This is a genomic window from Streptomyces sp. ISL-66 (genome assembly GCF_018614135.1).
Taxonomy (GTDB): Bacteria; Actinomycetota; Actinomycetes; order Streptomycetales; family Streptomycetaceae; genus Streptomyces.
On the sequence record NZ_JAGGOW010000027.1, the window covers coordinates 1 to 57,671 of the forward strand.

36 protein-coding genes and 5 pseudogenes (1 of these 41 running past the window's edge) are annotated in these 57,671 nt (G+C 69.3%); 20 read left to right on the forward strand and 21 right to left on the reverse strand.

The annotated features are described in order from the left end of the window. The 3 genes and pseudogenes from J7E97_RS05185 to J7E97_RS35555 all read left to right on the forward strand — a co-directional run. Positions 1-1,025, forward strand: a pseudogene (locus tag J7E97_RS05185) (hypothetical protein); the annotation flags it as partial. Further along, entirely contained in the window at positions 1,022-1,945 is a 924-nt protein-coding gene (locus J7E97_RS05190) for a hypothetical protein (RefSeq protein WP_215022810.1), read from the forward strand. The pseudogene J7E97_RS05185 and the gene J7E97_RS05190, both read left to right, overlap by 4 nt. Before the next feature lie 226 nt (positions 1,946-2,171). After that, positions 2,172-2,486 (forward strand): Pycsar system effector family protein, encoded by a 315-nt coding sequence (locus J7E97_RS35555; RefSeq protein WP_308346403.1) that lies wholly within the window; start codon positions 2,172-2,174, stop codon positions 2,484-2,486. A gap of 125 nt (positions 2,487-2,611) precedes the next feature. Here the strand turns inward: J7E97_RS35555 and J7E97_RS05195 are convergent, their stop codons facing one another. The 7 genes from J7E97_RS05195 to J7E97_RS05225 form a co-directional block, all read right to left on the reverse strand. After that, the gene (locus J7E97_RS05195) at positions 2,612-3,643 is read right to left on the reverse strand and encodes a serine hydrolase (RefSeq protein WP_215022812.1); all 1,032 of its coding nucleotides are present in this window, start codon (positions 3,641-3,643) and stop codon (positions 2,612-2,614) included. A gap of 87 nt (positions 3,644-3,730) precedes the next feature. After that, positions 3,731-4,828 (reverse strand): glycosyltransferase family 4 protein, encoded by a 1,098-nt coding sequence (locus tag J7E97_RS05200; protein WP_215022814.1) that lies wholly within the window; start codon positions 4,826-4,828, stop codon positions 3,731-3,733. Further along, complete coding sequence (locus J7E97_RS05205; protein WP_215022816.1) at positions 4,825-5,361, reverse strand: deoxycytidine triphosphate deaminase; 537 nt, start codon at positions 5,359-5,361, stop codon at positions 4,825-4,827. Before J7E97_RS05205 ends, J7E97_RS05200 begins: the two co-directional genes overlap by 4 nt. Beyond that, positions 5,358-5,894, reverse strand: a complete 537-nt coding sequence (gene dcd / locus J7E97_RS05210) for a dCTP deaminase (protein ID WP_215022818.1) — start codon at positions 5,892-5,894, stop codon at positions 5,358-5,360. Before dcd ends, J7E97_RS05205 begins: the two co-directional genes overlap by 4 nt. Next, complete coding sequence (locus J7E97_RS05215) at positions 5,891-7,111, reverse strand: bifunctional metallophosphatase/5'-nucleotidase (RefSeq protein WP_215022820.1); 1,221 nt, start codon at positions 7,109-7,111, stop codon at positions 5,891-5,893. Before J7E97_RS05215 ends, dcd begins: the two co-directional genes overlap by 4 nt. Next, the gene (locus J7E97_RS05220) at positions 7,108-8,427 is read right to left on the reverse strand and encodes a UDP-N-acetylglucosamine 1-carboxyvinyltransferase (RefSeq protein ID WP_215022822.1); all 1,320 of its coding nucleotides are present in this window, start codon (positions 8,425-8,427) and stop codon (positions 7,108-7,110) included. The genes J7E97_RS05215 and J7E97_RS05220 overlap by 4 nt, the downstream gene beginning before the upstream one ends. A 4-nt stretch (positions 8,428-8,431) precedes the next feature. Then, positions 8,432-8,872 carry an ATP-binding protein gene (locus J7E97_RS05225; protein WP_251053868.1) on the reverse strand — a complete coding sequence of 147 codons (441 nt, stop codon included), beginning with the start codon at positions 8,870-8,872 and terminating at the stop codon, positions 8,432-8,434. 176 nt (positions 8,873-9,048) lie between these two features. Between J7E97_RS05225 and J7E97_RS05230 the strand changes: the two genes are divergently transcribed. Together J7E97_RS05230 and J7E97_RS05235 are read left to right on the forward strand one after the other, a co-directional pair. Then, entirely contained in the window at positions 9,049-10,326 is a 1,278-nt protein-coding gene (locus tag J7E97_RS05230; protein ID WP_215022823.1) for a helix-turn-helix domain-containing protein, read from the forward strand. Further along, the gene (locus J7E97_RS05235) at positions 10,323-10,877 is read left to right on the forward strand and encodes a flavoprotein (protein ID WP_215022825.1); all 555 of its coding nucleotides are present in this window, start codon (positions 10,323-10,325) and stop codon (positions 10,875-10,877) included. The genes J7E97_RS05230 and J7E97_RS05235 overlap by 4 nt, the downstream gene beginning before the upstream one ends. Before the next feature lie 110 nt (positions 10,878-10,987). Here J7E97_RS05235 and J7E97_RS05240 read toward each other — a convergent pair whose 3' ends face one another. The 5 genes and pseudogenes from J7E97_RS05240 to J7E97_RS05260 all read right to left on the reverse strand — a co-directional run bounded on the left by J7E97_RS05240 (position 10,988) and on the right by J7E97_RS05260 (position 16,054). Continuing rightward, on the reverse strand, positions 10,988-11,371 hold the full coding sequence (locus J7E97_RS05240) for a hypothetical protein (RefSeq protein ID WP_215022827.1): 384 nt from the start codon (positions 11,369-11,371) through the stop codon (positions 10,988-10,990). A 113-nt stretch (positions 11,372-11,484) separates the two neighbouring features. After that, positions 11,485-13,185, reverse strand: a pseudogene (locus J7E97_RS05245) (relaxase/mobilization nuclease domain-containing protein). Continuing rightward, positions 13,182-13,577 carry a plasmid mobilization relaxosome protein MobC gene (locus tag J7E97_RS05250; RefSeq protein WP_215022829.1) on the reverse strand — a complete coding sequence of 132 codons (396 nt, stop codon included), beginning with the start codon at positions 13,575-13,577 and terminating at the stop codon, positions 13,182-13,184. The pseudogene J7E97_RS05245 and the gene J7E97_RS05250 overlap by 4 nt, the downstream one beginning before the upstream one ends. 861 nt (positions 13,578-14,438) lie before the next feature. Further along, positions 14,439-15,137 (reverse strand): ATP-binding protein, encoded by a 699-nt coding sequence (locus tag J7E97_RS05255; protein WP_215022831.1) that lies wholly within the window; start codon positions 15,135-15,137, stop codon positions 14,439-14,441. After that, entirely contained in the window at positions 15,134-16,054 is a 921-nt protein-coding gene (locus J7E97_RS05260; protein WP_215022833.1) for a hypothetical protein, read from the reverse strand. The genes J7E97_RS05255 and J7E97_RS05260 overlap by 4 nt, the downstream gene beginning before the upstream one ends. Before the next feature lie 568 nt (positions 16,055-16,622). On the opposite strand from J7E97_RS05260, the gene J7E97_RS05265 reads away from it, so the two are divergent. From J7E97_RS05265 to J7E97_RS05275, 3 genes are all read left to right on the forward strand, one after another. Further along, complete coding sequence (locus J7E97_RS05265; RefSeq protein WP_215022835.1) at positions 16,623-16,874, forward strand: helix-turn-helix domain-containing protein; 252 nt, start codon at positions 16,623-16,625, stop codon at positions 16,872-16,874. Between the two features lie 141 nt (positions 16,875-17,015). Further along, the gene (locus tag J7E97_RS05270) at positions 17,016-17,387 is read left to right on the forward strand and encodes an AlpA family transcriptional regulator (RefSeq protein ID WP_215022842.1); all 372 of its coding nucleotides are present in this window, start codon (positions 17,016-17,018) and stop codon (positions 17,385-17,387) included. 48 nt (positions 17,388-17,435) lie between these two features. Then, the gene (locus J7E97_RS05275) at positions 17,436-18,695 is read left to right on the forward strand and encodes a site-specific integrase (protein WP_215022844.1); all 1,260 of its coding nucleotides are present in this window, start codon (positions 17,436-17,438) and stop codon (positions 18,693-18,695) included. Here J7E97_RS05275 and J7E97_RS05280 read toward each other — a convergent pair. Next, positions 18,680-18,910 carry a hypothetical protein gene (locus J7E97_RS05280; protein WP_251053870.1) on the reverse strand — a complete coding sequence of 77 codons (231 nt, stop codon included), beginning with the start codon at positions 18,908-18,910 and terminating at the stop codon, positions 18,680-18,682. The two genes, J7E97_RS05275 and J7E97_RS05280, sit on opposite strands and share 16 nt — an antisense overlap. A gap of 732 nt (positions 18,911-19,642) precedes the next feature. Here J7E97_RS05280 and J7E97_RS05285 point away from each other — a divergent pair. The 3 genes from J7E97_RS05285 to J7E97_RS05295 are packed head-to-tail and all read left to right on the forward strand — an operon-like array spanning position 19,643 to position 34,297. Further along, positions 19,643-25,549 (forward strand): DEAD/DEAH box helicase, encoded by a 5,907-nt coding sequence (locus J7E97_RS05285; RefSeq protein ID WP_215022845.1) that lies wholly within the window; start codon positions 19,643-19,645, stop codon positions 25,547-25,549. Next, positions 25,546-28,122: a hypothetical protein gene (locus J7E97_RS05290; protein ID WP_215022847.1), complete on the forward strand. Its 2,577-nt coding sequence runs from the start codon at positions 25,546-25,548 to the stop codon at positions 28,120-28,122. The genes J7E97_RS05285 and J7E97_RS05290 overlap by 4 nt, the downstream gene beginning before the upstream one ends. A 58-nt stretch (positions 28,123-28,180) precedes the next feature. Beyond that, on the forward strand, positions 28,181-34,297 hold the full coding sequence (locus tag J7E97_RS05295; protein WP_215022849.1) for an AAA family ATPase: 6,117 nt from the start codon (positions 28,181-28,183) through the stop codon (positions 34,295-34,297). Positions 34,298-34,733: 436 nt separating this feature from the next. On the opposite strand, the pseudogene J7E97_RS05300 reads toward J7E97_RS05295, so the two are convergent. Next, positions 34,734-34,919, reverse strand: a pseudogene (locus J7E97_RS05300) (CorA family divalent cation transporter); the annotation flags it as partial. A 259-nt stretch (positions 34,920-35,178) separates the two neighbouring features. Between J7E97_RS05300 and J7E97_RS05305 the strand changes: the two are divergent. From J7E97_RS05305 to J7E97_RS05330, 6 genes and pseudogenes are all read left to right on the forward strand, one after another. Continuing rightward, positions 35,179-35,604 (forward strand): SseB family protein, encoded by a 426-nt coding sequence (locus J7E97_RS05305; RefSeq protein WP_251053872.1) that lies wholly within the window; start codon positions 35,179-35,181, stop codon positions 35,602-35,604. Beyond that, positions 35,604-36,170: a hypothetical protein gene (locus tag J7E97_RS05310; protein WP_215022851.1), complete on the forward strand. Its 567-nt coding sequence runs from the start codon at positions 35,604-35,606 to the stop codon at positions 36,168-36,170. The genes J7E97_RS05305 and J7E97_RS05310 overlap by 1 nt, the downstream gene beginning before the upstream one ends. Next, on the forward strand, positions 36,170-40,903 hold the full coding sequence (locus J7E97_RS05315; RefSeq protein ID WP_215022853.1) for a putative T7SS-secreted protein: 4,734 nt from the start codon (positions 36,170-36,172) through the stop codon (positions 40,901-40,903). The genes J7E97_RS05310 and J7E97_RS05315 overlap by 1 nt, the downstream gene beginning before the upstream one ends. Positions 40,904-40,915: 12 nt before the next feature. After that, complete coding sequence (locus J7E97_RS05320; RefSeq protein WP_215022855.1) at positions 40,916-41,674, forward strand: hypothetical protein; 759 nt, start codon at positions 40,916-40,918, stop codon at positions 41,672-41,674. A 622-nt stretch (positions 41,675-42,296) separates the two neighbouring features. Beyond that, positions 42,297-43,608, forward strand: a pseudogene (locus J7E97_RS05325) (RHS repeat domain-containing protein); the annotation flags it as partial. Positions 43,609-43,685: 77 nt separating this feature from the next. Continuing rightward, positions 43,686-44,447 (forward strand): hypothetical protein, encoded by a 762-nt coding sequence (locus J7E97_RS05330; RefSeq protein WP_215022857.1) that lies wholly within the window; start codon positions 43,686-43,688, stop codon positions 44,445-44,447. A 10-nt stretch (positions 44,448-44,457) separates the two neighbouring features. On the opposite strand, the pseudogene J7E97_RS05335 reads toward J7E97_RS05330, so the two are convergent. Beyond that, a pseudogene (locus tag J7E97_RS05335) lies at positions 44,458-45,345 on the reverse strand (transposase); the annotation flags it as partial. Positions 45,346-45,587: 242 nt separating this feature from the next. On the opposite strand from J7E97_RS05335, the gene J7E97_RS05340 reads away from it, so the two are divergent. After that, positions 45,588-46,814, forward strand: a complete 1,227-nt coding sequence (locus J7E97_RS05340; RefSeq protein ID WP_215022859.1) for a winged helix DNA-binding domain-containing protein — start codon at positions 45,588-45,590, stop codon at positions 46,812-46,814. 57 nt (positions 46,815-46,871) lie between these two features. Continuing rightward, positions 46,872-48,752 (forward strand): AMP-binding protein, encoded by a 1,881-nt coding sequence (locus J7E97_RS05345; protein WP_374224114.1) that lies wholly within the window; start codon positions 46,872-46,874, stop codon positions 48,750-48,752. A 53-nt stretch (positions 48,753-48,805) separates the two neighbouring features. Here J7E97_RS05345 and J7E97_RS05350 read toward each other — a convergent pair whose 3' ends face one another. Together J7E97_RS05350 and J7E97_RS05355 are read right to left on the reverse strand one after the other, a co-directional pair. Then, the gene (locus tag J7E97_RS05350; RefSeq protein ID WP_215022862.1) at positions 48,806-49,300 is read right to left on the reverse strand and encodes a glutathione peroxidase; all 495 of its coding nucleotides are present in this window, start codon (positions 49,298-49,300) and stop codon (positions 48,806-48,808) included. Positions 49,301-49,341: 41 nt separating this feature from the next. After that, entirely contained in the window at positions 49,342-50,181 is an 840-nt protein-coding gene (locus tag J7E97_RS05355) for a hypothetical protein (RefSeq protein WP_215022863.1), read from the reverse strand. 255 nt (positions 50,182-50,436) lie between these two features. Between J7E97_RS05355 and gcl the strand changes: the two genes are divergently transcribed. Beyond that, complete coding sequence (gene gcl / locus J7E97_RS05360) at positions 50,437-52,224, forward strand: glyoxylate carboligase (protein ID WP_251053876.1); 1,788 nt, start codon at positions 50,437-50,439, stop codon at positions 52,222-52,224. Between the two features lie 100 nt (positions 52,225-52,324). Here the strand turns inward: gcl and J7E97_RS05365 are convergent, their stop codons facing one another. The 4 genes from J7E97_RS05365 to J7E97_RS05380 all read right to left on the reverse strand — a co-directional run. Then, positions 52,325-54,490, reverse strand: a complete 2,166-nt coding sequence (locus J7E97_RS05365) for a tetratricopeptide repeat protein (protein WP_215022865.1) — start codon at positions 54,488-54,490, stop codon at positions 52,325-52,327. A gap of 68 nt (positions 54,491-54,558) precedes the next feature. Next, positions 54,559-55,047, reverse strand: a complete 489-nt coding sequence (locus J7E97_RS05370; protein WP_215022867.1) for a hypothetical protein — start codon at positions 55,045-55,047, stop codon at positions 54,559-54,561. A gap of 482 nt (positions 55,048-55,529) precedes the next feature. Then, positions 55,530-56,987: a catalase gene (locus J7E97_RS05375; protein WP_215022928.1), complete on the reverse strand. Its 1,458-nt coding sequence runs from the start codon at positions 56,985-56,987 to the stop codon at positions 55,530-55,532. Positions 56,988-57,235: 248 nt separating this feature from the next. Continuing rightward, a protein-coding gene (locus J7E97_RS05380) for a 2-hydroxy-3-oxopropionate reductase (RefSeq protein WP_215022869.1) crosses the window boundary here: on the reverse strand, positions 57,236-57,671 show its 3' end. The gene runs 464 nt beyond the window's last position; only the last 436 of its 900 coding nucleotides appear in the window; its start codon lies beyond the right edge, outside the window — the gene reads right to left on this strand; its stop codon occupies positions 57,236-57,238.

The window sequence follows — 57,671 nt, forward strand, 5'->3', positions numbered from 1 at the left end:
CACAACCTCCCGGGGCAATACACCTAGGCCCCTCGTTCGAGGACCGGCTCGAAGCCATCGGCGCGCGCCCGCTGGCACCTCGTAGTTCGCCCGCCGACCGGTATCGCTACCCTGTGCAGCCGATCGTCTTCTCCGGCAGGCACCGCTCTGCGACACTCCTGCGCCATCTGTGGCTGGACTTCGAGGGCATGCCAGACGTGCTGTGGGGGGCGCTGGAGCAGCTGCGCTATCAGCCGGGCCTGGATGTGGCCGCCGGAGAGGCGATCGGTCGGGTGCTCGCACATGCCACCGGCCCCGGCGCGCTGACTCAGCTGCACCGCTTCGCCTCCTCGGGCGACCGCTGGCGCCGACGTCTGGTCGGAGTCGCGCTGGGAGAGATCGTCCAGCACCCCCTGGTGTCCGGTGCGGTCAAGGAGCAGATGCGCCGGTGGAGCCGGTCATCTGCCGTTCTCCGCTGCACGGTCGCCGAGACATGTGCGGGTAGCTACGGTCTCGCCCGGCCGGCCGAGGCCCTCAAACTCCTGGACACCGTCCTCGACGGCTCCTCTCCGGAGTTGGACGCGAAACTGCGTTCCGCCGTCTCCTTCGCGCTGGGCGCCCTCCTCACCGAGGAGGCGAACCACATCGAGGTCCTGGAGACGGTGACGAGGTGGCTGGAAGCCGGCCGGGGAACACCCCGTCATTCGCTGGCGGTGCACGTGATCCACTCCATGTCGCTCTCGACGTTCCCCCAGCCGGGCACACCGGGTGCCGTCCGTATGAGTCTGGCCCGGACTCTGGAGCGCCACCCCGCGCAGGGCTTCGCACTCGTCGTGCTGGGTCTCGACGACCCGGCCACGTACGACGCGGTGGCCCATGGACTTGGGCGGGTCGAAGCCGACCCCGACATGTTCCAGAGGACGGTCTTCGACCATTTGCTGAGCGAGCTCTCCCGTACCGCTAGCCAGCGGCGGGGAGTCATCCGTTTCCTACTGGGGCGCCACCGAGATCACACGAACGCATCGAGAAGGAGGAGTGCGTCATGAGCAGGCCACTGCTTACGCCAGTCAGGTCTTCACCCGTCCGGCAGCTGCTGCGGCAACGGTTCGGATCGTCTTCGGATCGCGCGCTCGTCTTCCTCTCGGATCGGGAAGGGGACCGCCTCGAGCCACCCCGAGGTGGAGACATCTGGGGATACCCCCGACCGTCGATCGGGGCGGCCTTCCGACGGGAGTTCGACTCGATCGGGTGGGTCTCGCTGGCAGAACGCCGGACCGTGGTGGAGGTGCCACGCCGGGGTCCTGCGACATCAATGCCTTCGCGAGCACGCTACGAAGTTGCCTGGAACGTCAGCAATCCGGTGGTCGTGGCACGCAGCGGCCTGACGGAGGACGCCGCGCGCCGGCTGATCGACCAGGCCATCCGTGGAAGTGCAGGACTGCCGGGTGTTTCTGATCCCCTTCGACAGCCGCCGACCCTGTTCGGGACCGCTCAGGTCGAGCCCCCCGGTCAGCCAATGAGCATCGACGGGACGGGCCTGACCTACTGGTTCCTGGACCCCCCAGCCAGCCTTCTACCGGCTTCGAGCCATCCTGCCGAGCTCCTTCTTCCACCGGGCTTCGGCGAGGCCCACCGCGAGGCGTACCGCTTCTACCGTGAGGTGGTGGCTGGCGGGCCGGTTGGTCTGGCGGCGCTCTGGCTGCTCCAATTTCCCGACCAGGCCAGGGAGGTGCTCGACTGGACGGTCGCGCACGACAAGCTGCTCACCGAGCGGGACGGATGGGAGCGGACGCTGGCCGCAACCCTCCAGGGGTTGACGAAGGAGGACCGGGGCTTCGTCGGGGTGAACCTGGCGCGCCTCCTCAGCGAAGTCGGCGTACCCCAGGGCGATGAGGTCTTTCGCAGGATAGATGACGCGGGTGTACCGCACACCGGCATGAACGGCTTCCACGGAGGGGCGCCGTGATGCGGGCTCTACCTTCTCGCCTCGCCCATTTGAGAACCCGGCCTGAAGTCCCTGCCTGGGACACAGACCACGTGGTCGTTCTGTCGCGAGAACTCATCGCGCAGAACTATTTGGAGATTGGCCGGGCTGATGGCAAGGCAGCCATTCTTCTGGCTACTGGGGGAACACTCTTCGGGCTCCTTCTCGTACGGCGTCCCCTCGACGTCTTGTGGGCCGTCCCTTTGTGGTGGACGGCAGCGGCCACCACGACCGGGGCGTTGGTCTTCCTGCTCTTGGCTCTCGCCCCGCGGCGTGGGGCGAGAGCCAGCGAGAGGCACGGCCTCCTCGCGCATACTACGAAGACGTGGTGCGTGCAGAGACGCGCGCCGACTTGTCGGCTGGGCTCAGGCGGGACGGCTCAGATCCCCAGCCCCGGCTACTCCGTGCGCTGAGGGAGACCAGCAGGATCGCCCGAGCCAAGAACCGTTGCGTGCGGTACGCCATTGTCGTGTTGCTACCGGCGATCACCGCAGCCTTCCTGGCCGTTGCGCTCGGACGCTGACCAGCCTCGAGTGGGAGGTCGGGTGCTGCCGTACCTGGCCTAACAAGGCGTTGTTCGGCTACGTCGTTCGGCATCGCCGTGATTGCGTTGCGGGGGACCGTAGCGCGGCACGCCAAGGGACTTGTCTAGGTGAGCAGAGTGGCTCTGAACTTGTTGCGGATCTCAGTCAAGGGTCCGCGGTCGCGAGTGAAGTAGACCTTGTTGGTGAGCAGGACGGCCCAGCAGCTCCGGGCTGGGCTGACCCACAGGCCGGTGCCGGTGAAGCCGTAGTGGACCCAGATGTCCTCGGTGGGTTCGGTGTCGGGGGCGGGGTGCCAGAAGAGGCCGCGGGCTGGGGTGAGGGCCCCTGTTTGGATGCGGAGGGACTCCTTGATCCAGCTGAGCCTGAAGGTGGCCGGGGTGGGATTGAGCATGTGGCGGAGGAAGAGAGCGAGGTCGTCGAGGGCTGAGAACGTGCCAGCGATGCCGCAGACGCCGTCGAGGAGGCGGGCGGAGAAGTCGTGGGCGGTGCCCTTGAGGTGGGTGTCGGTGGTCTCGTCGTACTCGGTGGGGGCGCAGCGGGCCGCCTCGGTATCGGGGAGGGGGCCGAAGCGGGTCTGCGTCATGCCCAGGGGGTTCCAGATGCGGTCGGTGGCGAGCTGGTCCAGGGGTTGGCCCGAGAGGTGTTCGGCGAGGTAGCCGAGGACGAGGGCGGCGCGGTCGGTGTACTCGACGGCTTCGCCCGGTGGGCGGTGGAGGGGCTCGTGGAGGACGCCGTCGCGGATGTCCTGGGGGTCGGTGCCGTAGAGGTTCTTCAGGTTGGCGCGCAGCGGCAGGCCGGCGGTGTGGGTGAGGAGGTGGTGGGCCGTGGTCTGGGCGAGGGGGTGGCCCGTGACTTCGTCCCAGAAGGTTCCCAGCGGGGTGTGGAGAGGGAGCTTTCCCTCTTCGACCAGGGTGCCGATCGTGGACCAGACGGCGAGGATCTTGGTGAGGCTGGCGACGTCGAAGACGGTGTCCAGTCGCATCGGCTCGTTCGGGTGGTCGGGGTCGAGGAGGCCGACGGCTCCGCTGGCCTGGATGCCGTCGGCGTTCCCGACCGCCCACACCGCGCCGGGGTAGACCTCGTCGCGCACGCCGGTCTGGAGGAGGTCTTCGATCCGGTCGGTGGTGTGGGTCATGGTCTCCCGATCGTCGTGGGCCGCGGGTGGTCCGCTGGCCAGGTTAGTGACGCGGCCGGGGCGGTGCCGGGTGCGCCACGGGTGGTGTCAGGCGAGTCGCTGGCCGAGGTCGGCGATGGCCGCGGCGGTGGCGCTCAGGGGGAAGCGGGCGGCGTTGGTGCGGCCGGATGCCCGGAGCATCTCCAGGAGGCCGGGGGCGGTGCGCAGGCGGTGGAGGTCGTGGGCGGCGGTGGTGGGATTGGTGAAGTCGGTGGCCAGGCCGGTGCCGGAGAGGGCTTCGCGGAGGCCGGGAACGGGTTGGTAGAGCACGGGGAGTCCGCAGGCCTGGGCTTCGAGGGCGACGAGGCCCATGGCCTCCAGGGTGGTGGACGGCACGGCGAGTACGTCGTGGTCGGCGAAGGCCTTCCAGAGTTGGGGTCGGCGGAACCAGCCGAGGTAGCGGACGTGGACGCCGAGCTGGCGGATGACCGGGGCGAGGTCGAGGAACTGGCTGCGCGGGGCGGCGATGCTCAGCTCGACCGAGCGGGTGGCCGCGACGGCTTGGAGGAGGGGTTCGAGGCCCTTCTCTGAACTGAGGCGGCCTGCGAAGAGGATCCGGAGGTGGCTGGTGGGGCGTCGGGCGGGGCGGGGCGGTGGGCTGGTCAGGAGGCGGTCGGGGACGCCCCAGGGGATCTTCTCGATCTTGCGCCTGTCCGTCTTGGGGGCGAGCTTGAGCAGGCGGTCGGCCATGGCGCCGGTGGGGACGACGATCGCGTCGGCGGCGGAGGCGGTCTCTCGGAGAACGCGCAGCTGCGTGGTGTGGTTCTCGGCGTGCAGGAGGTCGGTGCCGTGGACGAAGGCGATCCGGGGGTGGGTGGGCAGGGCCCGCAGGAGGGCGGGGGTGGCGCCGAAGGCCAGGTGGTGCAGGTGCAGCACGCTGATCTCGCGCGGGTCGATGGCGGCCGTCATGGCGAGGCGCAGGTTGGTGACGTACCGGCTGAAGGCGTGGCCGTCGAGGCACTTGCCGGATGCGTGCAGTAGGTCGATGCCAGCCGGGGGGTGGGGCCGGGCGTCGTTGGGGGCGAGCATGAAGGCGCGGGCGGGGATCGGGGGCTGGGTGCCGGCGTAGAGGTCGAGAAAGAGTTCGACGCTTCCGCCGGGGCTGGGGAACGGCAGGTCGAGGGCGGTGGCGACGACGCGGTTCACCGGCGGCCTCCGGGGTTCTCCTCGTAGAGGCGGGACGTCTCGATGCCTTCGCTGGCGCGGTACTTGAGGCCGTGCTGCTGGTAGCTGGCCGGGGAGCCGTGGGTGCGGAGGAAGACGAGCTTGCCGAAGGTCATGCCGGGCCGGACGCGCACGGGGCGGGTGGCTCGGATCTCCAGGGTCCAGCGGATCGCGTGACCCTGGTGCCCGAGCGGGGCGGAGACGTGGACCCAGATGCCGAGGGAGCCGGTGGATCGGTCGCCGTTGAGGAGCTGGGCGTAGGACTCGGAGCCCGTGCGCTCCAGGGTGTGGCCGAGGTAGAGGTGGCGGGGTTCCAGGACGTAGCCGTCGTCGGGGAGGGTGAGTTCGGAGAAGGCGGTGGGGCTGGCGGCGTCGAGGTCGCCCTCGCAGACGCGGAGCGTGCTGCCCAGGCGCCAGTCGTACGCGTTGGGGGACAGGCGGCCCGGGTCGTACGGGTCGATGGTGATGCGGCCCGCCTCGAGGGCGGCGGCGATGGCGGGTCCGGTGAGGATCACGAGGTCACCGCCGTGGCGTCGAGGTCGCGCCAGTACGCGGAGGGCTGGGGCCCGGAGGCCGCCTGGTACTTGCCCTCGTACAGGTCGATGGTGCCCTCGGAGACGAAGAACATGACCTGCCCGATCTTCATCCCGGCGTAGACGCGCACGGGGCGGGTCGGGGTGAGCATCAGCGTCCACTGGCCGTGGAAGCCGATGTCTCCGATGGGTGCGGTGATCTCGACGAAGAGTCCCAGTCGGCCGACGGAGGAGCGACCGAAGAGCAGGGGGACGAAGAGGTCGGATCCCACCTCCTCCATGGTGTGGCCGAGGTACAGCTCGCCGGGCTGTAGGACGTGGCCGTCGTCGCCGATCTCCGCGCGGCGGGTGGGGTTCGGGCGGTGGGTGTCGAGTACCGGGTCGGTGTAGGTGAGCAGGGTCCCGCCCAGGCGGACGTTGTAGCTGTTCGGGTTGACCTGGGTCGCCGTGAAGGGGGAGATGCGCAGCCGTCCGTCCTTCGAGGCGGAGGTGATCTCGGGTCCGGTGAGGATCACTGGTTGTCTCCGTTGGTCAGGATGCTCCTGATCGCCGAGCCGAGGCCGAGGCCGGCGGGGTGGGATCGGCTGCCGAGACAGGTGTCGGCGAGGTAGCCGGTGGTCAGCAGGCTCGTCAGTCCGGCGGGGAGCGGATCGGGGGAGGTGATCAGGGGGCCTGCCCGCTCGGTGAGGTGAGTGAGTAAGGCGCCGGGGTCGTTCCGGAAGGCCGGCGGGACCTGGGCCTCGACCATCTCGTTGTCGAACGGCTCGATGGTGAGTAGGTCCCCGGTGGTGAGGACTTCGCCGAGCGGCGTCGTGCGCACGGCGGTCTCGTTGAGGACGACCGCCTCGCTGCCCAGTCCGCTGCGCAGCCGGTCGGCCAGTTCGCGGAGCAGGGCGTGACGGTCGAGCGGCCTGTTCCGATAGGCCGCGACGAGGGGACCCAGCGGCTCGGCCAGCTGCGCGTCGATGGAGGCGATCTGTTCACGGACGGATTCGAGCCCGGGCGGCAGGACGGACTCCCAGGTGTCGGGGAAGCGGGCGGTCCCACCGACCCAGCCTTCGGGGGAGAGCTCGGCAACTGCGTAGCCGACGGCGAGTTCCTGTCCCTTGAGCACGAGGGTGCTGCCGACCCGTTCGGGTCCGGTGTGTTCGCTGTGGCAGTGGCCGGCGAAGACCACGTCGAGGAAGGGGCATGCTTCGGTGAGGCGGAGGTCCTGCTCGAAGCCGGAGTGGCTGAGGAGGACCCACGAGTCGACCTCGTGGTGGTGCGCGAGCATCAGCTCGCGCAGAACCTGGACCGGGTCGGTGACGCGGTGGGCGGACCGCTGCCCGGCCGGGATCGCGTTGAACGCCTGCAGGCCGAGCACTGCCGTGACGGCCGTTCGTCGGCCCGCGATGTCCACGATGCGTAGACGGCGGAAGAGCGCGTTACCGGTGGAGTCCTCGACGACGTTGGCGCATACGGTCCGCTGGTGGAGGCCAGCCTCGAAGTAGTGCGGCCAGCCGTGGTTTCCGGGAGCGACGACGTCGTACAGGGCGAGCAGGACGTCCCGTTCGAGCGAGCCCCGGCCGAGGCGGTAGTACCCGGTGCCCTCGAGGAAGTCGCCGCAGTCCACCAGCAGGCTGTCCGTGCGTGCTTGGTGGAGGTGCCCGAGCAGCGGGCCGTGGGCGCCGAGGGCGGAGTGGACGTCGGTGGTGGCCATGATCTGTCGTAGGGAACGGGCCGCGGTCATGGCGCGACCTCGCAGATGTCGGCACCGAGGTGGAGGAGCTTGCCGGGCAGGTCGGCGTGGCCGCGGCGGAGCTGGTCGACTCCGCCGAGGGTGGTGATGCCGCGGGCAGTCAGGGCGGCGACCATGAGCGCGGAGCCGGTGCGGATGTCGGTGGCCTCCACCCCTGCTCCGGTGAGGCGTTGCGGGCCGGTCAGTCGGCATTCGGTGGGGGAGATCTCCTCGATCTTCGCGCCGAGCCGGGCCAGCTGGGGCAGCAGGTTCCCGTGGCGGCCGGGGTTGATGGAGTCGGCGAACAGGTGTGTGCCGGGCTGGCCGAGGGCCAGTGCCATCAGGGGAGGTTCGAAGTCGGCGTCCAGACCGCCGGTGGCGAGCGTGGCGATGGCGCGAAGGGGAAGGCCCGTCGGTCGGGCGGTGCTCCCGTCGACCAGGAGGACGTCCTCCCGTACCGAGGTGGGGATGCCCAGCCGTTGCAGGGCTGCCTGCAACGGCACCACATCCCGACCTTGGACGCCCTCGATGCGCGCGTTCCCACCGGTGGCGGCGACGGCGCAGGCCAGGGTGCCTGCCTCGATCTTGTCGCCCGGAACGCGCCAAGCAGGCATCTCGGCAGGTGATGCCGCTGCCGGGCTCAGGTCCAGGACCTGTTCGCCGGCTCGGGCCTCCCACCCCGGCGAGCGCAGGGCGTCCAGCACGGTGAGGACCTCCGGCGACAGGTTCGGCCGACCGAGGCGCAGCGCACGGCCTGCGACGACCGCACGCAGGACGGCGACGACCGTCGCACCGCGCGACCGGAACGGTAGTGTGTGGGAGACCGTTCCGGTGGCGGGGCGACCGGCCTCGACGTCATAGCCCTCGTCATGGACGGTTACGCGGTCGCCGAACGCCTCGTACACCTTGAAGTGCAGGTCCATGCCGCGCTCCCCGATCTGGCATCCCCCGGGCCAGGGCAGCCGGGCGTTCCCCTGGAGGGCAAGGAGTGCAGGCACTAGGTAGTACGACGCGCGGATCCGGGCAGCCGGGGCCAGGTCGAGTTCCGCGGGTACGACGTCAGGGGGCATGATCACCACGCTGTCGGGCTGTCCCACGGCTTGGGCGACGTGCCAGCCCGCCCCTTGGATCAAGGTGAGCATCCAGTGGATGTCGGCGCTGGCGGGGACGTTCTCCAGCTGGACGGTCCGGCGCACGGATGCTGCGGCGGCCAGCAGCGGCAGGGCGGCGTTCTTGGAGCCGTCGACGGCGACCGAACCGGAGAGGGGACTCCCGGGACGTACGGCGATGACCTCCGCGGTCGTCGCAAGAGCTCGATGGGGTGCCATGCGTTCAACTCCTTTGCAGGGGAGGTTGCGTGATGGACGGTGTGACCGAGGTGGGGACGGACAGATCGAGCTCGGCCCAGCAGGACTTGCCGCCGGCGCTGTGGTCGACGCCGTGCCGATCGGCGAGGGCGTCGATGATCAGCAGCCCGCGGCCGTCCTCGGCGTCCGTACGGGGTGTGCGTGCGTGGGGGAGGACGGAACTCCGGTCGCGGACCTCGAAGCGCAGTCGGCTGCCGCGCAGGCGAGCAGTTACGGAAGCAGCTTCGTTTCCCGTGTGCTGAACGGCGTTCGCCAGTAGTTCGCCGGCCACGACCTCTGCCGCGCACATGCCGTCGGTACCGATGACCGGGCGCCAGCCTCTGATCTCGTTCATCACCTGATGCCGGGCACGAGCGGCGCCCTCGGGCGTACTCGTGACGGTCAGCGTGATCTCGTGCACTTCCATGAGCGGCCTCCTGGAGGGGTGCGGTTCCACCAGGCAAGCGGGTCAGGAGGCGGCCGCGCGATGTGCCGCGCGGCCCCTGCATCGTTCATGCAGGTTGTGCATGGCAGGCAAGTTCGTTGCAGCTAGGCTCGGTTGAGCAGGCAGGATCGGTCTCGGCAGAAGGGGCCGTGGCGGAGATGGTCGACACACAGGGCGAGGCTCACCGGATCGGTGAACTGATCCGCCGGGCTCGGGTCTTATGGGGCCGCTCACAAGCGGACGTGGCCCGCGAGCTGGGATACCACCAGTCGAAGATCAGCCGGCTGGAGGGCGGGCGCGGAACGGACGACATCCGAGTCCTGCGCGACGTCGCCCGCGTCCTGCGCATTCCCCCGGCCCGACTCGGTCTGGCGGAGGCCGCCCCGGAAGCCGATCCCCACGATCCGGAGACAGAGGAAATGCTGCGCCGTCGTACCTTCCTTGCCGCCAGCGTCACCGCGCTCACAGCCTCGGTCGCGCCGACGGCTGCGCACCCCGCGCTCGTCCAAGCACTCATGCCGGGGATGCCGACGGCTCCGACGACGAAAGCGCCGGAGTCCGGGGAGCTACGGCACCGGGCAACGGCCATCCGGCGCCTCTGGAGCACGTGCGACTACGCGGAGCTGGAGCGGACCCTTCCCGGCCTGATCACCGACCTCCGCCACTGCATCGCCGACTCCCCGCAGGCCGAGGAGCTTCCCCGCTTCCTGGCCACGGCCTACCAGACCTCGGCCAGCCTCCTGCTGAAGCAGGGCGACCCCGGCACGGCGTGGCTCGCCGTCGGGCGCGCGATGGCCGAGGCCGAACGCTCGGGGGATCCGCTCGTCCTCGCCGCCAGCGTCCGCCTCCACGCACACGTCCTGGTCCGCGAACGGCATGCTGGACAGGCCGTCACGCTGATCAAGCACACGGCCTCCCAGCTCGCCGGTGCGTACGACCGGCAGCCCCGCCACCACCTCTCCGTGCTCGGGTTGCTGCTACTGCGCGGAGTCACGGCTGCCAGCAGGGCCGGGGACCGCGCTGCCACCGCAGAGTTCCTGGCCGAGGCCAAGGAGGTGGCGAAGTACGTCGCCCTCGACCACCCCGACGCCTGGGCCAACTTCAGCCCCACCAACGTGGCCCTCCACCAGGTCAGCGCGGCCGTGTCCTTCGGCGACGCGGGCGTCGCCATCGACATCGCCCGTCCGCTCATGCGCCGCCACATCCCGGTTCCCGAGCGCCGGGCCGCCCTATGGGTGGAAGCCGCCCGTGCCTACGCGCAGCAGGGCCGCCTCGCCGACGGCTACCAGGCCCTGCGGATCGCGGAGACCTGCGCAGCCCAGGACGTACGACGACCAGCCGTCCGGGACCTGGTCGCCGACATGGCGGCCCGCGACCGTCGGCGTACGCTGCCAGAGCTCCACCACTTCAGCCGCCGACTGGGAGTACCCGCGTGACCGAGCCGCAGCGCAAGCCCTTCCTGTACGTCGTCGCCTGCGCGGCCGGGATCGCGGGCGACGTCGGCAAGGTGATCGACGCCGCGCACGAGCGGAGCTGGGACGTCGGCGTCGTCGCCACCCCGCAGGGGCTTCCCTTCCTCGATGTCGCCGCGATCGAGGAGCGGACCGGTTACCCCGTCCGCTCCGCCTGGCGCGCGCCCGGTGACGCACGGTCGTTCCCACCCGCCGATGCGATCGCCGTAGCCCCGGCCACCTTCAACACGGTCAACAAGTGGGCAGCCGGCTTCGCGGACAACCTCGCGCTCGGGATCCTCTGCGAGGCCCCGGGCATGGGCATTCCCACCGCTGTCCTGCCCTACGTGAACACCGCCCTCGCGGCCCACCGCGCGTACCAGCGGAGCCTCGCAGAGCTGCGCGAGATGGGTGTTCTGGTCGGCAGCTACGAGCCTCACCGCCCGAAGTCCGGCGGCGGCGCTGACCGTTTCCGCTGGGAGGAAGCCGTCGACCTCCTGGCTCCGTTGCCGGCGGCAGGAGCCGCCCACCACTGATCCTGCGACTGCCAGTGGGTATGGCCTGTCGGCCTTGCACATCGCGAATGCCTGCGCCCGGTGACCGGGAGGTACCCGGTCACCGGCCGCAGGATGCTGTTCCGGGCCCGTCAGTCCTCGTAGGGGAGGTAGATGCCGCCGTCCGGAGCGGCTATGGCGCACAGGCGTTCGTACTCGGCGCGGTCCTCCTCGGTCATGTGAGGGAGTACGTCCATGACCATGCGGGCTTCGGGGTACCGGGCGAAGTACGAGAACAGGAGCTCGGTGAGGGCCTCCACGGCGGTGCCCTGTTCGAGGGCAGCCGCAGCGTTGCGGGCACTCAGGGCGGCTGTGGTTTCGAGTTCGGCGTGCGTGGCCTGGAGGGCGGTCGCCTGTTCGGCTCGGGTGAACGGGCGCCCGTCGCGGTGGGACCAGGTGCTGGTGTCGGGTCGGAGCTTGAAGTCCGAGTCCATCAGCAGGGCGATGACTTCGATGCGCAGTTCGGTTTCGGGCATGGGGAGGTTCCTTTACGGGACGGGGTTGGTGGTGATGTTTTCAATGCTCCGGAAAATCCCCGGTTTGGCTGACCGGGGATCGTCGGCTATGTACGGACGGATACGTTCTGCCGTCAGCGGCGGCGGGAGGCGTTGTTCGCGGCCTTTGGAGCGGGTTGTGTGGTCACCGCGTGCCGGGGGAGTGATGCCGCGGGGGCGGCAGGCAGGTGCGCGAGACGGCGGAGGCGCCAGACGAGGACGTCGCTGACGGAGGTGGCGCTGTCCAGCTCCCGATGCTGCGTGGCTTCGGCGAGGAGGTGGGCTGGGTTGTGGCCTGCGGCCTGGGTATCGGCGAGTGTGGCCGCCAGGGCGGGCCAGCCCGGCTCGGCCAGAACTTGTTCGGCAATCTCGGGCAGCGCCTGGCGTAGGACGGCTGCCTGTCGTCGCTGCAGTGGCAGGGAGCGGCCTCGCTGGTGGAGCGCGGACATCGGCTGGGCTGCCGCGATCTCGTAGGCGGCACGGAGGTGTTCGGCGGCTTGGTGGGCGGCTTCGGCTTGCTGGGCGTGGTGTTTCTTGGCGTGTCACTTCGCCGCCGCGGTGACGAGGAAGAACGCGGTGTCGATGAGCATGGCGGTGGTGGCGCCGTCCTCTCCGCGGCCGAGGGCTGGTCCGCTGTGGGCGAGGTCGTGCGCGGCCTGGCGCAGGGCGTGGTCGTGCCCGTGTACGGCGCGGACGTGGGAGCGGGAGGCCCGCTCGAACGCGAAGGCTGCATCGCGGAGTTCTCGTCGGGTACGGGCGGCGGAGGTCCCGGCGAGCGCGTCGAGGACCTCGCCGGCAGCGGCGATCTGGGCTGCTGTTGTGCCGTCGTCGCCGTGATCGATGAGCAGCAGTGCCTGCCAGGTCGCCGTGGTGGCGCGGCGGCGGGCGTACGCCGGGCCGCTCACTGGCGGGAGAACGGGCTGCTCCGGTGATACGCCCTCGTCCGAGGAGGGCTCCGCCGGTTGGGTCCAGCGTTCGCGGATGCGGGGCAGGGAGAGGTCGGGGGCGAGCTTGGATCCCGAGTAGAAGACGGGTTCGCCGATCTTGTTGCGGTCGTCGGGCAGGGCCACGGTGTAGCCGAGAAGGTCCCCGGACGGTGCCAGGCGACGCTTTACGAGGAGACCGGCACGGGTGAGACGGCCGAAGAACTCCTCCTCGCTCTGGGCTCCGGCCGCCGCGTGCCGGACGCTTTCGCGCAGTTCCTCTCTCGGGGTGCGTTCCCGCTGGTGGCGGTCGGCTTTGTGGCGCTCGGCGCTGGTGGGGCGCTGGGCTGCGGTTCCGTCACCGGTGTTGAGGCGGCGTAGGCCGTAGTCGGCCTCGATGAGACGGGCTTCGGCCTGGGAGCGCTTGGCTTCGTTGTGGCGGCGGGGCCGGCGGCCGTCCTCGCGGACGGTGGTGGCGATGATGTGGATGTGGTCGGCGGCGTGGCGAACGGCTGCCCAGCGGCAGGCGGCGGTGTCGCCCGCGGGGGCCATGCCGGTGGCGGCGACCATGCGGCGGGCGATGTCGCCCCACTGCTCGTCGGTGAGGATCGGGTCCTCGGGCGCGGCACGTACGGACAGGTGCCACACGTGCTCGGTGGGGCGCCGTGACTTGGGCAGCGCTTCGACGGGTTGGTCGAGGAGCCTTTGCAGGTCTGCGTAGGTGGCATTCGGGTTGCGTCCAGGGTCGGGGACGAGGCTGTCCCAGGCGGCCACGAGGTGCGGGTCGGTGTGTTCCTCGTGGGTGCCGGGGCCGTAGAGGTAGCGGATCAGGCCGATGGTGCGGGTGCCCATCTTGTGGATGCGGGGGATCATCCGGCGGGGGTCTCCGTCTCGACGTAGCGCTGGGTGAAGTCGTCCACGCGCTCGGCGGTCCGTTGGACGGCGTCGAGGACCGCCTTGGCGTGCGGGGCGTCAGCGCCGGAGTTCAGGACGGTGGTGACCTGGTTGAGGTTGCGGCCGATCTGTCCGAGTGCCCGGCGCAGCGCGAACAGCTCTCTGACCATCTCCCGGTGGGTGGCGATCTCGGCTTCGGTGTGTTCGAGGTCGTGTGCGGCCTTCAGGGCGGAGTGGGCGAGGAAGGCGGCGATGCTCATGTGGCAGGCGGACGCGGCGTGGGTGAGGAGCGTGAATTCGTCGTCGTTCATGCGGCAGCTGGGCTGGTGCATGCGCTTCTTCTCGGCGAGCAGGCGCTCACGCTGGCGCACGTGTGATGTCGTTGGGGCGGTGTGCGTGCAGCGCGGGGTGTGGCAGGTGTGCTGTCCCTCCGTCTCGTGGCGCGGTCCGGCCTCGGTAGCGTCCCGAAGGACCGGCGCCTCCTGGTGCCGGTCTGCCCCCGCCACCCCTGGGGCGGGGGAGCCCAGAGCATTGCTCCCGACGGGAGCAATGCTCTGGGTACAACTTGCTCCTCCTGAGGCTGGAGAGGAGGGCAGGTGCTCGTCGTGGCTGGGACGGTCGTGCGGTGTGTTGTGCATGCGTGTCCTTGAAGAGGCCGAGGTTGGTCGTGTGAAGTGGCTGTTGGGCGGGGTCGACCGGTTGGGGGACCGCTCGTTCGTGACGCGCGACGCTGCCAGCGCTTTCCGGGGACCGAGCGGGGACCGGGCAGGGACGGTCCCCGATTCGGGAGGCGCTCGGTCCCCAGGGGCATGGGTGTGGGGACCGGTCCCGTCTCGGTCCCCGTAGTCGTGGGTGGGGACCGGTCCCCAACGTGGGACCTGACGGTCCCCGAACCGTCGCAGGGCGGTCCCGGATGCTGGGGACCGTGGGGACGGTCCCCAGTGTTCCGGGGGATGCCAGGGGGGTGACCTGCGGAAACAGAGTTGGGGACCGTCCCAGTGGTGCCCGACGCGCGCAGCGTGATCAGGGGACGGTCCCCGATTGACTGCTGTCGGTCCCCTCTTGGGGGAAGGCGCTGTCAGGCGGACGCGGGCCGGTTGGGGACCGGGACCGGGATGGGGACCGTGATGGGGACGGGACCGGGACCGGGTTGGGGACGGTCCCCGAACGGCTCGGATCAGTGGTTCGGTCCCCACGATGGCGGGGACCGACCTGGGTGGGGACCGTGGTGGTCAGGAGCCCGACGGCTTGGCGCGTCGGCGGTCCGGGCCGGTGAGGATGACTCGGGTGGTCATCTCCGCCAGGCGGGAGGCGACGCGGTCCCCGACTGCGTTGCGGAGTTCCGCGATCGGCAGGTTGGTGGTGATCAGGGTCGGGAGCATCTCGGTGTAGCGGCGGTTGATCAGCCGGTACGTCAGCTCCTCGGTCCACTCGGACTGCTTGGCCGCGCCGAGGTCGTCCAGGATCAGCAGCGGGCACCGGCCGAGCTCTTGGATCTCCCGCTCGGGGTCGTGGTGGGGCCGGGGCCGGAGTTGGGCGTAGAGGTCGGCGGAGGTGACCGCCTGCCAGCGCAGGCGGACTCCGGCTGCCAGCAGTGAGCGGACGGCGCCGTACGCCTGGTGGGTCTTGCCGATGCCGGTGGGCCCGGCGGTCAGTAGCGAGGGGCCGTAGGCGATGCCCCGGGTACCGGCCGGCCCGTTCCGCCCGGCGCCCGTGACCGCCTCCACCCAGCCCAGGACTTCGGGTTGGGTGGCGAGTGCCTCGCGGTAGCGGGGCGGGATGCGGCGGTCGGCGAGTTCCAGGGCGGTCACCGGCTCCACCGCGGGCCCGGCGGGCGCGGTGTCGGGGTCGATGCCCTTGGCAGCGAGGATGGCCTGGAGACGGGCTGCCAGGGCGCCGGCACGCTGGGGTTCACGGGTCGCGGTGGTCACAGCTGGCCTCCGTAAGCGGCTTCGGCGTCAACGGGGTTGGTGTACGGCTGAGGGGCCCGGCGGGCGCCACCAGTGGCCTGGGGCGGGTTCATGGCCTCGTTGACCAGGCTGGGCAGCACGCTCGGGTGGAGGCTCTTGACGCGCATGCGCTCGACCCCGGCTCGGACGTGCTCCGGGTCGATGCCTTCGCGCAGCAGCTTGCCGATCTCCCGGCCGACGTGGCCCAGAACGCTCTCGGGAGGACGCTTCCCGCACGCGGCGGCGTACTCGCCGACCAGATGTTGGGTCGTGACGGTCTGGGGTGGGGTGGGGGCGCTCGCGCCTCCCAACGGAGATCCTAGATCCATGATCCTAGGTCCTAGATCCGGACCGTGAGGGCTCGGCGCAGGCTCCCGCATCTCCCCATGATGCTGCACGGAGGGCTCATTGAACCCGCCCTGACCTGCGGATACGAGGATCGGCGAGGTGGGAGGAGCTGTGGGTGCGAGCTCCGGGGCGGGTCCCTGATGGTGCACGGACACCTCACGGAGCCCTCCCTGCGCCAGCGGTGAAGTCAGGGGCACCCGGCCGCCGTCGTGGTAGGGGCAGTTCGGGTGCCGGACACCGCTGGGGCGGTTGACCTTCTGGTGCTTGGAGAAGGTCACGATGTGCAGGTACCGCTTGCCGTCCTCGCCCTCGTACCGGCAGATGAGTTCATTGCCGGCGAGCTGGGTGAGGTCGTCCTCGACCTCGATCGGGCCGTGTTCGGGGCGCAGGGACCACAAGAGGCCCGCGATGACTGCGGACTGGTCGCGGAACCGGCCGTGGTCGTCGGCCTGGGTGAGCAGGCCGAAGAACGTCCGCTCCGCGGTGATGCTGACGGCGGCCAGCGATTCGGAGCTGAAAGCTTCCGGCTTGATGGTGCGGATGCGTGCCATGCCTATCGCCCCGCCTTCGCCTGCTGCTTGGACGGCGACGTCGGGGTGGGCGCGGACGTGCGGACGGCTGCTTCGGCCGTACTGTTGGGCATAGACGTTCCTCAGATCCGTTCAGGAGCGGGCGGTTTGGACAAGGGACTCCCATCGGCTCTCGGCGCTGCAACGCCGGGAGCCGATTCCTTTGTCAGGGGTGCTTGTCCAAGACAGCCACACCCAGCCCGCACAAGTCCAGCGAATCAGCACTGGAAAAGCGTCAGAGTGCATCGCTGATCGCGAACGTCTTCACAGTAAGGGCGAATCCCCGGTTGACCAAAAAGTCGACGGCGTAGGTAGAGAGGCGAAGATCGCACCTCGGAATCCATTGACCGGGGCAGGAGAGGCGATCTATGTTTCCGCCTCCGGGAGCCGCTGACGCTGTGCACGCCTCTGTGGTCCGAGATGGGTCGTAGTTCCGCAATGACTGCCTATGTGGGAATCGGCAGTTCGTTCTCCGCGAACCGGGCCCCAAAGTCCCCATTTCTGGCTTCCACGATTACGTGAACCCGGGAACCCGAGCTACAACAGACGCATGCCCCGAAGAGCTACGGAAATCGGTACCGCCGGAGAAGGGACCGCCCGTGCCATCGAGCGCCTGCGTACCTCGCGCGGGTTCGCCCAGCGCGAGCTCGCCGCCCGTGTCACCGAGCTCGGCCACCCCATGACCAACACCATGCTGTCCCGCATCGAACGCACCCGCCGGCGCTGCGACGTGGATGACCTCGTCGCGATTGCTGCCGCCCTCGGTGTCTCCCCGCTCGCCTTGCTGCAGCACGCGGAGTAGGGGTCCAGGGCGGGTGCACGGTGACGCCGCCCCGGCTTATACCCGACGATCCCCGGTCAGCCAAACCGGGGATTCTCCAGACCATTGAAGTAGTCCGTTCCACTTGCCCGACGGCAAGCGGGGGCGGGCTCGTCATGCCCGATGTCCGTCGCCGCAGGTTGTCGACGGAAGACCCCGAAGGTTCGATACGTGCGAAGTGTTGCTCGTGACAGTGAATTGCTGGCGAATGCCCCTACGCCTCCCCGTGTGCCGCCGCTGGGGAGGGGTTTTCTGAACGTGCGTGATGCTGCCGAACACCTGGGGCTGTCGCCCTGCACCCTTTACGTGTGGCGGCACCGTCGCCAAGGTCCGCCGAGTTTTCGGATGGGGCGGAACGGACGTGTGATGTACCGGATCGAAATGCTTGACGAGTGGATTCGGGAACAGGAGCAGGTGGACTCCCGCAGCAATACATCCCTAAGTCCGGTAAGTGCCGTCCCGCAGCGTCGCACCGGGTATCCGACCACAGCCTGACCGGCCTTGCCGCCGGCCCCACGTCCAACCCCTACACCGAGGAATTCTTTGGCTGGTTATATCGAAGACCGTTGGATCAAAAAGAAGAAGGACCCCGTCACGGGGAAGCGTGAGCGTACGACCCGTTACGGCAAGGGGTCTCGATATCGTGTCGCCGGAATCCCGGGCGTCCGGGACATGTCGTTCGACGTGCTGGAGGATGCCAAGGGGTGGCTCCGGCGGTCCGGCACCGACAGCGAACGGGGCGAGTTCGTCGACCCGCGCGACGGCTCCATCACCTTGACGGACTTCGTCACGCGCCACTGGCGTGCCGGTGTTCGCGGTGCGCCCGGCACGGTCAAGCGAGTTGACGAGCGCGTACGACTCCACATCCTTCCGCACCTCGGTGCGGTGGCGCTGCGCGACGTGTCGGCAACCGTCCTACGCGGCTACATAGCCACGCTCGAAGGCGAGTGCTCTCCGCGGTACGCACGGCAGATCCTCACCTCGCTGTCGAACATCTTCGAGACCGCGATCGACGACAAGCGCCTCGTCCGCAACCCGATGCGGGCCAAGACGGTGCGCTGGCCGAAGGCCCCCGACGAAGATCGTGACGCGTGGCCGCTGGCAACGGCGCAGAGGGTGCGGGACGTAATCAATCCTCGCTACCGGATCGCGGTAGTCGTCGCGTTGGGGTGTGGGCTGCGCCAGGGAGAGGTGTTCGGGCTGTCGCCGAGGGACATCGACTTCGAGCGCGGTGTCATCCGGGTGCGCAGGCAGGTGCAACTTCTCTCCGGGCGGCTCTATTTCGCCCTGCCCAAGGGTGGCAAGACGCGCATCGTCGACATGCCCCGGTCGGTGGCCACGGAACTGGCCGCGTACTTCCTCGACCACCCGGCGGTCGACGTCGAGCTCCCCTGGGGCGGACCGGAGCCCGACAGGGAGAAGCAGAGCTTCCCGCTCATCCTCACGACGACGTACGGCAACGCCATCCGCGCCAACATCTTCAACGACGAGGCCTGGAAGCCGGCCCTCGCAGCGGCCGGAGTCATTCCCGTACGGGAGAAGGGGGCACGGTGGAAGGCCTCGCGCAAGGACGGCTTCCACGTACTCCGACACACTTACGCCTCGGTCCTCCTCGAAGCGGGAGAGTCCATCGTCACGCTCGCCCGGTGGCTCGGTCACTCAAGTCCGACCATCACCCTCGACCACTACGCCCACTTCATGCCGGAGGCCGGCGGCAAGGGCCGCGCGGCCATCGACGCACTGCTCGGCACGGCGCCCGAGTACGTACCTGAGGGCCTCGTTTCCTCTCACGGCAGCATCTGAGAGCCTGTACCGACAGCGGTCGCCTGGGTCCGGTAGCGTTCCAGTCCAGCCGTCACCTCAGCCTGGTCCGGGCCGTCCTCGGTCGCCAGGAGTTCCCCGGCCGTAACCATGGCCGCCCAGAACTCGGGAGGTGAGCCCCGCCCGTCCCGGAACCGGGTCTGAGCGAAGAGCAGGAAGATCTTCGTGAGCTTCCCGGTGCGAAACCAGGGGATCATGCCGCCAGGAAAGCCTCCGCGGGCGCAGGCGGCAGTCCACAACAGGTCACGGATCCGCTCACCGCGACCGTCGAGCACCCGGTCCACGACGAACACGTGCCGAGGAGACCTTCTTGAAGTTGCCACCCTCGGGGCGGTGAATCCGCGACCACGTCTTCGTACACGGAGCCTGGCGAGACTCGATCACCTACTCGACCCTGGAGCGTGAGTGGACACCGATCGAGGCCATTGAACCGGCGGCAGCGGACGGAGCCCCGGCGCGCTCGACCCCGCCTGACGCTGACAAGGCCTCCGACGACGTGTCCAGGACCTGGACAGGTGCTCCCGCCCATGTCCGTGAAAGCCGCAGGCCGCCCATATCCTGGGAAACACCGGCCCAGTTGATGTCGCTACCCGCGGCGAGACGTCAGACATGGGCGGCAACCGCGTTTGAACAAGCCAACTCCCGGACCGGGAGGCTTCTTCGGAGAAGACCGCCACACAAGGGTAGTCGCGGCCGCACAATGGATCAGTTCCGAAAGGCCCTGCCGATCGAAGATGTTGCCTCTGCATCGGTTAGGCCGGCACCACTGAGAATGGACCGCGATGGGCACACCGAGCAGCAGTGTGGCGTCAACCGCTACGGCCCCGCTCATACGACTCGTTGGCGAGTCTCCTGCGGGCATCACCCCCGATGCGCTGATGGCAGCCGCTCGGGACCGCTACAAGCGCGCACCCGCTCAGCGTCTGGCGATGCTCCTGGAGCAGGCGCTGTCCGCAGGACTGGTCCACGAGCGCGACGGGCTGCTGTTCGTCGGAGACAGCGCGGGGCAAGAGGCTCCCGGCCCACAAGACGGCGGGTCGCGGCGCGGCCTACGGGCCATCACCATCGATGTCGAAAGTGTCGTACGCACGACAGCGGCGGCTCCCCACGTGGACCGCCGCATATTTCAGATTGGTGCCGTCCGTACAGGAACGGACGCAGCTTGGGTGGCGGAGCATCCTCGGATCGAGGTCTTCCTCTCGTTGCCTGGTGACGAGTGGACCATCCGCAACGAGGGACTGCGGGAACGGCAGCAAGCCCAGGCAGTGTCTCCGCGCACCGCGTTGGAGCGAATACACGAGTTCTGTGCCGGAACGGACGTGCTCGTCGCGCACAACGGGACCACTGCAGATTTCCCGATGCTCGACGACGCCTGCGAGAGGGAGGACCTACCTCCCTTCCCCGGCGATCGCGTGGACTCGCTCTACTTGGCCCACTGCATCTGGCCTCTTGCCCGAAGTCACCGCCTTGCGGCATTGGGCGACGCCTACGGGGTCAATCGTTCCGGACTTCGGTGGCACGATGCCGCAGACGATGCCGAGTTGCTTGCCCGCGTCGTTGAACGAGCCTCCCGTGAACTGGCCGGATGGCCCGAGCATCTCCGTGCGATCGTCACCTCCGCCTGTTCCGATTCGCCGGCGTGGAATCTGCTGCATCATCTGGCGTGCGGACCGGAAGGTCCCGGACATGAAGGCGGCCCCCAGACCGGCTGGGACCTGTCGGACCTCTCCAGCGTACTCACCGGCCAGCTGACGCAGCATGTGCCCAGGCGCGGCAGCCCGCCTGCCGCCGCGCCCGGCCGGCTGCCCCTCGTGGTTCCCGAGCGGCTGCGTCCCAACGGCCGTGTGGACGCGGGGGAACTGGCCAAGGTGGTCCACGGAGCGGCGGCGCGGCCGCGCATGGCCCAGCAGCAGATGACCGCGGGCCTGCACAGCTGGGCCGACGCCGGAGTCTCCGCCCTGGTGGAAGCACCCACAGGGACGGGCAAGAGCTTTGCCGTGCTCGCCGCAGCCATGGACTGGCTCGGCGGTGCTCCAGATCGGAGTGTGGTCATCGCCACCTTCACCAAGCAGCTGCAGAGCCAGCTCGCCCGGGACGTAGACACCCTAAGCCGTGCCATGCCCGGTCTCCTGGAGGCCGCGGATCTGGTCAAGGGCAAGGCCAACCGGCTCTCGCTGCGCGCCCTTGCCGCTGCCCTGTCGGACGCGATCGGATCCGACTCAAGGACCGATAAGCGGGGCCGTTCGAGGTTCGTGGAGCAGCCCAAATTCTGCGAACTGGCCGTCTTCCTGGTGCTGCGGCTGATCAGGTCCCCTGCCGTCCCCGAAGCATGGACTGCCAGATCGGTGGATCCGGTGGATGTGCCTGCCTTTCTGGACTCCTACTGCGGACCGCTCTTGTCTCTGTGGCTGCAGTCGCTCTCCCAAGCCGGCGGGGACTACGTGCCCACCGCGAACACACCGTTGGCCGTGCACACGAACACGGTGCGCGAGGCAATCGCCTCACACCGGCTGGTGCTGGCGAACCACGCGGTGCTGCTGGCCCACCTGGAGGAGCTTCGGGCCCTCCCCGGCGAGACCATGCTGATTGTCGATGAGGCTCACCTGCTCGAGGACGCAGCCACCGCCGCCCTGACGGTGTCCCTTGACTACGGCGCGGTGGAGGAACTGGCCGGGGCCTGCCAGACCTGGCTGAAAGACGCCCTGTCCGGGCCGGCCCGGCACCGGGTGGCCGATGCGGCTACGGAGCTCGAGACCCTCCTGGATCACGAGTCCCTCCCACAGGCAGCCAGCCGGGCCTTTGACGCGCTGGGCGGCCAGGACTCCTCGGTTGTGGGATGCCGGTCCGTCACCCTGGCCAGCCCGTACGGCAGTGGCATGGGGCTCCCGCAGGTTCGCACGCTCAGGCTGCTGGTACGCCGGTTGTCATCGGTGTGCGGCAGGTTGGAGCGGGCACTGGCCGGTTTCGCGCAGGCTCATGCGTCCTCCCTCGACTTCTTTTCCCTCGAAGCGCTGAACGCTCTGCTGGCTCAAGTGTCCGAGATACGCGAGGCCGCCGATACACTGCTGGCTGATCTCCAGGAGGTACTCGGGGTCGCCCCTGCGGATGGCGCCGCAGGTAAGACCGAACCGACGGCGGCCGACACCGAGGTCCCCGGTGTGGACGAAGTCGAGACCGATCTCGGTGACGCAGCGGACGAGAACACAGGTACCGAGCCCGACAAGGGGACCGACGCCTCCCAGGCCCGTCCGCTCCCTCCTCCGCTACCCAACCGGATCGTGTGGGGCGAGGAACTCGCCATCCCCGTCGCAGGGCTTCGGCACTACCGCTTCCGCCTTTCGTCCAGCCCCGTCGAACTTCCCGCCGATACCCAATGGCAGCGATTTCTGGGCTCTTTCCCCCGCACGTACTACGTGTCTGCAACGCTGCGCGTGGCGGGAAAGTGGGACTTCGTCATGGGGCGTCTGGGGCTGTCCGGCCTTGCGACGCTGTGCGTGGACACGCCCTTCGATTTCGAGAAGCAGGCGGAGCTGGTCTGCTTCTCCGACTTCCCTTCCTGGGCCGAGCAGCAGGAGGGCGCCATGCGCACCACCGCCCATCAGCTCGCCGGCTACGCGGTCGAGGCTGTACGGCCGCGCTCCGCAGACAGGGGCGCCGATGGAGGGGCACTAGTCCTCACCACTGCCCGCTCCACCGCCGGTGGCATATCGGAGTTCGTGGCCGACGAGCTCCATCGGCGCAGCGACCCCACTCCAATGATCAGCGCGCTCGCGGTGGGCAACGCCCGGGGGTTCGAGCAGTTCGCCGATCCGCAGCTCGGTGGCGGAATTCTGGTCGGAACCAAGGGCCTGTGGCAGGGAGTCGACGTCTCCGATCCGGAACGGCTACGCCTTGTCTGGATCAACAAGCTGCCCTTCGCACCCTTTGCGGCACCGCTGGTGGAGGCCCGGCGCGCTGCCGTATGCGCCAAGGCCGAGGCGGAAGGCTTGGAGGACCCGGACGCTCACGCAACGGAGCACTACTACATACCGCTCGCAGCCCTTCAACTGCGCCAGGCGGTGGGGCGCCTGATCCGTTCGGAGCGTCATCGTGGTGTGATCGTGATCAGCGATCGGAAACTGGCGGGGCACACGGCGCTGCGCCGCGCCTATCGCCGTGCCTTCCTGGGGAGCCTCGACGAAGGGCTGCTCCGTCCAGACTCCCGAACCGGCGAGCCGGGAGGAGGAAACGTTGTCACCATGGCCCAGGGGTGGGCACGCATCTGGGACTTCTACGCCCGCTACGGCATCATCACCCCACAGCGCGCACTGGAGCTCTCGGGCCCCGAAGCACTTCAGCGGCACACTCTCTTGCCGCAGACCCTACGCATCAGGCAGCTGGAACTCTCGGCGGAGGAGGCCGGGGAACTCGCGGCCGCGGACCGGCTCGAAGGGGAGGTACTGAAGAGGGCCGAGGAGGTGGCGGGGTTGCTCCGGTTGATGGACGATCCATGCCAGTTCCGCCTCAAAACTGCCCAGCGCGCCGTCATCGAGGCGGTGACCCAAGGGCGCAACGTGCTGGGCCTGCTCCCCACCGGCTTCGGCAAGAGCTTCACGTTCCAGCTGCCCGCGCTCGTCCTCCCCGGTGTGACGCTCGTCGTCAGCCCTCTCGTGGCCCTCATGCAGGATCAGGCGCTCGAGCTCAACCGCTCCATCGGCGGCGCCGTTCGTGCGCTGATCGCGCCCTTGCGAGAGTCCAGCAGCAGGGCGGGCAAGACCGAGGTCGCGGAGCAGTTGCTCAGGCGAGCGGACCACGGCATCAAGATCATTTATGTCAGTCCCGAGCGGTTGTGTCAGCGTAGGTTCCGGGAGCTGATCCGCTCCGCAGTCGCGGCCGGCACCGTCAGCCGGATCGTGCTGGACGAGGCGCACACCATGGTCCAGTGGGACGATTTCCGGCCGAGCATGCAGCGGGTCGAGCAATTCCTGAGTGAGCTGCGGCAGGCACACGGGCTGCCGGTCACGGCCTTGACCGCCACCGCCAACCACACCGTCCACAGTGGTTTGCGGTCGGGCGTCTTCGAGGTGCCCGAAGTTCCACCGCCGGCGGGCAGCGCCGCTGCCCGAAGGGAAGCCACGAGCCCGGTGGCACGTGGCGGCTTGGTGACCGTTCAGGAGAACCCCATCCGACCGGAGTTGGCGGTCTTCCGCCGTTCCTTCAAGACGTCGAGCCCAGCCGTGGTGGCGGGCCTCGCTCGGCATGTCTTGGAGTCGCTCACGGGACATGCGGTGTTCTACTGCCTCACGGTCAAAGAGGTCGTGACCCTTCACGCATACCTGAGGGAGTACCTCGGCGACTCGGGCCTACGGATACGCCGCTTCCACGGCAGGCTCACGCAGGCCGAGAAATCGGCCGTCATGACGGAGTTCCGCGAGGCTCCTCGGCTCGGCGAGGAGGGGTTCTCGCCTCTGGTCGTCGTCGCAACCTCCGCCTTCGGGCTCGGCATCGACCGTGACGACATCCGGACCGTGTTCTGCGTGTCGGCCCCGACCGACATGGCCTCGCTCTACCAGCAACTGGGGCGTGCGGGACGCGACGTAGCGGGTAGTGGATCACCAGCGCACGACGCGGCCCCAGCCAACGCTGCTCTGGCCCTGCTGACCACCAGGGGACTGCGCACCGTGGCCTTCATGACCGGGCAGGATCTGCATCCCGGGCTGCTCACGCGCATGGGACGCGCCGTCTTGGCCTGCGGCACGGTGTTGGACGCCAGGGAGATCGCCGACCGCCTGATCGGTCAGGATGTCCGGGCGGGCCGGATCTCCGAGCAGGAGGGACGTTCGACTCGCATCGCCGACACCTATGTGGCCGGCTTGATGCGCACCTTCAGTCAGCTGTCGCGTCTGGGCTCGGTCACCGACCACGGTGACTTCCCTCCCCTGTGCAAGGTCCGCCGGGGGGAGCTGGCCCCCCATGACGACGAAGACCCCGCCGTTCTCGAAGTGCTGAACGTGGTGAACGGCCTGCCCCATCGGACGCACCAGGTACATGCGTTGAATTTGTCCCGGATCGATGTCGAGGCCCTGGACCGCCGACTCGCAGCGCGAGCGCAGGGATATCGCGGGTTGGCCGAGAACCCTGCCGGTACATGGCAGTTGCTCGCTGACCTACATGACCGCGGTCTACTCGACGTCTCTGCTGCACCCAGTCGTCACTGGGTGAGTGGGATCGAGGTCCACACCACCGAGCTTCCGGCAGACTTCCTGACGGCCCTCTCCGGCAAGGCGCAGCGGGCCGCAGTCGAAGTCGGGCAGTTGCGCGACTTCTTCAACGACTCGTCCACTTGTGCACACAGGAAGTTCGCCGACTACTTCGGAGTTGCCGACCTTCCGGCGGGCTGCTGCACGACGGAGGCCAACCGGTGCGGCGCCTGCTGGGGCAAGCCGGACTGGCCGATCGGCGAGTCCATGCCGGCGGCCGCCGAGGCGCTGTTGACACCGAAGCCACGACCGATCGATAGCACCGCACAACCGGAAGCTCGGCTCAAGCGCTTGGACGAGCAGGTATTCCGGTTGGTCTGGGCGGTGCCGCGTGGCATTCACCCGCGCAGCGTGTGGCGGGCCCTGCGCGGTGAGGACAGCTCGTACTCGCCCAAGCTGGGCCGGCGCATCCGGCTGCCCCAGGGGCTCATCGGGAGCCGCTACTTCGGAGCACAGGCCGACCTTCCTCTGCGCGCGGTGGAGGACAGCCTGGCCCGGCTGACGGAAGCCTCACGCCTGAGCTCTTCGGGCGGGCTTTGGCGCAGTGTGCCGCTGACCGGTGTGCGATGGGCCGCGCCGAAGGGAGGAGGAGCATGACGGCTGCAGCACAAGATGCTTCCCCCCGGGTGTGGCGTCCCTATGACGACGACCCGCTGATCACAAAGGACATGGTCACCGGTCTGGAGCACTGCGCCCCCGAGACGCGGGAGCGACTGCTGGCCTATCTGGAGGCGGTCGTGGCGCACCGAGCTGCCCCCGTCCACACGACCGTCGCCTTCAACGCTCTCTACTTCGGCTACGACGTCGAGGCCGGCGGATACGTCGGAGGTCCGCTGGACTTCGGGGACTTCCTCTCGGTCGCGCGCGGCGACTGCTCGGACGCCCTGCCCGTCGGCGCGATGATCAACATTCGCACCGGTGGTGACCTTCTGCCCGCGGAAATCGTCTACAAGGAGGGGGCCCACCCCGATCTCGATCCGTACGGCGGGACCCCCGGCTGGCTCTCGGGGGCACCTTCCGGTGCCCGAGGACCTGCGCTTCTCGCGCCCGACGAGGCGCCGTCCCTGTACGAGCGGCTCGTGTTCGACAGCACGGCTTTCGGGCACGGGATGGCGCCCACGGCGGAGCGGCTCCAGCGACTGCGCCGCCAGGGCCGGACCGATTCGTTCGGGCACCTGCTCGTAGAGTCCAGGTACGAGTTCACGGACGCTGACCTCAGTGACACGGACTACTACGCTCACTATCTCGTTACCCGCGGCCGCGATCAGCTGACCAGCGCCCTGGCGCCGACTCCTCTTCCGCTGCTGCTCGCTCCAGGAAGCTCGGACGACGAGCTCATGGCGGCCGTCAGGGGGCTGATGGGCACAGTGCGGCAGGCGCTGGCGTCGCTCGAAGCGGCTCGGGTGTGGGGAGAGTACGCCTTCACGCGAGCCTCGATGGCGCAGCGGCTCGGAGATGCTGGTCCTCTGGGGCGGGACGATCTGGTCCGTCTGGCTGAGTCGACGGCGAACCAGGCCCTTCCCAGGTCGGGCCGCCGGGCTGCCCTCTCGGAATCACGGCCGGTGTATACCGCGCTGGGCCCCGCACTGCGGGCCCAGCGGGAACGGCATGACGCGATGTACGGCGTTGGCTACCCGCTGGCCATCTGCCACGCCAATTCAGTCTTGGCCGACTACGCGCGGAGCGAGCACGAAGAGACGAGCGGCCTGCTTCCCTCCGGTGTCCGGTTGACCCTGGACGACCGCTGGCAAGGAGGCGGCGTCTGGCGTGCCGTGTTCGCCAAGAACCGGACGGAGACCGAGCCCGAGGTTGGCTTCACGGACGAACCGGCAGGCCGGGGCTGGTCAGAGAGCTTCCCGCAGCTACCGGTCTGCGGGCCACGGGCTCCAGAGGCCCCCGAGGTGGACGGCGATGCGCAGCCGACGCAGCTCTCGGGAGACGAATCGCCTCCTGAGGCCGGCGCAGAGTCGAACGACGCTGCGATCGCGCCCGTGGAGTCCTTTGAGGAAGAGCCTGCACCTTGCGGCGGACCGGCGCAGGAACAACCGAACAGCCGGGCTCTTCTGGTCTCTTCCGACGGCGAGGCGAGCGGCGGAACGGACAATGCCGCCGAAGACGGCACCGACGGCATCCTGCCGGACGAGGAAGCCAGGCAGCCGACCCCTCACCCGATCTGGCCCGACGACAGCGAGCTCGGCGCTCCCCTCCTTGCGTCGGCACATGACAGCCAGGCCGAGTGGCACCAGCCGCTCCGGCTGGCACACCTGATGGACGAGTACCTGCCGATCCCTCGGCACATCAGTGACGAGTTCCTTCCCGTCGGCACTCCGGTCCGCCTGGTACGGATCGTGCTCCATCACGCCGGCGTCAAATTGCCTGCTGCCGAGGCCTGTCACGACGCGCGTGTCACCGCAGGCACGGCAGGGACCCGGTTGGACGGGATTGCCTGGCCACTCGACTTCTTTCCCGGAATCTGGCTCTCCTTCAGCTGGCAGAGGGGCAGCAACGTGATCCACGCACGGACGACGCTGCTGCCCCAGCCGGTGACCGTCGACGGAGAGTTCATTGAGCACCGCTATGACCCGATGGTGCTCACCCGTGATGGATCCACCGGACTCGAGGCCAGTACCGACCCCACCGAAGAACTGTCGCCTCGTCAGCTACTGCTGACCGCGATCCGTAGGCTCGGCCTACTCGACCAGTTCGGGCAGGCAATGCTGGCCCGGCCGGACGTGCCCGCAGCAGTCAATGCCGTCATGGGCGGCGCCCCCGTCGAGCCCGGTAGCATCGAAACCGCCCTCACGGGGCTGCTCGCCGCTCAGCGGCTAACCATCGCACGGGGCAGCCGAGGTGAGGACGGCCACACGTATCATCCGCCCCGATCGGGCGAGCCGATCGTGCAACTCGTGTGCTATCGGCCGCATCAGGCCGATGCGAAGGTCAGCCCCCATCCCGACGACGTGGACCGGCAGGCGTCGGCGCGACCGGATCAACCACCTGAACTGCACGCAGTCGCCGGCTTCCTTCGACGTATCGGGCACCTCGGACATGAGGCGACCGATGAGCAACGCACCCTCTACCGCGAGGACCATCGCCGGTTCCGATTGAGCGGTCCCTCCGAGCTGCCGAGGGGTTTCACCTACGTACGCCCGCACAAGCGCGGGCGTTAGACCTTTCGCCCTGTCCACGGGCGTCTCCACACTATTGATCGGCCCTGTTGGAGCCTGTATGAGTTTGTCCCGACAATCCCGCACCACCCCGTCCGGGGAGAGCGCTGCTCCCTACCCGGTTGACCTCAACCCTCTGCGACGGGAGGACCTGTCTCCCGAGCTGCTGGCGGCCCTGGAAGCACTCTCCGTCTCCCTCACGGAAACGCGATCGGCGAACCCCACTCCCTTGGCCGGCGCCTTGTCGAGGCTCACCGAGGCGGACGTGGAACACTCGCTCAACTCCACACCCGTGCAGTGGCGCCGCAATCTGCTCAGTACGCTCCGCATCCCCATAGACGGCACGCGCGTCAACCGGGCGCTCTGCCATGACGTACTGACGCGTATCCAGCGGGATCCGGAAGGCCCGCGAGCCCAGCAGGCAGCCCGCCATCTGACCCACCCCGTCTTCCACGACCTGGCACTGGCCAGCTTCGAGTACACCAACGGCGTGCCCGAGGACGCATCGCGCCCCCTCACGCATCGCTGGAGCCCCGCCCTCCTGCGCCTGACCGCCTGGGCACAGCTCGGGGCGAGGGTGGACAGTGCGCACATCTGGTCGTGGGCACTCACCCAGCCCTGGATGACGGACACCGGAGTTCCGGTCGAGGGGGTCCTGTCGGCCGCTCGGCTGGTGGTGGATCTGGCTCCTGATACGGCAGCCGAGGAGGAGGAAGAGGAAGACATGCCGGATGAGACCGACGACTTGCCTTGGGTCGGAGCGGAGCTCGTCGCCGAGGGGTCGGACTCCGACCAGCTCGCCGCCGCGTTGCAGTCCGTCAAGGAGGCGCTGGAAGCCGCTGCCGAACCGGCTCGCCGTACCGCAGCGGCCATCGCCGCCGAGGCCCGCCCGGCCGACGAGGATCTGAGCGCGCTGCGCAACGTCGCAGAGGCCTTCGACGTCGCGGCACGTGGTCTGCGGGCGCACGGAGCGGAACTGACAAGGGCAGATCTGGCCCATGTCCGGAAGGAAACTGACGCGGCGCTGAACCAGTTGTCTGCCGCGCCCCTACGGGAGCGGCTCGCCCTGGTGGCGCGGCTTGCGTGTCGTCATGCAGATGCCGCGCTCGCCCAGGATCTGGCGACCGCCCAGGAGCGCGCACGCGCCATTCGCGCCGTCTCCGAGTGGGAGAGCGCGGACCTGGCGGACGCTGAGGCGCTCGACGCGTTGCTGACCATGGTGGAACTGCACGCCGACGAGCACGATCCGGCTGAGATCCTCGCACTGCTCCCCACTGCGGTGAAGAGCCGGTGGCTGGCGTATCCGGCGGGAAACTACACGCAGCTCCTGTTCCGTCCCGCAGACCCCGAGACCGTCGAGGCAACTGCGCGAGGGGCCCGATCCGCCACTGAGGAAGCAGCCCCCGAAGCGCTCCCCACGGACACCACAAGCGCCGACCCCCTGCCCCGACCCTCCCGCGGATCCGCGAAGGAGGCCACTGGTGACCTCGACGAGGGCTGTCCCCCGGACACCGCAGCGGACGAGTCGGCGAGAACCTTGCGAGACACCGTTCCCCCGCCTCGGGCAGCGGAGGAACCGCCGGTCATGAACGCCCCGGTCGTCCCGAGGGCACAGGGAGAACCTGCTGTCGCCCACGTACGCTCGGAACCCGACCCTGTCCCCCCGCCGGCCGAGCGCTGGGTCGCCCCGGCGCCCGCTGCCGCCCCGCGTCCCAAGGACCTTGGACGGACGGTGGAGAACACGCCCTCTGAGTCCCACAAGTCCCTCGGCAAGCTCATCTCGGCCGAGCGCTACGGCCTGGCGGCCTCCCTGGCCGCCGGTCTCGGTGAACCGTCGCACCGCATCACCGCGCTCCAACTCGCGGCCTGCGCAGAAGCCGTGCGCTCGGCGAGCAGCGAGAGCGTCACTCGCATGCGTACGCTGCTCGCCGGTCCCGACTTCGAAGAGCTCACGGCCAGCCGCCCCGACGCCGCTCTCGTGACCGCCGCGCTCCTGCGCACGGTGCTGGTGACGGGCGACTCCGAGGCCGGTGCCTCGCTCAGCCGGGTTGCCTCCGGACTGCCGCTGAGCCTGGCCCAGGTCGCGGACGAGGTGGCACAGCGCGCGCTCAAGTCCCTGCTCCTGCACTCTCCGCCACTCGCCCTGGCTCGGGACACGGCCGAGCTGGAAAGTGCTTTGGAGGATGCCCGAGAGGATTGCAAGCAGGCGCTCGACCAGGTCCCCAGCATCCGGTTCCCCCGAGCCCACAAAATCGTCCGCCGCTGGTGGGACCCGCAGAAGGGGCTCATCGGCTCGCTGCTGCAGCACGCTGTGGACGATGACAGGAGCGGTCTCGACGAGCTGTCCCGCACGGTGCGGGAGCTTCGCGATCCGGCGGTCATCCAGTCCAAACTGGACAAGATCGACCGAGAGTTCATGTCTCCGGGAGCCCGCAGTCGCCTGGAGGGGCCGGCCCGCCAGGACCTGTTGCGCCACACGGCGGACCGGCTCGCCTTGGTCGCCAGGTGGATCCGACAGGCCCAGGAGCTCGGCGCACGCGACACCAACTGGAGCGCCGACCAGGTGCAAGAGATGCGTGTCCTGGTCCTTGGGCACAGCGAGGGCGTCCTTCGTGACGTACGTGAGCAGGCGGTCACCAGCGATGGTGTCGCAGCGGCGACGATGGAGGCCACGGCTACCGCGCTCGCCCGAACCTTCGCTCTGTTGTCCGGTGAGGCACGGCTGGAGAACACAGAGCTGACCACTGAGCTTGCGTTGCACGCGGAACTCCTGAAGGTCCCCGGAGCTGTCGTCGACGCGGTTACTGGTGGCATCACGGCCCCCGATGTGTCTGCCGCCGAGCTTGCTCGTGCGGGAGACCGATCCTGGGAGGACGCCGTACACGTCCAGGTGACGAACGAGCACTTCGCCACGGCGCGGAATCTGCTCGACCTCTGGACGAAACGGCAGCTCCCGGGCCTCGGAGAGCACACCGCTCCTCCGGAGAAACTGCAGACCCTCGTCCTGGAATCCGGCAAGCAGGTCGCCCACGAGCTGCGTGACACCCGCCAGCGTCTTGAGGAGAACCTGCGGCGCGCCCGCGTCGACGGCGCCCTCACCGAAGAACGCGAACGCACCTTCGAGCGCCGGATCCAGGATGCCGTGCCCGTTCCCGACGGCGATCTGGCCCGCGTACGGCGCGACCTGGACGGGCTCTCCGGGGAACTCAACCGTGCGCAAGCCAACCACGCCGCTGCGCTGCTCGCGCGGCTCAACGAGATCGACGGACTCCACGCCGAAGATCGTGAGCGCGTCGAGCAGTTGATCAGCGCCGGCGATCTGCTCACCGCCGATGAGCTCATCTCCCACCTGGTGAACGGCGAAAGCATCCCGGACACCCAGGCGACGGACCGGAGCCTGGCGGCCTTCTTCCCGGACGTTCCGAACGCCTTGCCCGGAATGGGCATCTCCAGCGAACTGATCAATGCCGTTCGGCAGCGCAGGCGCTTCGAGGATCTCGAAGCGCTCGACTACTCCGCCTTGTCACCCGAGATCGCCGAGCAGACGGCTCAAGGTCTCGCCGGGTGGGCCGACCTCGCTTCTCGAAAGGGCAGCCTCCGTACCCAGGGGGTACGAGAGAGCGAGCTGCTCATGCCCGCGCTCCGACTCGTCGGCTACAGCAGCAAGAAGGGCCCGCAGCGGGTCGAGAAGCCGCGGTCCGGCAGCTACCGCTTCCTCGATGTACCCGAGGTCGAGTACACCGGGTCGGCACTGGTGCCCTCGTTCGGATCCGGACTGCGAGGCAGCCTCCGTGTGATGCTGGTGTGGGACAGGCCCTCGGCTGAAACCCTGATGTCCTGGATCCAGCAGGATCCGAATGACGACAGTCTGCTCGTCGCGTACTTCGGCACGCTGTCGGTGCGGGACCGTAGGGCCCTCGCGGCGCAGAGCGCCGGCGGAAGGCGGGCCATCGTCGTACTGGACGACTCGGCACTCGCACATCTGGCCGCATGCGGCAATCAGCGTCTCGACTCGGCCATGCGCGTGCTGTTGCCCTTCTCGGCGGTCAACCCCTACGTGATGGGCAAGCGTGCTCCCGTGTCCGAGGAGATGTTCTTCGGCCGCCGCCACGAGCTCACCTCGGTGCAGCGCGCCACGGGCGACCAGGTGGTGTTCGGTGGGCGCGGGCTCGGCAAGTCGGCTCTGTTGAAGGAGGCCGGACGAAAGTACGAGGCTCAGATCCCGGACTCCCGCTTCAGCCTGCTGCTGTCGCTGGACTCCACCTTCACCGGCACCAACGCGCCGTCCAGCACGGTCTGGGACCGCATCGGCCGGCGCTTGCTGGAGCGTGAGGCCCTTACCGTGCCTCGGAGGGTGAAGGCGGACGCCGCCCTCACCTACCAGCACGTGTTGGATGGCATGAAGACATGGCTCCGTGAGGACACCAAGCGGGGATTGCTGATCATGCTCGACGAGGCCGACGGCTTCTTCGAGTCCGACTCCCCACAGTTCACCGAGACCCGTCGGCTCCGCGACCTGGGTGCCGAGACGGAGGACCGAGTCAAGGTCGTGTTCGCGGGACTTCACTCGGTGCAGCGCTACGCGAAGATCGCCGTGAACAGCCCGTTCAGCCACCTCGCCCAGCGTCCCACCGTGATCGGACCGCTCCGTCCGCAAGATGCGGTGAATCTGCTCATCGCACCCCTCGCCGTGCTGGGGTACGAATTCGAAGAGCCCGCGTTGGTGCACCGCATCCTCGGGCACTGCTCCTACCAGCCGTTCCTTCTCCAGATGTTCGGCCACCGACTGGTGCAGACCATGCACTCGAAGCGCAGCGGCACTGCGTCTGGCCCGCCCTACACCATCACGCGCGTCGATGTGGAGGCCGTACAGTCCGATCGGGCCCTGAGGACCAGTATCACCGAGGCCTTCCACGACACGCTGCGGCTCGACTCCCGGTACAACGTGATCGCCAACGTGGTCGCCCACCACGCGCATCACTACGGTCTTGACGCCCGGCTGAGCCAGGTACAGCTGCGGGATGAGTGCACGTACTGGTGGCCGAAGGGCTTCGAAAACCTGGACACGGACCAGTTCCGCGCCTACCTGTCCGAGATGGAGGGGCTCGGCGTGCTCGCGCCGGATCCCGATCACCGAGGCTGGCACCTGCGCAGCGCGAACGCGCTGAGCATGATCGGCAATCTGGAGATGGTGGAAGCCGAGCTGGAGCAGGCTTCCAGCCGGAGGGTGGCGGAGGACTTCAGCAAGTTCGAGGCCCGGCACCGCTCACGCGACGGTCACTCGCACTCCCCCCTCACCGCCGATCAGATCGCGGACGTACTGCCGGGTCACGGCAATCAGGCTCGTTTGATCATCGGGACGATCGCCACCGGAATCGACCGGGTGAGCGCCGCCTTGCGGGACGTGGCCGAGACCACCGGCTGGGAGATGCCGCAGGTGTCGAAGCGCTCCGATTTCGACCGTGAGCTCATGGGAGGCAGGGCCGGCCAGCAGAGGGTGGTGGTATCAGACCTCACGGTGAAGTCCCCGGGCGAGGAGGCGTGCCGCGAAACCATGGCGATGGCCCTCGACCGCAACCCGGGCGGGTCCGGCGTCACCCGGTCGGCGGTCGTCATCGCAGGTACCGACCAGCGGACCCTTTGGTCGCTCGCCCTCGCGGGAGGCCAGGACGACGGCCTGGAGATCGAGGCGCTCCCCTTGCGCCGGTACACGTCGGACGGCCTTCGCTCTTGGGCCCAGGAGCAGGAGGGAGTGCCGTTCTCGTCCGAACCCCAGCTGCAGCACCTCCGGGACACCACTGGTGGCTGGCCTCTGCTGGTGAACCGGCTCGCGGCGATCCTCAAGACCGAGCCGAGTGGAGCAAAGGCGCTCCGGCAGCTGGCAGCCGGGCTCGAAAGTACCGATGGCTCGACCGAGTTCCTGAGGCAGGCCGGGCTGATCTCCAAGACGCCCCAGTGGGTTGCCTACCGGGCGGTTCTGGAGTTCATGACCGATGACGGCTTGATCATCGATGACCTCCGGGCGGCGATCGAGGCCGACACGGACGGAGAACAGGTGGACGCCTCGGACTCACTCCGCATCCTGCGCGCCATGCAGGTGCTCGATGTGGACAGCGCTGGCAAGCATCGCCTTGAGCCGGTCCTTCGGTCATGCTGGCATCGGATCTACGCGGACTGAGCCAAAAGCCGACGAGGTATAACGCCTCTGGGGGCCAACACGTTTCGACGTTGGCCCCCAGAGGTCAGCCGATGGACGAGGAAGCTGCTAGGACGCCACCCGCCGCCTGCGCCCTCTACGGTCGAGTCCTGAAAAGCCCCTTGGCCAAAGAGATGATCCGAGGGAATCGACCTGGCGGCCTGCGAGCAGCGAAGTAGACCTGGAAATGGCGTGATGAACGGGTGGCGCAGCAGATGCTGTGCCACCCGTTTCGTTACCCTCCGCAGGCGCGCGTTGTCGAAGGCGGTCTGCGGCACGGGAGGGTTGGCGCAATGGCCTGGGGGAGCGCTCTGCCGGGTTAGGCTGCGCATTCTCCCCAGATTTTCCCCAGGGCTCCGAATTGACCCCTCGGAGGCGTTCGCTGTAGCGAACCCGACCGGAGATTCTTGCCTGCTGTCTACAGCCAGTCGCGCTTCTTGAAGATGACGTACAGGCTGACGCAGACGACCGCCATCAGCAGGATTGCGAAGGGGTACCCGCCCGCCCACTTCAGTTCGGGCATGTCCTCGAAGTTCATGCCGTAGATGGTTCCCACGAGTGTGGGTGCGAACAGGATGGCAGCCCAGGAGGAGATCTTCTTGAAGTTGTCACCCTCACACCGTTGACCTGCGGAAATCGGCTGCCCAGGTGGTGTGGCCTGCGAGAATTCGTCTTTCCGACCCTTTCGCCGCGCTGTCCATTGATGCGGCCGATCCTCCCCAGCCGCTCCCCAGCAGGGCCTCGTTCTCCCCGGATTCTCCCCAGCCATGGCAGATTTCGGCGCCCGTGCCGGCCCGGGACCGATGGGCGAGCCTCCTCGAGACTCGCTGATCGGGGTACCGTCTCCCCTTCGGATGCGGATCATGTGGAGGGGGCACAACTACATGGGGCTGACGGGGGAAATTGCCGCGATACGGGACGGCCAGGGTGATCCGGACCGCCTGGTCGGGGAGTTCCGGCGGGCGGCGCTGCTGGTTCCGCTCGCCGATGGTCCCGACGACGGGCTGATGTCGGCAGTGTCGGGCGGCATCCGGTGGGTGTACGCGTTCACGGACGAGGAGGCCATGGCCCGGTTTGCGGCGGCGCGCGGCGAGCTGGAGGAACGGGCCTGGCCGTACGTCTCGATGCTGGGCGCGAGGCTGGTGGACGTGGTGGTGCCCGAGGCACAGGGGCCGGCCGGGGTCGTGGTGAATGTGGCGGACGGGGCCGGGTCGATGTTCTTCCCGCCGGTGGCCGGGATCGTGCCCGACGTCAGCGCCGTGGACGTGGACCGTGGGGAGGCTGCCTGATGGCGGGTGACGGGGACCTTGAGGTTTCGCCGGCGGCGGTCAAGAACATCCGGGACGGTTTGCGGGCGGCGATCGGTGAGCTGCGTGAGTCGGGGGACGCGGCGGGTGCGTCGATGGGTGCGGGGTTCGAGAACCTGTCGATGACGGGGATGGAGGCCGGGCACCCCGGAGTCGCCACGGACTTCGAGGATTTCTGCGAGCGCTGGGAGTGGGGTGTGCGGAGTCTGGTGCAGAACGCCAGCGCCCTGGCCGGCAATCTCGGGATCGCGGCTGGGACGGTGTGGGAGGAGGAGCAGTACCTCCAGGGCTCGTTCAAGGTGGTCGCGAATGCTGCCGCGTTCGGCAATCCACACGCGAGCGAGGACGAGATCGAGCAGAAGGGCTGGGGGGACATCTTCTCCGCCGACACCTACAAGCCCGATTACAGTGCCGAGTCCTTCGAGAAGAGCGGCGAGGACATAAAGAAGACCTGGTCGGACACGGGGGACAAGCTGACGTCCACGGGGAAGATCGGCTCGGTGAAGGACCTGCTGGAGCAGGCGAAGCGTGACGGGGACGGGCGCTGATGGGCTGGCGGGATTTCGTACCGGACGTCATCGAGGACGGTGTCGAGAAGGGCGCGGAGAAGGTCGGGGACGCGGTCGAGTGGGCCGGTGACAAGACGGCCGACCTCGCCGAGGACGTGGGTCTGGACGACGCGGGCGACTGGATCCGCGACAAGAGCCGCTCGGCGGCCAATCAACTCGGTGCGGATGTAGCGGAGTTGGAGCTGGGCCAGACAGAGGACCCGAACAAGCTGGTCTACGGCAGCGTGTCCAAGATCCGGGCGCAGGTTTCCCATCTGAATGACTTCAAGTCCTCTTTCGACAAGGTCGGCAACGGCCTCAAGGGCATGGGGGAGCCGGACGGGCTGAAGGGAGAGACGGCGAACTCGTTCCGGGAGTCGGTGGCGAAGGAGCCGCCGCGCTGGTTCAAGGCGGCGGAGGCCTTCGGGAAGGCCGCGGACGCGATGGGCCGGTTTGCCGAGACCGTGGAGTGGGCCCAGGGCCAGGCCAAGGAGGCGTTGGAGGAGTACAACCGGGCGAAGAAGGTCTCCACCGAGGCGCGTGACGCGCACAACCAGCTGGTCGATACCTACAACGACGCGTTGAAGGCGAAGAAGGATCCGCTGCCGCCCCGCCCGTCGGAGAAGTTCACGGATCCGGGGACCGCGATCGCGACGGCCGCGCAGGACAAGCTGGATACGGCCCGCAAGCAGCGCAACGACGTGGCCGAGTCGGTACGGACGGCGGTGCGGGCGGCGCGGGACGCGGCTCCGCCGAAGCCCTCGTACGCGAAGCAGCTCGGTGACGGCATGGACTACATGGACCTCGCCAAGACGCACTTGGCCGGTGGTGTCATCAAGGGCACGGCCGGCATCGTGAACTTCGCGCGTGCGCTGAACCTGGTGGATCCGTACAACCTGACGCATCCCGCCGAGTACGTGACGAACCTGAACTCGACGGCGGCGGGCCTGGTCACGATGGCCAACGATCCGCTCGGTGCGGGCAAGCAGATGCTCGACGAGTTCATGAAGGATCCCTCCGAGGGCATCGGCAAGATGATCCCGGAACTGGTCGGCTCCAAGGGCCTGGGATCCCTGAAGAAGATCGGCTCGGCAGCCAAGCACGCCGACGACCTCGAAGGGGCGGCCCGGCGCACCACACAACACGGCGACGGTCCGGGGGAAGCCCGCCGCACCCCGGACGGGGACCGCTCGACGGCCGGAGACCCGGTGGACCTGGCGAGCGGCCGGATGTTCCTTCCGCAGACCGACCTCGAACTGCCCGGCATCCTGCCCCTGGTCTTCACCCGGCGGTTCGAATCGGGCTGCACGGTCGGCCGTTTCATGGGTCCCTCCTGGACGTGCACCGTCGACGAGCGCCTGGAGATCGACGCGGCCGGCGTCATCCACGTCACCCCCGAGGGCCTGCTGATCCCGTACGCACACCCGGCCCCCGGCGTGCCCACCCGGCCGGAGAAGGGCCGCGGACGCACCCTGTTGGCGCGCGGCGCCGACGGCGAGTACACGGTCACCGAGCCCGCCAGCGGTCTGGTCTTCCACTTCGCAGCTCCGGCCGGAAGCGAACCGGGGGGCGACGGCACGGCCTGGCTGTGCGAGATCAGCGAGCGCAACGGCCACCGCGTCACTGTCGACCGGGACGAGGACGGCTTGCCGTCAGCCCTGGTGCACTCGGCGGGCCACCGGCTGAACCTGTCCGTCACCGACGGCCTCGTCACCGCCCTGTCCCTGGCCGGCGCGGGCGAGGGCGGCACCGACCTGCCCCTGATGGGCTACGGCTACGAGGACGGCAACCTCACCGCGGCCGTCAAGCCGTCCGGTGCCACCACCTCCTTCGCCTACGACGGCGACCGCCGCATCACCGCCTGGACCGACTCCAACGCCAGCCGCTACGACTACGTCTACGACGACCGCGACCGCGTCGTGCGCGAAGGCGGCGAGGCCGGCCACGTCCAGATACGCCTGGCGTACACCGACCCGGACCCGCGGATGGGCCACCACACCACCACGGTCACCACCCCCGACGGGCATGCCACGCACCACCTGTTCGGCCCCGGCTATAAGCTGCTGGCCGTCACGGATCCGCTGGGGCACACCACCCGCTTCACCTACGACGCGCGCGGCAACCAGCTGTCCCTTACGGATCCGCTGGGCCTGACGACCACGTTCGGCTACGACGAGGAGGACCGGGTCGTCCGCGCCGTCCGCCCGGACGGTAGCGAACTGCACACCGTGCGCGGCCGGTTCGGCCTTCCCGTCGAGGTCGTCGGGCCGGACGGCGCACGCATGCTCCACGAGTACGACGAACGCGGCAACCGGACGGCGGTCACCGACCCGGTCGGCGCCACAACCCGCTACACCTACGACCACGCCGCCCGCCTCACCTCGCTCACCGACGCCGAGGGGGCCACGACCCGCGTGATGTGCGACGCGGCCGGGCTGCCCGTGGAGGTGACCGAGCCGGACGGCGCCGTGACCCGCACGGAGCGGGACGCCCTCGGCAGGCCGGTCCGCATCACCGATCCGATGGGCGGTGTAACCCGCCTGGAATGGGATGCCGACGGCCAGCTCGCCCGGCGCACCGGACCGGACGGCGCCACGGAGACGTGGACGTACGACGGCGAGGGAAGCCTGCTCTCCCGTACCGATGCGGCCGGTGGGGTGACCCGCTTCGAGTACACCCACTTCGACCTGCCAGTCGCCCGCATAGGATCCGATGGCGCGCGCTACGAGTTCGAGCACGACTCCGCGCTGCGCCTCACCCGGGTCACCGACCCGCAAGGGTTGACCTGGACGTACACGTACGACGCCGCCGGCAATGTCGTCTCAGAGAGCGACTTCGACGGACGCACCCTGACATACCACGTGGACGCCGCGGGCCGGCTCGCCGCCCGTGTCGACGCGCTCGGCGGGACCATCTCGTTCGAGCGTGACCAGCTCGGTCAGGTGACGAGCAAGGATGTCGACGGTGAGGTGACGGCCTACGCATACGACAGGGCGGGACGTCTCCTTGAGGCAACTGGACCGGCCGGCGAGCTGCGGTACCAATACGACCGTCGGGGATTCACCAAGACCGAACTGGTGGAGGGCCGCCCCATCAGCTACGCCTACGACGCCGTGGGCCGCCGCACGCGCCGGACCACACCCACCGGCCATGCCACCTCCTACACCTACGGTGCCGACGGACAGCCCCACCGGCTCACGACCGGCGGCCGGCTCGTCGAGTTCACGCACGACGCCGCTGGTCGCGAGCTGGCCCGGGTCTTCGGTGACGCGATCACCGTGACCTCGGCCTGGGACGAAGCAGGACGGCTCTCCGAGCAGCACGTCACGGCCGCGGGGCGCGTGGTCAACAGCCGCGCCTACGCCTACCGCGCCGATGGGCACCTGACCTCCGTCGCGGACCGGCTGTCGGGCGCGCGCACCTTCGACCTCGATCCGGCGGGCCGGGTCACCGCCGTCCACGCTCAGAGCTGGACGGAGCGCTACGCCTACGACACCGCGGGCAACCAGACCTCGGCGTCCTGGCCCTCCGGCCACCCCGGCGGCGAGGCCACCGGACCGCGTACCTACGCCGGCACCAGCCTCACCCGGGCCGGAAACGTCCGCTTCGAGTATGACGCCCTCGGCCGGGTCATCTTGAGACAGAAGACCCGGCTCTCCCGCAAGCCGGACAGCTGGCGCTACACGTGGGACTCGGAGAACCGCCTTACGTCCGTCACCACCCCCGACGGGACCCGTTGGAGGTACCGCTACGATCCGCTCGGCCGCCGCACCGCGAAGCAGCGCCTGGCAGCTGACGGCGAGGGCGTGGTGGAGGAGGTCCGGTTCACCTGGGACGGCCTGACCCTGTGCGAACAGACCACCCACCAGCCGGACCGGCCGAACACGGTCGCTCTCACCTGGGACCACCGCGGCGACGTCCCGCTGGTCCAGACCGAGCGGATCCTCACGGCGGACGACCGCCAGGAGGAGATCGACCGCCGCTTCTTCGCGATCGCCACCGACCTCATCGGCACCCCCACCGAACTGATCGACGAAGCCGGCGACATCGCCTGGCGCAGCCGGGCCACCCTGTGGGGCACCACCGCCTGGGCCCGCGACAGCAGCACCTACACCCCGCTCCGCTTCCCGGGCCAGTACTACGACCCCGAGACCGGCCTGCACTACAACTACTTCCGGCACTACGACCCCGCGACCGGCCGCTACATCTCCCCGGACCCCTTGGGTCTGGCTCCCGCGCCGAACCCCGTCGCGTACGTGGCCAACCCGAACACCGGGTGCGACCCGCTGGGCCTCATGCCCAAGTACACGAAGGAGGAGAAGGCACAGAAGGCCAAGGACGTCGCGCTCAAGGCCATCGACGATGTCATTGAGAGAGCGCAGGAAGGCGCGATGAAGAAGGCCGGCAACTACCACGCGCACGACCACGGCTTCAGCGAGGACATGGTCGTGAAGATCCTCAGGAATCCGGACGCGGTGTACTACTCGACGGCGGGCACCGGGAAACTGATTTTCCGTCAGGGCGAGGACATCGTGGTGGTCCGGGCTGACAACATCGCACCGGGCAATGTCATTACGGCATACGGTTCGTCCGGCATCAAGGGCCCCTCCGGATTCGAAGCGCTGGGCGGCTCGCCCAGCGACCCTGGTGCACCGATTACGCACACTGATGTGGTCGAGGGCAAGATTCCTGCCAAGAACGGCTACATGGCTCCCGCGGAGCAGGTCAGATGAGGTGGCATGCGGATGAAACTCACCATCGGCGACGAATGGACCGCGACGGTGACGGGCGAGCCGCTGAGCATCACCCCGCGTTTCGATTTTTGGGACCTCACCGTGTCGATCACGACGTACGCGAGCGTCGAGGAACGCGGGCGGTTCCTTCTGGACACTTTCGGGAGCCATCCATGGTTGTGGGATACGCCCGACGAACTCCACTTCGATCGGGTCAGCCGGAATCTGGTCGGGGCGGAGTTCCAGATCGCCGTCGGGTCCGCTGACGCCGAGGACTGGGCGCGTGTTCCCGCTACACCTCTCGTCCACCCAGGTGGCCTGCGCGCGGACGAAGCCCGGGACTTCCGTCTGGAGGTGACCACGGAGCTGTGCCGTGCACCCGCGGACAGCGAGCTGACCTGTCTGCGTGACCTCGACGTCCTCGACGAGGCGCTGGAGGCCCGGATCGGCATCGCCTCCGACGTGGCGCTCCTGGTCCAGCAAGGAACCGTCGTCGGGTGGAGCCTCACGGATCCCGCGCGATACCTGACCACCGGCTTCGCCGTTCCCGACGAGGCACCCCCCGCCCCGGCCACCCGGCTCCTGCTCACCGAATGCCTGGACCTCCTCACCACGCCGTGGCTCGACGAGGTGAGGCGTCGTGATCCGGCCGCCCTGGCTGGCCTCCGGGACCTCCACCACCGTCTGCGTGACCAGCGCGAGGATCGCCACCGTATCGATGCCCTGACCATGAAGATCGCCGACTTGATGGCGGACTACGGGAACCGGTGACGGCCGGCCGGGGCAGTCGAGGCGTACCGACCGCACCAGCAGGAGGGCGACGCGTTCCTCCTCTCCATCGACGACACCGGGTCGTTGAGGTCTCCCCTTGCCGGGTATCCGTGTGCGGTGTGGGGGCGAAGCCGGGCGGTGGTGGTGGGAGGTAGGTGTCCGCCGGGGCGGCGGGCTCTGCGGGGGACGCCGAACAGGGAGTCAGCTGGGCTTGTCGCGGCGGACGCGAGGCGCCAGCTTCCAGTCGGTTCTCCCCAGCGACTCCCCCAGTAAGTAGATGGTTCCAACGAGTGTGGGTGCAAAGAGAATTGCTGCCCAGGCAGAAATCTTCTTGAAGTCGTCACCCTCACACCGCTGACCTGCGGGAATCGGCTGCACAGGCGGACTGACTTGCAGCGATCGACCTTTCCGCGTCTTTCACCCTGCTGCCCGTTCGTGCAGCCGATTCCCCCCAGCCGCTCCCCAATGGAGCCTCATTCCCCCCAGGCTCACCCCAACGGACACTGTCTCGCCAAGAGGGGCACCGCAGTTCAGGGGCCGTCCTCCGTTGCTCACGACAGGTTGCTCAGGGGGAGTGGCAGCGGGCGGGAGCAGGTGGCAAGGCGGGGCCGGAGGGCCTCCGAGGCTGACCAACGCCCTGGGACAGCGGATCGCGTACGAGCGGGACGAGCTGGGCCGCATCGTCCGCAAGGATGCGGCCGGCGCGGTCACGACCTTCGAGTACGACATCTTCGGCCGACTCGCGCACGCGGTCGGACCCGATGGAACCCTGACCCCGGTTGCGTGACAAGGCGGGCCGAGTCCGATCCGAGAACGTCGACGGACGAGAAATCACGTACGCCTACACGAGGTGGGACGGCGTGTGGCACGGACGACTGCGACCGGCTCGCAGAGCAGCTGGAGCCATGACGCTGCAGGCCGGCGCACTGGCGTCAGCGTCGCGGGCCGCACCGTCGGATTTCGCTACGACGCGGCCGGCCGAGAACTCGAACGTCTCATAGGGGGCGCAGTCACCCTCAGTAGCACATGGGACGAGCTCGGTAGGATTACCGCCCGAACGGTGACTGGCGGAGACGGGCGGTTGGTCCAGCGGCGCAGCTACGCGTACCGGTCAGGCGGCCATCTCATCGGTATGGAGGATCACCTGTCGGGCGCACGGCGGTTCGACCTCGACCCGGTCGGCCGCGTGACCGCCGTCCACGCCGACGCGTGGACCGAGAGTATGCCTATGACGCCGCGGGCAACCAGGTTTCGGCCTCGTGGCCGCCCTCCCACCCGGGAGGTGAGGAGGCCACCGGCACCCGCTGCTACGAAGGCACCCGGCTCGTCCGCGCGGGAAGGGTCCGCTACGAGTACGAGCGCTGGGCCGCGTTACCCTCCGGCAGAAGCCCCGGCTCTCCCGCAAGCCCGACACGTGGCGCTACACATGGGACGCCGAGGACCGCCTCACGGCAGTGACCACCCCGGACGGCGTGCTGTGGCGGTACACGTACGACCCGCTGGGTCGACGCACCTCCAAGCGACGCCTTTCGTCCGAAGGCACCGCTCTTGCCGAGGAGGTTCTCTTCACGTGGGACGACAGCGTGCTGTGCGAACGGTCCACGCGCAGTGCTGGCTCCGACAGCGTGATCCTCACGTGGGAACACGAGGGACTCCACCCCCTGAGCCAGGTGGAGCGCATACGCAACGCCGCGCAGGAGGACGTGAACGAACGGTTCTTCGCCATCGTCACAGACCTGATCGGCACGCCGACCGAGCTGATCGACGAGCATGGCGAGATCGCCTGGCGGACCAGCTCCACTCTGTGGGGGACCACGAGCTGGAACCGCGACGTATGCGCGTACACGCCACTCCGCTTTCCGGGACAGTACTTCGACCCTGAAACGGGACTGCACTACAACTACTTCCGGTACTACGACCCGGAGCCCGGACGTGATCGTCGAGGGGCGCATTCCCAAGTCGAAGGGCGATGGCTTCCTCCCGTCCGCGGAGCAACTCAGATAGGACACGGATGGACATCAAGTTCGAGGGCGGTGTCATCGCCGGCTCGGTACCGGGGCAGATGAAGTCCGTGCCGCGGTTCTCGCTCGGCGGGCGGTTCGTGGTCGTCTCGCCGTACGAGGACCGGTGGGGCCGGGAGAAATTCATCGGGGCGACCTTCGGCAGCATGGACTGGCTGTGGGAAGGCGATGACGAGATCCGTTTCGACAAGGAGACGAGGGATCTGGCGGGCGTCATGGTCGCGCTTCCCGAGGAGGAGGACCCGGCCTGGGACGGGAGCGCATGGCTGCGGCTTCGGCAGGAGACCGCCGGTGCGAGGGCGGGGACGGTGGAGGACTTCTCGGCCCGGCCGGTGGATGTGCGGTGGGTGGCGCCTGGTGCGAAGGCCGTCGTCTGCGCGTATTCCGCTTTCATCTCCGATCCCTCGGGGCTGCGTCGCCTGCGGGTGGCGCCGGGCTTCGACCTCGTGGCCGCCGCCGACGGGACGTACGCCGGCTGGATTCTGGAAAGTCCTGCGGACTGTGTGGTGGAAGCCTTCGAGGACGCCACGCCCGGCCCTGCGCCGGCGGCCTTCAGGGAGGCGCTTGCCGAGTTCCTCGATCTGTTCGTCGAGCCGGGGATCGACATGATGCAGGACGAGGATCCCGCGCTCCTCGTACGGCTCGAAGCCTTGCTCGCTCGCGTCTCGGCTCTGCCGCCCGACCCGCGCCACGACACGATGCGTACGTGGATGCTGCAGGTTCGGGAGGATTGGTACGCGATCGCTGGATGAACGCTCACATGCCCTGGGGAGCGTGTTCGCCGTGGATCGATGTGCCGGATGACTTCGTGGTGGGGGCGAGACCGGTGTAGGAGGCGGGGTGGGCGGCGCTGGGGAAGCCGGTGCCGTGGACGACGGTGCCCAGCAGGAAGGCGGCGGTCCTGACGCCGACACCGGGCATCGAGGTCAGGACCTTGGAAAGAGGATGGGCCGGCCTCCAGCAGGGCGTTGAGCTGGGCTTCCAGTGCCCGGCGCTGTTCGTGGACGGCCGCGAGGGAGCGGGCCAGGGACGGGATCACGGTGCCGAGCATGCCGGTCCCGGGCAGACGACGGTCTGCTCGTCCAGGGCGGTAAAGACGTCGTCGGTCAACCGGTTGGCCATGTGTGGGGCTTTGGGCCTGATGAGCTCGACGAGGCGTCGGCGGCCGGCCTTTCGCAGGGCGCGGTCGGAGATCCGTGGCGGTCCAGCATCCAGGCGACGGCCTGGTGATCGAGGTGGGGGCCTAGGACGCGTTCGAGGCTGGGGGGAACTGAGTGAGGAGGTCGCGTATCCGGTTGCTGGTGCGGGTGGTTTCGGCCGCGAGGTCCGGTCCGGGTCGAAGGCGGTCAGCACGGTGATCTCGGCGGTGATCTCGGCGGTCAGCTCCAGTGAGCGCAGCGCGTGGGGCAGGGTGTGGGCGGCGTCCGCGCTGACTGGGGCGTCCCTCGCGTCGGTCTTCGCCTCGGCTGGGTAGAGATCGGCGATCCGGCGCATGGTCAGGCCCGGCAGGTAGGCGACCTTGCAGCCAGCATCCCGGGCGATGGTCAGGGGCAAGGCGCCGATGGAGGCGGGCTGGTCCACGATCAGCAGCACGGTGCCGAACTTCGCGGCCAGCTTGTCGAAGAGGGCCGCCCACGTCTTCGGTGTCGAACACCGCGTCTCTTCCACGGAGTTGAATTGGCCGTAGGTCTGGGCCGCCCGCTGGTCGCGCGTCACCCGGCCTGCGGCCGGCGGCTGCGTGGAGCCGCGCAGGTGGTTCGGTGACGGTCTTCCTTTGGAGAGTTCGGCTCGGTCCGTTTCCATGGTTGTGCTCGCGGGTGCGCACGGGTCGCGCCGCCCGCGGGGCCGGGTTGCGGACAGAAGGTGTCCGCGAGGGGGGCTACGTTGCTGTCATGGCCTCCAGGACGACGTACCCCGTGCTCGATACCCGTTCACTGAACCGCGCCACGCTCGAACGCCAGCTGCTGCTGGGTCGTGCGCAGATGTCCGCGCGGGATGCCGTCCAGCACCTTCTGGGGCTGCAAGCGCAGAACGTGAAGCCGCCCTACTTCCAGCTCCACGCGCGCCTCGCCGGGTTCCGGCCCGCCGAGCTCGCCGGGCTGATGGAATCCCGGGAGGTGGTGCGGATGGTCACCATGCGGTCCACCATCCACACCCATACGGTCCACGACGCGCTCACCTTGCGGCCCCTCGTCCAGCCCGCCCGCGACCGGGAGGTGAACTACTTCCGCAAGGGCTTGGTGGGAGTCGACCTGGACCGACTGGCCGGGCGCGCGCGGACGTTCCTGGAGGAGGAACCGCGCACGATGGCCGAGATCCGCGAGGAGCTGCTCGAGGAGTGGCCCGACGCCGACCCCCAGTCGTTGTCCGTCGCCGCGCGCTGCCTGCTGCCACTCGTGCAGGTCACCCCGCGCGGGGTGTGGGGCAGGAGCGGGCAGGTACGGCTCGCCACCCTTGGTGAGTGGACGAAGGGGAGCCGGACGGACGCCACCCATGCCGCCGCCGCCACCCATGCCGCCGACGCCGCCCGTGCCGCCGCCGCCACCCAAGGCATCGCCGCCGCCCAGGCCATTGCCGCCGCCCAGGCCATCGACGAAGTCGTCCTGCGCTATCTCCGCGCCTTCGGGCCCGCCTCCGTCAAGGACATGCAGACCTGGGCCGGCCTCACCCGGTTGCGCGAGCCCTTCGAGCGGTTGCGGCCGCGGCTGGCCGTCTTCCAGGACGAGAACGGCGTCGAGCTCTTCGACCTGCCCGACGCGCCCCGCCCCGACGCCGAGACGCCCGCCCCGCCGCGCTTCCTCCCCGAGTTCGACAACCTGCTCCTCTCCCACACCGACCGCTCCCGCGTGGTCGCCCCCGAGCTCAAGGGCCGCACCTGGTCGGGCAACCAGGCCCACTGCGCGCTGCTCCTCGACGGCTTCCTCGCCGGCCTGTGGAAGCTCGACGGCGCCACCCTCACCGTCGAATTGTTCCCCTCCGCCTACGGGGCCGCCTCCAAGGCGCTCAAGGCCGAGATCGTCGCGGAGGGAGAGGTGCTCCTCGCCGTCATGGCCGAGGAGCAGCTCGCCGGTGCCGACCGCGCCACCGGCAACGTCCGCTTCGGGTCGATCCGCGGCTGACGCCGCTCTGGTGGCCCGTACTCCGGACACGGCACGATGCCTGCCATGACCGAGAACATGTCGAACCCGTCGAACCCGTCGAACCCCTCGAAGACCTCGGCCCCGTCGGCCCCGTCGAAGACCTACCCGACGTACCCGACCTACCCGACGCACCCGCCCCACGCGAACCCCGACGCCACCGCCCGGTTCCTCGCCGCCCGCGATTTCCTGTTGGAACACCGCGGCGACTACGCGGCCGCCCGCGCCGGATTCACTTGGCCCCGGCCCGAGCGCTTCAACTGGGCCCTCGACTGGTTCGACCACATCGCCGCCGGGAACGAGGCCGACGCCCTGCGGATCGTCGAGGAGGACGGCACCAGCCACGCCGTCTCCTTCGAGCAGATGAGCGTCCGGTCCGACGCGGCCGCCAACTGGCTGCGCGCCCAGGGCGTCGCCCCCGGCGACCGGATCCTCGTCATGCTCGGCAACCAGCGCGAGTTGTGGGAGGTGATGCTCGGCGCCATGAAGCTGCGCGCCGTCGTCATCCCGGCGACCCCGCTGCTCGGCCCCGCCGACCTCCGCGACCGCATCGAGCGCGGCAACGTGCGCCACGTCATCGCGCGGGCCGAGGACACCGCCAAGTTCGACGGGGTACCCGGCGCGTACACCCGCATCGCCGCCGGCCCCGAGATCCCCACCGGATGGCGGCGCCTGGAGGACATGTACGGGGATACGCCCACCCACGCGGATACGCCCACCCACGCGGCCCACGCGGATGCGCCCACCCAGGCGGATACGGATCCGCGCGCCGACACGGGCGCGCACACCGCGGCCGGCCGCTTCACCCCGGACGGCGAGACCCTCGCCACCGACCCCCTGATGCTCTACTTCACCTCCGGCACCACCGCCCGGCCCAAGCTCGTGGAGCACACGCACGCCTCGTACCCCATCGGGCACCTCTCCACCATGTACTGGCTCGGCCTGCGCCCCGGCGACGTGCACCTCAACATCGCCTCGCCCGGCTGGGCCAAACACGCCTGGTCCAACCTCTTCGCACCGTGGAACGCCGGCGCCACCGTCTTCGTCCACAACTACGCGCGCTTCGACCCGGAGCGGCTCATGGCCGAGATGGACCGGCACGGCGTGACGACCTTCTGCGCCCCGCCCACCGTGTGGCGGATGCTGATCCAGTCCGACCTCGGCGCGCTGCGCACCCCGCCGCGCGAGGCCGTCGCCGCCGGAGAGCCGCTCAATCCGGAGGTCATCGAAAAGGTCCGCGAGGCGTGGGGCGTCACCATCCGCGACGGCTTCGGCCAGACGGAGACCACCCTCCAGGCCGGCAATTTCCCCGGTGCGCCCGTCAAACCGGGCTCGATGGGCCGCCCGGCCCCCGGCTACGAGATCGTCCTGCTGGACCCGGTCACCGGCAAGGAATCCCCCGACGAGGGCGAACTGTGCGTCGCGCTCGGCCCCCGTCCCGCCGGAGTGATGACCGGCTACCGCGACGACCCCGAGCGCACCGCCGAGGCCATGGCCGACGGGCTCTACCGCACCGGCGACATCGCCTCGCGCGACGCCGACGGCTACCTCACCTACGTGGGTCGCGCCGACGACGTCTTCAAGGCCTCCGACTACAAGATCAGCCCGTTCGAGCTGGAGAGCGCCCTGCTGGAACACGAGGCGGTCGCCGAAGCCGCCGTGGTCCCGGCCCCGGACGCGCTGCGCCTCGCCGTCCCGAAGGCGTACGTCACGCTCGCCGCGGGCTGGCAGCCGGGCCCGGAGACGGCCCGCGTGCTGTTCGAGCACTCCCGCGCGGTGCTGTCCCCGTACAAGAGGATCCGCCGCATCGAGTTCGGCGAGCTTCCGAAGACCGTGTCCGGCAAGATCCGCCGGGTGGAGCTGCGCGAGCTCACCGCGGCGGGCTCGGCGGGGGAGTACGACGAGGCGGACCTCGGCTGACCCGATCGGTACGGGGCCGCGCGCACGCGGCGGCCCCGTACCGTCAGCGGGTGCTACGCGGAGGCCGGCAGCAGGGCCTCGATGGCCGCGACCAGCTCGGGGGCTTCCGGCTCGGTGCGCGGGCGGAAGCGGCCCACGACCTCACCGGCGGGGGAGATCAGGAACTTCTCGAAGTTCCACGTGATGTCGCCGGCCTCGCCCTCGGCGTCCGGGATCTTCACGAGCTCCTGGTACAGCGGGTGCCGGTTCTCGCCGTTGACCTCGGACTTCTCCAGCATCGGGAAGGTGACACCGAAGCCGGCCGCGCAGAAGGTCTGGATGTCATCGGCGTTGCCCGGCTCCTGCCCGCCGAACTGGTTGCAGGGGACACCGATGACGGTGAAGCCCTTCTCCTCGTACTTGAACTGCAGCCGGGCCAGACCCGAGTACTGAGGGGTGAGACCGCACTGCGAGGCGGTGTTCACGAGCAGGATCGCCTTGCCCTTGTGCGCGGCGAGGCTGGTGGGCTCGTCGGACAGGGTGGTCAGCGGGATGTCGTACAGGCTCATCAAGCTCTCCTCGGCAGAAAGTCACGTAATACGCCCCGAGCCTAGGCCCCCGTCCCGACGAGCTCGTCCGCCGGGTCGTTGACCGGTTGCGGCATGCCCGTGAGGTCCATGACGAACAGCGGTATCCCCAGGTCGTCCGCGCGTGCGCGCGCGTCCGGTGTATATCCGGCGAGCGCGAAGTAGACGCTGGTCGCGGAGGCCGTGAGCCCGTTCAGCCAGACGCACTCCACCGCCCGCAGCCCGGCCGGGGCCGTCGTCGGGTCCACCTGGGCGACCAGACCCGGGGCGCGCAGGTCGACCGCCGCCGACGGGTTCGGCCGGCCGTCGGGCTGGCGCACGTCCGGGAAGCCGAGCCAGCGCAGGTACAGCGCGGCCGTGGACACCGCGTCCCGGGCGGTACGGATGGTCACGGGGCGGAACGCGGGACGCCGCGCGTGCGCGTCCGCCGGGGTGGGATCCCGGCCCGGAACCGCCGAATCCGGAATCGTCGGGTCTGGAGTCGCTCGGTCTGGAGCCGCTCGGTCTGGAGTCGCTAGGTCTGGAACCGCTCCAAACCCGCCCGCAAACCCAGCCGCCAACCCGTCCGCATCTGCGCCCGCACCCCCGCCCGCCGGCTCCAGCGGGTGCACCGGAACCACCAGCACCGTCCCGCACGATCCGCACCCCACCTCCGGGTGCGGCCAGTCGCCCTCCCGCCCGCAGGCCGCGCACCGCACCGTCACCCAGCTGTCCGACCAGGTGCGGTGGATCAGCTCCCGGGGCGGCGCCGCCAGGTCGAGGGGCGGGATGACCGGGCTGCCGCAGGCGCAGGGGAACACCGGAGCCGTGTAGTCGTTCTCGTGCAGGCACGCCGGGCAGCGCACCGGTACAGCATCCGCCATGAGACCTGGCCCCCTCCGTCGCTGAGCGTGAGGCCATGCTCCACCACGCGCGACCGCCGGGGCGGGCAGACCCCCGATTTTCAGTCGAGACATGGTTCTTCGTACAACTCACCGACCGAGACGTGGCTTTTGGTGGGTTCCGGGCTGCCGGACCGCCTTGACGTGCGCGAGGTCGCGCCTTAGCTTGTTCCGTATAGCAGAACAAAACTTCCGGATTACGGAAAAGCCTGACCGCCAGACCCGCAGGAGAACTCGATGCCTCGTATGACAGCCGCCGCCGCTGCAGTGGAGATCCTCAAGCGTGAGGGCGTTTCGCAAGCGTTCGGCGTGCCCGGCGCTGCGATCAACCCGTTCTACCGCGAGCTCAAGAACGTCGGTGGCATCAACCACACCCTCGCCCGCCACGTCGAGGGCGCCTCGCACATGGCCGAGGGCTACACCCGTACGCACGCCGGCAACATCGGTGTGTGCATCGGTACCTCCGGCCCCGCCGGCACCGACATGATCACCGGTCTGTACTCGGCCATCGCGGACTCGATCCCGATCCTGTGCATCACCGGTCAGGCTCCGGTCGCCAAGCTCCACAAGGAAGACTTCCAGGCCGTCGACATCGCGTCGATCGCCAAGCCGGTCACCAAGAAGGCGACCACCGTCCTGGAGGCCGCGCAGGTCCCGGGCGTGTTCCAGGAGGCCTTCTACCTGATGCGCTCCGGCCGCCCCGGCCCGGTCCTCATCGACCTGCCGATCGACGTCCAGCTGACCGAGATCGAGTTCGACCCGGACCTGTACGAGCCGCTGGCCGTCCACAAGCCGGCCGCGACCCGCAAGCAGGCGGAGAAGGCCATCCAGCTCCTGCTGGAGTCCGAGCGTCCGCTGCTCGTCGCCGGTGGCGGCATCATCAACGCCGACGCCTCCGACCTGCTGGTCGAGTTCGCCGAGCTCATCGGCGTCCCGGTCATCTCCACCCTCATGGGCTGGGGCGTCATCCCGGACGACCACGAGCTCGCCGCCGGCATGGTCGGTGTGCAGACCTCGCACCGCTACGGCAACGCGACGTTCCTGGAGTCGGACTACGTCCTGGGCATCGGCAACCGCTGGGCCAACCGTCACACCGGTTACAACCTGGACGCGTACCTCGGCGACCGCAAGTTCGTCCACGTGGACATCGAGCCCACCCAGATCGGCAAGATCTTCGCCCCCGACCTCGGCATCGTCTCCGACGCCAAGGCCGCGCTGGAGATCTTCATCGAGGTCGCCAAGGAGCTCAAGGCCGAGGGCAAGCTGCCCGACTACAGCGCCTGGGTCGCCTCGCACCTGGAGCGCAAGGGCTCGCTGCAGCGCCGTACGCACTTCGACAACATCCCCATGAAGCCGCAGCGCGTCTACGAGGAGATGAACAAGGCCTTCGGCCCGGAGACGCGCTACGTCACCACCATCGGCCTCTCCCAGATCGCCGGCGCGCAGATGCTGCACGTCTTCAAGCCGCGCCACTGGATCAACTGCGGCCAGGCCGGCCCGCTCGGCTGGACCATCCCGGCCGCGCTGGGCGTCGCCACCGCCGACCCGCAGACCCCCGTCGTCGCCCTCTCCGGCGACTACGACTTCCAGTTCATGCTGGAGGAGCTGGCGGTCGGTGCGCAGCACAAGATCCCTTACGTCCACGTCCTCGTGAACAACGCCTACCTGGGCCTGATCCGTCAGGCTCAGGGCGGTCTGGGCATCAACTTCGAGGTCAACCTCGAGTTCGAGAACATCAACTCCCCCGAGCTCGGCGTCTACGGCGTCGACCACGTCAAGGTCGTCGAGGGTCTCGGCTGCAAGGCGATCCGCGTGACGGACCCGAACGAGCTGGGTGCCGCCCTCGAGGAGGCCAAGAAGCTCGCCGCCGAGTTCAGCGTCCCGGTGGTCGTCGAGGCCATCCTGGAGCGCGTCACCAACATCTCGATGAGCAAGACGGTCGACATGAGCGACGTCACCGAGTTCGAAGAGATCGCGACCGAGCCGGGCCACGCCCCGACCGCGATCCGCCCGATCACCGCCTAGCAGTCCCGCAAGGCTGGTCCAGCACCACACGACGGCCCCTGTTCCTCCTTCCCGGAGGCGGACAGGGGCCGTTTCGCGTTCCCCACGGCTCGCCCCGCGCCTATCCGCTCCGCGTGTACGGAGCCCAGCGGGCCAGTTCCTCGCGGGTGGCGGCCGTGTCCGGATGGGCGGGCCCCAGTACGCGCACCTGTTCGTTCAACAGATGCGTGAGGGAGGTCGCGGCCCCGACCGGGTCTCCGGCCCGGCCGCGCCAGTGCGCGTGGCCGAAGTGGGCGCCGAAGACGTCGGACCAGTCCGGGCGGTTCCTGACCAGCATCCCGAGGGCGGCCGACCATCGCGGGAGCCGGGGACCGCCCTGCGGGGCCAGGTGGCGCAGCAGATCGTGCAGGAGCGCCTCGTAGGCGATGGCGGCCCCGTAGGCGTCCCCGGCCTCGCCCAGCAGGCTCGCCGCCCGCACGCGGGTGTCGACGACGTCCGAATAGCCGGGCCCGTACTGGCGGGCCTGGAGCGGGGCGAGTTCGGCGTAGGCGGCGGCCGCCCCCGCCGGATCCCCGGCCCGGGCGCGCCAATGGCCCAGGGCGGCACGCGTGGAGAAGGTGTGCTCGTGGGCGGGATCCACGGCCTGGACCAGTTCGCCGAGGAGCGCGGCGTGCGCGGCCGCGGCTCCGGCCGCGTCCCCGGCCTCGCCCTGCCAGTGGGCGAGGCGTTTGCGTGCGCTGTAGAACACGGAGGACTTCGGCCCGTGGCGGCGCAGGGCTTCGTCCGCCAGTTGCCGGAAGTGGCTCTGGGCAGCCTCCGGCCCGTCCGCCTCACCCAGCAGCTCACCCATGCGCAAGAGCACTTCGTGCGCGCCGGAAGGGTGGTCGGAGCCGAGGCTCGTGTCCCAGTGGGGGGTCGTCGACCAGAGGGCCGACCCGTCGAGTTCCTGGGACAGGCCGACGGCGCGGACCAGGAACGGGGTGAAGGCGGGGTCGTCCCGGAACCGGGAGCCGGCTTCCACCAGCGCCGAGGCGGCGGTCCAGTAGGGGACGCGGGCGGCCGGGGCCTCGCGCGTCGCCCGTTGGAGCACCGGGTGTACGCGTACGGCGCGGTAGGTGTCCGCCGGAAGGTATTCGATCAGGCAGAGGCGGTCGAGGACCTCGAGCGCGGTCCTGACGTCTTCGACGTGGACCGGGACCACGTCGGCGGCCGTCGCCGCGCGGTAGTGCTCCAGGTACCGCAGGACCGCGGGGCCGGTGAAGACGGCCTCGGGAGCCCCCTCGGGCGGCAGCACCGAGGCGAGTTCCAGCAGCGGGCGCACGTGCCCGCCCGTCCGCGGGGTCCGCTCGGCCCGGTCCAGTGACTCCCGCCAGGCCTCGTGCAGCGACAGCGGCTGCCCGTCGGGCAGTGCGCCCGGGCCGGGCACGAGCTCGGCCAGGGTCCCGCCGGTGCCCGGCCGCAGTAGCCGGGCGTACTCCGCGCAGTCGATGCCCGCACCGACGAGGTGGGCCGCCGCCTGGGCCAGCGCGAGCGGAAGCCGGCCCAGCCCCCGCGCGAGCTCCTCCAGCTCCCCGGGCCGGCCGCTGCGGCCGCCGACGGCGAGCGCGTCGCGGAGATGAGCCGTGGCCTCGGTCTGCGTGAAACCCCCGACGGGGACCACCCAGCGGCCCGCTCCCGGCTGTGCGAGGTCCCGACGGCTGGTGGTGACGAGGGTGCGGCCGTCCGGGTGTCCCGGGGGCCACAGGCCGCGTACGTCCTCCGGGTCGGCCACGCCGTCCAGCACGACGAGCCAGCGTCGCCGCGGGTCTGCGGGTGCTGGCGTCAGCCATGCGAGGAAGGACCGGGCGCCCTGCTCCGGCGCGGTGGTTTCGAAGCCGGTGATTTCGGCGGCGGCCTGGGCGTAGGCGGCCACGACCGCCTCGCGGTCCGTGGCCGTGACCCAGAGGAGCAGGTCGAGCCGGCCCTCGTCCCACGCTGCGCGGGCGAGGCGGGCCGCCTGTTGCGTCTTGCCCACTCCCGCGGTGCCGACCAGCACTCCGCAGCGGACCGTCGGGCCCAAGAGCCCGTCGAGGGCGGGGCGGTGCTGGAAGCCGCGCGCGGCCGCGGGCACCGTCCCGACCTGGAGCGGCCAGGAGGCGGGAGCGCGCGAGGCGGCGTAGTAGGAGACGTGGTCGGCGCGGCCGACGGCCATGCCGTAGTGGCCCGCCTGGACGGTGTGCGGGTGTGGCGGACCGGTGAGAGGGGCCGTGGCGCGAGCTCCCGCGGAGTCCGGTGCCTCGGAGTCCACCGCCTCGGTGTGCGGTGACCGGAACTGCGCGGACCCGGTGGAGAAGGGGCTTTCGGTAGCCGGTCCGCTCAGCCCTGTCGCGGAGCCGGCGGGGGAGGGGGGCTCAGCTGGGCACCTCCGTTGATCACCGCGGCGGCGATCGACCCGTGGTCGGCCCGGACGTGCACGTCCCCGCCGACGGCCAGCCCGGCGGCCCCCGCGGACACCCCGGTCGCGTGGGAGTCGAGCAGTGCGCGCAACTCCTCGGCGGCCCGGTCGCGCTGATCGTCCGGGAGGCGCTCCAGCAGACTCTCGAAGCGGGCCTGCCACATGGCCTCCTGCCGGATGCGGGCACGTTCAACCTGCCCTGCCTCTCCGGCGCCGCCCGTGTCCGCCGCCGTGAGCTCGCAGGCGCTGCGGTCCAGCCGTACGAGCTCACCGGTCACGCGCTCGGTGTCACCGCGGCCGAACCATGCGGCCAACTGCCCCCGCAGTCCTTCCCAGGCTTCCGTACCGGCGGCCTGGACCACCGCCGTTCCGCCGGCCGCCGCCAACGCCAACAATGCTTCTGGCAGCACCTGTTGCCCCCTTGTAGTGGATCACCGAGGCCCCGACTCTACCCGGCCCCCCGCCGCCCGGGCACGCCGAAGAGCCGAGTCACGGGACCGTCCGTGACTCGGCTCTTCGAGTGTGTGGTGCTGTTACCGCCCGACGGTACGAGGCTGGCGCGACAGGACGTTCGCACCGCCGGGCGGAGTCTGTGGTGGCGTCGGGCGGAACCCGACGGCCGGGGGAGGTTGTCCTCTATATAGGGGGACTCTGTGCGCGGCCCCGTATATCAGGAATGGCTGGGACCGCGGCGAGCGGCGACGAGAACTTCGGCTTCGTCTCCCTCAGGTCAAGAGACGGGCTTCGGAACCCATTACCACCGCACTGGCTCGCACGCTCGCCACGGTCCTCGTCCTGCCCTCACCGCGTACCACCCCTCATCCGGGTCCGCGGTGCGGGCTCAGCACCCGGAACCTGACCTCCCGTCAGGCCCCCGGTACAGCTGTGCGGCTCAGGCGTCGCGCAGGGCGCGGACGGCCTCCTCGACGCGCTTGCCGTAGTCGGCGTCCGCGGCGTGGAAGTGAGCCAGGTTCTTCTCGATGACGGACTCGATGGTGACCTGCGACAGGCCGCCGGCGATGTTCGCCACCAGACGCTGCTTCGCGTCCTCGGACATCAGGCGGTAGAGCTCACCGGCCTGGAAGAAGTCGTCGTCCTTGGTGTGGGCCGGGGCCTCGTGGGTGCCCGTGTAGCCGGAGACGGCCTTCGGGGCGCCCAGCGCCAGGCCGGTCTCGGCCGGGCCCTGGTACGAGTTGGGCTCGTAGTTCTTGTCGTGGCGCGAGCCGTTGCGCAGCGCCATGACGCCGTCGCGGCCGTAGTTGTCGGCCTTCGTCGCCTTCGGGGCGTTGACCGGGATCAGGGTGTGGTTCACACCGAGGCGGTAGCGCTGGGCGTCGGCGTACGCGAAGAGACGGCCCTGGAGCATCTTGTCCGGCGAGGCGGTGATGCCCGGGACGAAGTTGTTCGGGGAGAAGGCGGCCTGCTCGACCTCGGCGAAGACGTTGTCCGGGTTCCGGTCGAGGACCAGACGGCCCACGCGCTGGAGCGGGTAGTCGCTGTGCGGCCACACCTTGGTGAGGTCGAACGGGTTGAAGCGATAGTCCGCGGCCTCGGCGGCCGGCATGATCTGCACGTAAAGCGTCCACGAGGGGTTCACACCGCGCTCGATGGCCTGGAGCAGGTCGGTCTGGTGCGAGTTCGCGTCCTTGCCGACGAGCTCGGCGGCCTGCTCGCCCGACAGGCAGCGGATGCCCTGGTTCGTCTTGAAGTGGTACTTGACGAAGAAGGCCTCGCCGGACTCGTTCGTCCACTGGTACGTGTGGGAGCCGTAGCCGTTCATGTGGCGGTAGGACGCCGGGATGCCGCGGTCACCCATCAGCCAGGTGATCTGGTGCGTCGCCTCGGGGGCGTGCGCCCAGAAGTCCCAGACGTTGTCCGGCTCCTGCTTGCCCGTGAAGGGGTCGCGCTTCTGGGAGTGGATGAAGTCGGGGAACTTGATCGGGTCCTTGATGAAGAACACCGGGGTGTTGTTGCCGACGAGGTCGTAGTTGCCCTCTTCGGTGTAGAACTTCAGCGCGAAGCCGCGCGGGTCGCGGACCGCGTCCGCGCCACCCAGCGAGTCGGCCACGGTGGAGAACCGCAGGAAGGTCTCGGTCTTCTTGCCGACCGTGTTCAGGAACGCGGCGCTGGTGTACGCGGTGACGTCGTCGGTCACCTCGAAGTGGCCGTACGCGGCGCTGCCGCGGGCGTGCACCACGCGCTCCGGGATGCGCTCGCGGTTGAAGCGGGCGAGCTTCTCCAGGAGCTGCTGGTCCTGGACCAGGAGCGGGCCACCGACGCCGGCGGTAGCGGAGTTCTGGTTGTCGGCGACCGGGGCGCCAGACTCGGTCGTCAGCGTGCGCTTCGACATGGTGACCTTCCGTACGGGGAACTGCTGGCGGAATCCGTCTTCCGTCATGCGGAACAGCCTAATTTCGACATGAACTCGACGTCAACAGTTTGTTGAAAAGAAAGAGGGAGAAGAGGTAATCCGGACGGCGCCGACGCTTGGGCGCGACAGGACAGGTGTCAGCGCCGACGCCATCCGGAAACTCGGGGCCCCCGAAGGGGACTCCCCCGCAGGGGAGTGGAGCCGTGGCCCGCGAGCGGGCCGCGGGATCAGATCTGGGCGCCGGAGAGGCGCTCGACCGCGCGCAGCAGCGCGGAGTGGTCCAGGCCGCCGTCACCCTGGGCACGCAGCGAGGCGACCAGCTGGGCGACGACCGCGCCGACCGGCAGGGCCGCACCGACGTTGCGGGCGGCGTCGGTGACGATGCCCATGTCCTTGTGGTGCAGGTCGATCCGGAAACCGGGCTTGAAGTCGCGGTTCAGGAAGTTGTCCTTCTTGCGGGTCAGGACCGTGGAGCCGGCCAGGCCGCCGTTGAGGACGTCCAGGGCGGCGGCGAGGTTCACGCCCGACTTCTCGAGGAAGACGACGGCCTCGGCGCACGCCTGGATGTTCACCGCGACGATGAGCTGGTTGGCGGCCTTCACCGTCTGGCCGGAGCCGTGCGGACCGCACAGGACGATGGTCTTGCCGAGGGCCTCGAGGACC

Excerpts from the sequence above, each read along its gene's own strand:
- J7E97_RS05190 (WP_215022810.1), top strand. The coding sequence starts at position 1,022 with ATGAGCAGGCCACTGCTTACGCCAGTCAGGTCTTCACCCGTCCGGCAG.
- J7E97_RS05195 (WP_215022812.1), bottom strand. The coding sequence starts at position 3,643 with ATGACCCACACCACCGACCGGATCGAAGACCTCCTCCAGACCGGCGTG.
- J7E97_RS05215 (WP_215022820.1), bottom strand. The coding sequence starts at position 7,111 with ATGACCGCGGCCCGTTCCCTACGACAGATCATGGCCACCACCGACGTC.
- J7E97_RS05220 (WP_215022822.1), bottom strand. The coding sequence starts at position 8,427 with ATGGCACCCCATCGAGCTCTTGCGACGACCGCGGAGGTCATCGCCGTA.
- J7E97_RS05225 (WP_251053868.1), bottom strand. The coding sequence starts at position 8,872 with ATGGAAGTGCACGAGATCACGCTGACCGTCACGAGTACGCCCGAGGGC.
- J7E97_RS05230 (WP_215022823.1), top strand. The coding sequence starts at position 9,049 with ATGGTCGACACACAGGGCGAGGCTCACCGGATCGGTGAACTGATCCGC.
- J7E97_RS05240 (WP_215022827.1), bottom strand. The coding sequence starts at position 11,371 with ATGCCCGAAACCGAACTGCGCATCGAAGTCATCGCCCTGCTGATGGAC.
- J7E97_RS05260 (WP_215022833.1), bottom strand. The coding sequence starts at position 16,054 with ATGGCACGCATCCGCACCATCAAGCCGGAAGCTTTCAGCTCCGAATCG.
- J7E97_RS05265 (WP_215022835.1), top strand. The coding sequence starts at position 16,623 with ATGCCCCGAAGAGCTACGGAAATCGGTACCGCCGGAGAAGGGACCGCC.
- J7E97_RS05270 (WP_215022842.1), top strand. The coding sequence starts at position 17,016 with ATGTCCGTCGCCGCAGGTTGTCGACGGAAGACCCCGAAGGTTCGATAC.
- J7E97_RS05280 (WP_251053870.1), bottom strand. The coding sequence starts at position 18,910 with ATGATCCCCTGGTTTCGCACCGGGAAGCTCACGAAGATCTTCCTGCTC.
- J7E97_RS05285 (WP_215022845.1), top strand. The coding sequence starts at position 19,643 with ATGCTCCTGGAGCAGGCGCTGTCCGCAGGACTGGTCCACGAGCGCGAC.
- J7E97_RS05290 (WP_215022847.1), top strand. The coding sequence starts at position 25,546 with ATGACGGCTGCAGCACAAGATGCTTCCCCCCGGGTGTGGCGTCCCTAT.
- J7E97_RS05295 (WP_215022849.1), top strand. The coding sequence starts at position 28,181 with ATGAGTTTGTCCCGACAATCCCGCACCACCCCGTCCGGGGAGAGCGCT.
- J7E97_RS05305 (WP_251053872.1), top strand. The coding sequence starts at position 35,179 with ATGTGGAGGGGGCACAACTACATGGGGCTGACGGGGGAAATTGCCGCG.
- J7E97_RS05310 (WP_215022851.1), top strand. The coding sequence starts at position 35,604 with ATGGCGGGTGACGGGGACCTTGAGGTTTCGCCGGCGGCGGTCAAGAAC.
- J7E97_RS05315 (WP_215022853.1), top strand. The coding sequence starts at position 36,170 with ATGGGCTGGCGGGATTTCGTACCGGACGTCATCGAGGACGGTGTCGAG.
- J7E97_RS05320 (WP_215022855.1), top strand. The coding sequence starts at position 40,916 with ATGAAACTCACCATCGGCGACGAATGGACCGCGACGGTGACGGGCGAG.
- J7E97_RS05330 (WP_215022857.1), top strand. The coding sequence starts at position 43,686 with ATGGACATCAAGTTCGAGGGCGGTGTCATCGCCGGCTCGGTACCGGGG.
- J7E97_RS05340 (WP_215022859.1), top strand. The coding sequence starts at position 45,588 with ATGGCCTCCAGGACGACGTACCCCGTGCTCGATACCCGTTCACTGAAC.
- J7E97_RS05345 (WP_374224114.1), top strand. The coding sequence starts at position 46,872 with ATGTCGAACCCGTCGAACCCGTCGAACCCCTCGAAGACCTCGGCCCCG.
- J7E97_RS05350 (WP_215022862.1), bottom strand. The coding sequence starts at position 49,300 with ATGAGCCTGTACGACATCCCGCTGACCACCCTGTCCGACGAGCCCACC.
- J7E97_RS05355 (WP_215022863.1), bottom strand. The coding sequence starts at position 50,181 with ATGGCGGATGCTGTACCGGTGCGCTGCCCGGCGTGCCTGCACGAGAAC.
- gcl (WP_251053876.1), top strand. The coding sequence starts at position 50,437 with ATGCCTCGTATGACAGCCGCCGCCGCTGCAGTGGAGATCCTCAAGCGT.
- J7E97_RS05375 (WP_215022928.1), bottom strand. The coding sequence starts at position 56,987 with ATGTCGAAGCGCACGCTGACGACCGAGTCTGGCGCCCCGGTCGCCGAC.